Source organism: Amycolatopsis sp. NPDC059021, assembly GCF_042739895.1.
In the GTDB taxonomy this organism is placed as follows: domain Bacteria; phylum Actinomycetota; class Actinomycetes; order Mycobacteriales; family Pseudonocardiaceae; genus Amycolatopsis.
The window spans coordinates 47,869-97,323 of the sequence record NZ_JBHYIQ010000017.1 but is presented as its reverse complement, the minus strand read 5'-3'; the positions used below and the strand labels follow the sequence as shown (position 1 = coordinate 97,323).

Below are 49,455 nucleotides of genomic sequence, written 5' to 3'. Positions count from 1 at the left end.
TAATTATGGGTTCTCAACCGGAACGGGGGGGGGTACGGGGGGGATAGTTAAATTCGCCCCCCGCCAGGGGCTGGGCGGGGGCCGCCGCCCCCCCCCCCGGCCCTCTTCGAGCTGTTCATCGCCAATGTCGTCGACTACGCGATCTTCACCATCGACCTGCGTGGCTTCGTCGTCACCTGGAACGCCGGTGCCGAACGGATCAAGGGATACCCCGCGGACGAGATCATCGGCCAGCATTTCTCCGTGTTCTACCCGCCGGAGGAGGCCGCCGACGGAAAACCCGAGGCGGAACTCGCGGCGGCGGCCGACCAGGGCCGGTTCGAGGAGGAGGGCTGGCGGCTCCGCAAGGACGGGACGCGGTTCTGGGCCAACTCCGTGCTTACCGCCGTCCGCGACGAACAGGGCGCCATCGTCGGGTTCGGCAAGGTGGTCCGCGATCTGACCCCGTCGCTGGACCGGGTGGGCAGGCAGCAGGTGTTCACCCATCTGGTGCGGGCACAGGAAACCGAACGGCGGCGGATCGCGTGGGACGTCCACGACGACTCGATCCAGTCGATGATCGCGGTGAGCATGCGGCTGCAGATGCTGGCCGCGCGGCAGCCCGAAGAGGTGCGCGCGGCGCTGGCCGGGCTGGACGAGTCCATCCAGGAGACCATCGGCAGGCTGCGCGCGCTGGTCGCCCATCTGCGGCCGCCGGTCCACGACAGCGACGACCTGGTGTCCGCGCTGCGTGCCTACCTCGACGACGTCGTCGCGGGCTGGGGGCTCGAATGCACGCTGCGGCAGGACATCGACGCCTCCCCGCTCACCCCGGAGGCCGTCGTGAACGTGTTCCGGATCGTCCAGGAGGCGATGGTGAACGTGCGCAAGCACGCGTCGGCGAGCAGGGTCGACGTCGTGCTCGCCGAACGGGACGGCGGGCTGCTGGTCCGGGTGTCCGACGACGGGATCGGCATGGACGTTGCGGCGGTCGGCGCCGGGCGCTGGGAACACGTCGGCCTTTCGGCGATGCGGGAGCGGGCCGAGGCGGCGCAGGGCTGGCTGACGGTGGACAGTGTGCCCGGCGCGGGCGTGACGATCGAATTCTGGATGCCCGAATACCGGACCGGCAGCGGTGAGAAGGGCTGATCGATGCGGAAACGCAATCGGGAACGGCAATGCGTCAGGCCGCCTGGCGTGAAAAAATATCGGGGAGCGCGGTTGCCGTCCGGCCAGTCCCGGCATTCCCGCGCTCCGCTTGGAATGGAACCGTTCGTCACTCCGGCCCCCGGTGGCCCACCCCTCGGTGGTACCCGATCACGGAGGCCCGAAATGACCACAGAGCAAGCATTTTCCTGCTGCACCGACTCCCATTGGCCCGTGGTGGGCCGCGGCCGGATCGGCTGCGCCGAAGTCAGGAAGGTGGAGGCCGAGACGAGAACGTTCCGCGCACTGGACTACCGCTACGGCGGCGGCTGGTGCCGGGACGCGGTGGCCGCGCAACTGAACTGGGCACTCCGGTTGCTCGACGCCGACTGCTCCTCGGCGGTCCGCGCCGCGCTGTGCTCGGCGCTCGCGGATCTGGCCGGGCTGGCGGGCTGGACCGCGTTCGACTCCGGACGGCACGTCGTCGCGCACGCCTGGCTCGACCACGCGGCCGGACTCGCCGGCGAGTCCGGCGACGACGCGCTGCTGTCCAACATCCGCTACCGGCAGGGCCGGGTGTTCCTGCATCACGACGCCCCGCGCGAGGCGCTGGGCGCGTTCGGCCGCGGCGTGGTCGCGGCCGAGTCCGGCGGATGCACGCTCATGCTGAGTGTGCTGTACGCGAACCAGGCCTGGGCCTACGCCAAACTCGCCGATCCCCGGCCGGCGCTCGCCGCGCTCGGCCGCGCGGTCGACGCCTTCGAACGCGCGGACGCGTCGGACGCCCCGGCTTCGGCCCAGTTCTTCGGGGAGACCGACCTGGCCGCGATGGCGGGCACGGTCTACGTCGAACTCGCCGAGGCCGTCGACACCGTGTACGCCGCAATGGCGGTCAACGAACTGACCCGGGTGGTCGCGCGGTACGGGGACGGGATGGCCCGCAGCAGGTCGCTGTGCCTGACGATGCTGGCGACGAGTCATCTGCTCTCCGAAGACGTCGACGAAGCCGTCGCGATCGCCGACCGTGCGCTGACCGAGGCCATGGCGCTGAACTCGCGACGGTTCCGTGACCGGCTGGTCCCGCTCGAACGACAGGCCCGGCTGCGCCAGGCGAATCCGGCCGCCCAGGAGCTGGCCGACCACGTCGCGGAGTTCCGGACCGCGGCCTGAGCCGCACCGCGCGGCCACGGCGGCGCGACCCCCTTGCGACCACCCCTCGACCCCGGGAGCGCGCCATGGCCGAAGCACGACCTGTCAAACGAAGCGGGACCGCCTTGGACGACCAAGGCCTGCAGCGACTGCTCGACGGCCTGAAAGCGGTGCGGGACGGGGATTTCGGCACCCGGCTGCCCCGCGCCGAGGACGGCCTCGTCGACGAGATGGCCGCCGTGTTCAACGGGATGGTGGACCAGCTCGCGCTGTTCACCTCGGAGGTCACCCGGGTCGCGCGGGAGGTCGGGACCGAGGGCAAGCTCGGCGGGCAGGCCTCGGTGCCGGAGGTCTCGGGGACCTGGAAGGACCTCACCGACTCGGTCAACGCCATGGCGGGCAACCTCACCGGCCAGGTCCGCGACATCGCCGAGGTCGCGACCGCGGTGGCGAAAGGCGACCTGTCGCAGAAGATCACCGTCGACGTCAAAGGCGAGATGCTCGAGCTGAAGAACACCATCAACACGATGGTGGATCAGTTGTCGGCGTTCGCGGACGAGGTCACCCGGGTGGCGCGCGAGGTCGGCAGCGAGGGACGTCTCGGCGGGCAGGCCGAGGTCCCCGGCGTGGCGGGGACGTGGCGTGACCTGACGACGTCGGTGAACTTCATGGCGGGCAACCTCACCAACCAGGTGCGCTCGATCGCCGAGGTCACCACCGCGGTGGCGAAAGGCGACCTCTCGCAGAAGATCACCGTCGACGCGCGGGGCGAGATCCTGGAACTCAAGAACACGATCAACACGATGGTCGACCAGCTGTCCGCGTTCGCGGACGAGGTCACCCGCGTGGCGCGCGAGGTCGGCACCGAAGGGATCCTCGGCGGTCAGGCGCAGGTGCCCGGGGTGGCCGGGACGTGGCGGGATCTGACGACGTCGGTGAACTTCATGGCGGGCAACCTCACCGCGCAGGTCCGCTCGATCGCGCAGGTCGCGACCGCGGTGGCGAAGGGCGATCTGACGCAGAAGATCCGGGTCGACGCGCGGGGCGAGATCCTCGAACTGAAGAACACGATCAACATCATGGTCGACCAGCTCTCGTCCTTTGCCGACGAGGTCACTCGCGTGGCGCGCGAAGTGGGTACGGAAGGACGTCTCGGCGGTCAGGCGGATGTGAAGGGCGTTTCGGGGACGTGGAAGGGTTTGACGGAGTCGGTGAACGTCATGGCCGACAATCTCACCGATCAGGTCCGCTCCATCGCGCAGGTGGCCACGGCCGTGGCGCGCGGAGACCTGTCCCAGAAGATCACCGTCGAGGCCAAGGGTGAGGTGGCCGCGCTCGCGCAGACGATCAACACCATGGTCGACACGCTCTCGGCGTTCGCGGACGAGGTCACCCGGGTCGCGCGCGAGGTGGGCACCGAGGGGATTCTCGGCGGCCAGGCCCGCGTGCCCAACGTCGCCGGGACGTGGAAGGACCTCACCGACAACGTCAACTCGATGGCGAACAACCTCACCAGCCAGGTCCGCAACATCGCGCAGGTGACCACCGCGGTGGCGCGCGGCGATCTGACCAAGAAGATCGACGTCGACGTCCGCGGCGAGATCCTGGAGCTCAAGACCACCATCAACACGATGGTCGACCAGCTCTCCGCGTTCGCCGCCGAGGTCACCCGGGTCGCGCGCGAAGTGGGCAGTGAAGGCAGGCTCGGCGGGCAGGCCGAGGTCGAGGGCGTGTCCGGCACGTGGAAACGGCTCACCGAGAACGTGAACGAGCTCGCGGGCAACCTCACCCGCCAGGTACGCGCCATCGCCGAGGTCACCGGCGCGGTCGCGACCGGCGACCTCACCCGGTCGATTTCCGTCGAGGCACAGGGAGAAGTGGCCGAACTCAAGGACAACATCAACGCGATGGTGCAGTCGCTGCGCGAGACCACCCGCGCCAACGAGGAACAGGATTGGCTCAACACCAACCTCGCGCGCATCTCCGGGCTGATCCAGGGACATCGCGATCTGCGGATCGTGGCCGCGCTCATCATGAACGAACTCGCCCCGCTCGTCGGCGCGCAGCACAGCACGTTCTTCCTCACCGAATCCGCCGAGGACCGGGCGCGGCTGCGGCTGATCGCCAGCTACGGGCACAGCGAAGGCGCCGACGTCGTCACGTGGTTCGACCTCGGGCAGTCGCTCATCGGGCAGGCGGCGCAGGCGAAGAAACCGATAGTGGTCGACCAGACCCCGCCCGAGTACGTCAAGATCTCCTCCGGCCTGGGCTCCGCCGCGCCGGTGAACCTGATCGTGCTGCCGATCGTGTTCGAGGACCAGGCACTGGGTGTCATCGAACTGGCCTCGTTCACCCGGTTCACCGCGGTGCAACGGGACTTCCTCGAACAGCTGATGGAGACCATCGGCGTCAACGTCAACACCATCATCGCCAACGCGCGCACCGACTCGCTGCTGGAGGAGTCGCAGCGGCTCGCCGCCGAACTGCAGGCGCGGTCGGAGGAACTCCAGGCACAGCAGGCGAAACTGCAGCGGTCCAACGCCGAACTGGAGGAGAAGGCGGAACTGCTGGCGACGCAGAACCGCGACATCGAGGTGAAGAACTTCGAGATCGAGCAGGCACGGCAGGAGATCGAGGAACGGGCGCAGCAGCTGGCGCTCGCGTCGAAGTACAAGTCGGAGTTCCTCGCCAACATGTCGCACGAGCTGCGGACGCCGCTGACCAGCCTGCTGATCCTGGCCGGGGTGCTCGCGCAGAACTCGACCCAGAACCTGACCCCGAAACAGGTCGAGTTCGCCAAGGTGATCCAGTCCGCGGGCACCGACCTGCTGCAGCTGATCAACGACATCCTCGACCTGTCGAAGGTCGAGGCCGGCAAGATGGACATCCACCACGAGCCGTTCCCGCTGCGCCAGCTGGTCGACTACGTGCGGACCACGTTCCAGCCGCTGACCGCGGAGAAGGGCCTCGACTTCCAGGTCACCGTGGGCCGGGACGTGCCGGGACTGCTGTTCACCGACGAGCAGCGGCTGCGCCAGGTACTGCGCAACCTGTTGTCCAACGCGGTGAAGTTCACCGAAGAGGGCAGCGTGGAACTGCGCGTGGAGCTCGTGGATCAGGAAGTCCCTGCCTCGCCCGCGGGGCACGAACTGGTCGCCTTCGTCGTCGCGGACACCGGGATCGGGATCGCGGAGGAGAACCTGGACTCCATCTTCGGCGCGTTCCAGCAGGCCGACGGGACCACGAGCCGGAAGTACGGCGGGACCGGGCTCGGCCTGTCGATCAGCCGCGAGGTCGCGTTCCTGCTCGGCGGGGAGATCCGCGCGGAGAGCAGGCTCGGCGAGGGCAGCACGTTCACCCTGCTCCTGCCGGTCGCGCAGTACACCGCCGAAACCATCGGCCCCGGCCGTCCCGACACCGCGGAGCAGAACGGCCGTCGCCGGGTGCTCGTGATGGAAAGCCAGGAGAACAACCTCCTGACGTTGCTGGCCAGGGGAGTCGTGGCGGATCTGGCCTACACCCACGGTGCGGTGCCGGTCGCGGTGGAGGCCGTGTCGAACCCCGCCGAGGCGATCGACGCGCTGACCGCGCGGACGTTCCGCTGCATCGTGCTCGACACCAGCATGCCGGGGACGACCGCGCTGACCTTCCTCAAGCGGCTGACCGAGGGCCCGGACCCGATCGAGGTCCCGGTGCTCGCCCACGCGAGCCGGAAGCTGTCCGCCGCGCAGGAACGGCTGCTGCAGGCGCATGTCCGGGTGCATCCCGTCGAGCTGCTGTCCTCTTTGGACGCTCTGCGCGAGCGGATCATGCTGCACCTGTCCGCCAGCGAGCTGGACGGGATCCTGCCGCTGATGCGCAAGCCGGAGACCGCGCCCGCCCCGTCGGCGGAGGACGAGAGCGACGGCGAGCCGCCGACGTCCTACCGGCTGCGTGGCCGGAAGGTCCTGCTCATCGACGACGACACCCGGAACGTGTTCGCGATCTCGGGGATGCTGGAGCTGCACGGGCTGCGGGTGGTGCACGCCCCGAACGGCCGCAGGGGCATCGAGATGCTGCTCGCCGACGAAGGGATCGACCTGATCCTGATGGACGTGATGATGCCGGAGATGGACGGCTACGCCACCACGGCGGCGATCCGCGAGATGCCGCGCTTCGCCGGGCTGCCGATCATCACGGTCACCGCCAAGGCGATGGAGGGCGATCGGGAGAAGAGTCTCGCCGCGGGCGCGAGCGACTACGTGACGAAACCGGTGGACACCGCCGAACTGCTCGCCTGCATGGAACGCTGGCTCAGTCGCTGACCCGCTCGCCGAGCCGCCGGATCGCCGCGATGATCTCGGTGTTCGGGCTGCCCTTGACGAGGTACTCGGTGACCCCGGCCGCGGCCATCTGCGCGATCGAGCCGCTGTCGCTGTGCGCGGAGAAGGCCATCAGACCCAGCCCGGGGACCCGGCGGCGGAGTTCCCGCGCCATCCACGCCCCGCCGCCGGGGATGCGCACATCCAGCACGGCGACCTCGGGTGCGCACCGCTCGGCCAGATCCACCGCCTCGGCCGCGTCACCGGCGACCCCGACGACGTCGAGGTCCGGTTCGGTTTCCAGGAGTGCCTGCAGCGCGTCGCGGACGATCGGGTTGTCGTCCGCGATCATCACCCGCAGCCGGGAGTGGTTTCGCCTCGGACCCATCAGAGCCCCCGGACCTCCCTCGCCGGCATGATCGGCCGCCCACAGGCTGGACACGGTACTGCTCAGCACGCGACGCGCCGGGCTTCACCCGTCTGGCCGATCAACGCCCGGGCGGCGTCGTGGATCTTGAGGTTGTGGTCGCGGCAGAAGGACCGCAACATGGTGAACGCCTCGTCCACGTCGATCCCGTAGCGTTCGGCGAGGATGCCCTTCGCCTGCTCGATCGGCAGCCGGTGATCCAGCGCGTACTGGAGCTGATCCGCCCGCGTACGGTAGTAACGGAGGCGGTTCCGCAGTGCTTCGACCTCGCTGCTCTGGGCGCCGAGGTTCGGGGGCCGGGACTTCGTGGTGTCCATGCACGAAGGATCACACAGCGCGCGGTGACCGGTGAAGACACGAAGGTCCCGGGCCGGTTAGGTGCAAATGACCCTGGCCGGGTATCAAACCGATACCCGTGTCGATCAAATGGGGAATGGACCCCATTCGTACGATCGGAGCATGAAGCCGACCACCGATTCGCCCTGCGCGCGGGCGCTCGCGGCGTCGCTGCGCGGAATACGCGGGGAGAGCGGGCTCTCGCTGAGTCACGTGGCACGCATGCTGGACATGGAAAAGGGGATGCTGTCCTTCTGGGAACGGTGCCTCCGGCTGCCGAGACCGGACCAGGTCGCCCGCCTGCTCGGCTGCCTCAGGGTGAGCGAAGACCGCTACGAGCGCCTGATGAATATGGCGTATCACGCCCGAGACACCAACTGGCTGCCACCGGGGGTGGCCGAGGACTCGACAGAACTTTCGCCTGGTCTCATAGGGGTGATGGAGTGCGAGCGAGTCGCCAAGCAGATCACCACCTGGCAGCCGGTGGTCGTCCCCGGGCTGCTGCAGACCGCTGACTACGCCAGGGCGATCATCAGCGAAGGCGACATCAGCCTGGAGCAGGCCGACTTGCTTCTGATCACTCGGCTCTCTCGACAGAACATCCTTACTCGGCAGAATCCGGTACAGCTACTCGCCATCATTGCGGAATCCGTACTTCTGAACGAGGTGGGTAACGAAGACATCATGTCTGATCAGATCGACCACCTGCTCAGGATGATCGACCTGCCGCATGTCTCGGTGCGCATCGTTCCCGATGAACGGAAGTACCATCGCGGGAAGAACGACTCCTTCGTCCTTTACGAGTTCGACGACCAGGTGCCCGTGCTGTACGCGGAACACACAACCGGTGGATCATTCCGCACGGAGGAGCAGAAAATCGCCTCCCATCGCGGACTGGCTACGGTACTGCTGGACAAGGCGATGACCGAGGAGGCTTCCCGGATGCGGCTCAAGGAGGCTGTCCGATAGGGCGGAGGTATGTCTGGCGTGAGTCGAGCTACGGCCTCGACAAAAGTGACTGCGTCGAGGTGGCGATCGCCGAGTCCGTCGGTGTCCGTGACACCAAGGACCGTTCCTCAGGTCAGCTCACCGTCTCGCGTGAAGCCTGGCTCGTCACCCTCACTCGCCTCCGCGCTGCACGCTGACAGAAGTTTGCCGCTCATCGCGGTCTCGTTAGGATGCTGTTGGGCAAGGCGTTGACCGAGGAGGCTGTCCGACAGAGCGGAGGCCAAGTATGTCGGGCGTGGTCTGGTGTAAGTCGAGCTACAGCCTCGACAAAAGTGACTGCGTCGAGGTGGCCTTCGCCGAGGCGGTGGGTATCCGCGACACCAAGGACCGCTCCTCAGGTCAGCTCACGGTCTCTCGTGAAGCCTGGCTCGCCACCCTCACCCGCCTCCGCGCCACATACTGACACCGCTTCCGGGGTGCCGATTTCGAGCGAGCGCTGTCGACGAGGTACTCAAGGTGAGGCGAGCCGAGGGAGGCCCTTGTCATCTCGGCCCGCCGGGGACCTGCACCATGGTCTTGGCTCTCTTGCCTCGATAACCACAACAGGCCGCCCTCGTCTCACAAGTCACGCCCGACGAGGCGTACCCAGTGCTGTGAAGGGGTCCTTCACAGCACTGAGCGCACTGAAAGCTCCCTTCGTCACACCAAAGTCCACAAAGGACCCAGGTGGAACGGGTTCGTGATCGGCACGACTCAGGTTCTGAGGTGGATGGTGTTGCGTCGGGGTGTGCGGGTGGCGTCCAGCCAGGCAGGCGGGATGAATTCGGGTAGTCCGTCGGTGGTGATGCGGACTTCCCATTCGGAGTGGTGGATGAGCTTGTGGTGGACGGAACATAAGAGCACGAGATTGTCCACTTTGGTCTCACCATGGTGTGCCCAATACACCACATGATGCGCCGTACAACGATAAGCGGGCGCATCGCACCCCGGGAACGCGCAGCCTCCGTCGCGGCGGATCAAGGCCCGGCGGATGGCCGGGGTGGCGAGGCGTTGGGCCCGGCCGACGTCGAGGGGTTCGCTGTGCGAGCCCAGCACCATCGGGATGATCTTCGCGTCACAGGCCAGCCGCCGCGCCTCGGCAGCGGTGATCTCCCCGAGCAGATCGAGAGTGGCCTGACCGATCCCGGACCGCAGCTCTTCCAAGCTGACTGTCACGACAATATGCGTGGCTTCCCCGGCCTGCGTCGGCAAGTCGGGATGTTCGGCCCACATCCGCACCAGTTCCGAGAACGCGCACCCGCGTCGCTCCCATTGGGTGCGGGTGTCGCGGCCCTCTTCCTCGGTGGCCGGGCGTGGCTTGGCGAGTGGATCCAGCATCGCTTGCAGGCGTGCGGAGGTCTCATCATCGACGCGAGCTTTGATCTGATGCCCGCCATCGCGATGCGGAGCGATCGAGAACTCCGGCTGGAACGGCTTCGGGTCCCGGGTTTTCGGCTCTTTCCCATCCGGATCAAGCTGACTCAACAGGCGTCGTCCGGCAGCGCGGATCTCCCGGGGTCCGGCGGCGCGGGCGAGTTCGGCGAGGATCTTCTCCGCCTGCTCCCGATCCTGCACCGACACGGTCTTGGGGAGCTTGTCCAGCACCCGCAGGATTTCGTCGATCTGCGCGGCGCCGACCGCGCCCTCGGCAGCGGCCTGTGCGGTGGCGGGCGCAGTAGGCGGCTGCTCGCCGGAAGTCAGGTCGCGGGTGCCGTTCAACGCCAGTGCCCGCGCCGCGCGAGCTTTCGCCTCGGCGTACGGGATGTTCAACGTCTCCTGCAGCAGCCGCACGAGACTGCCGTAGCCGGTGGTATCGCGTATCCCGCGCCGTTCCAGCTCGGCCATGACCTCGCCCTGCACTGCGGCCTCACGCCGCTGCGCACACTCGGACTCCAGGAGCCTGTCCAGCAGGCAGCCGACATCCTCGCGCCACCACTCGGTGCGCGATGCCTGGGTGCTGCTCTCGACGGCCACAACACCACTCTACTCCGCCCGATCGAACATGTGTGCTATCGATCGGGTGAACTTGCAGAACGCACTTTTCCTTGCTGTGTAAGGGTTTTGCGATGTCGAAGTGGTGGTGTGTGGACAGGCGGAGGTTGCGTTGCGCGGCTGCGTGGCGGTCTCCGGTTTTGGCGTCGGCGTTCGTAGCGACGGCGTGCTCCTGGTGGTGCGGCGAGGGCGGAGAAGGCCCTGAGATGGCCGACGGTGGCCAGGCGCTGGTTCTTGATCCGGCGGGTGAGGACTGTGTAGCTTTTGCCGCTGGCTCGGGTGATGGGGGCGCTGTCGGCGTAGGTCTTGAGGGCGCGTACGTCGGCGAAGCGGGTGCGGTCGTCGCCGATCTCGCCGAGGAGGCGGGCGCCGGCAGGTGCGCCGAGGCCGGGGAAACTCCTGAGGATGTCCGCGTCGGGATGCTGGGCGAATGCCTCGGTGGTGGCGGCGAGCTCGTCGGCGTTGCCGCGGGCGCCGCGCCGAGGACGGCACGGGCGTCCGGACATGATTCCGTCGCGTTTGGACACGAAGGCCTTGAGGAAGGCAGGGAAGAACTCCCGCAGTCCGGTCAGCCTCCGCCGAAGCCGTTACGGCGCAGGGAAATTTCGACCGGAAGAGCAGAGTGAGCGCCGAAGATCACGCCCATCGGACCAGGTGCGCACGCGAAGAAGGGACTTCCGCCGCGGGCGGCGCGGCGGAAGTCCCCTTCGGGGCTCGCCTGGCGAGGGGGGTCAGCTCGCCTCCAGCGGCCCACCGGTGTCGTGTACGTGCACGGGGACACCGAAAAGCCGGGAGGGCAGCCGGTCGGCGGGCACCGAGCCGGGGTTCACCCAGACGTCGATCGTGGGGGAGCCACCGGCGTCGCCTTGGCCGACCCCGACGACGCCGGGCACCTCGTCCAGCCAGCGCGCGGCGGCTTCGAGGGCGGCGGCGAGGTCGGGGCGGCCTTTCGCGGGCATGTTACGGGTACACCCGGATGCCGAGCAGCGCCTGTACGAGGGCGATGCGGTTGAGCACGGTCACCACCGGCGACCCGGCGAACAGCAGGCCGACGGCGTTGGCGCCGAGGTCGGCGACCAGGCTGCCGGAGTCCCCGCCCGCGGAGATGTCGGTCGTCAGCAACTGCTGGGCGAAACGGGCCACCTGCCCGTTGCCGTAGTTGACGTCCACGGTCGCGTTGATGTTCCGGATCTGCCCGGTGGTCCAGTTCGTGGTCCGGCCGGTCTTCTGCACGGTCATGCCGATCGTGGGACTGGAGTTGACGCCCCGCAGGTAGCCGATCCAGAAGATCTGCCGGTCGAGGTCGTTGAACTGGCCCTGCGCGATCGCGGCGTCGACGAAGTTCAGCGGCACCGGCTGGCCGGGCTGGCGGAACTTGATCGGCACGAAGCGGCTCAGCCGCGCGATGACGTCGGCGGTCAGCGCGCCGCCGTCGAACGGGCCGGGCTGCAGGATCGGGTCGCCGATCGCGGCGTTGTTCGAGTTCGCGAGTACGTGGTTGTTGCTCAGGATGTAGTAGGCCTGCGGTTTGCCGGGGAACGCCGACGCGTCGTACACGGCTGTGGCGATCGTTCCCGCGGTGATCTTGAAGTGCCCGACGCTCAGTCCGCCGTACGCCGGCCGGAAACGCTTGGCCAGCGCGAACGGGCCGGCCTGCTCACGGGCGAGGTCGCCGGGGCGGAGCAGGGGGGCTTGGAGTTGCGGCTCGTCCAGCACTGCATGGGCGGCGCCGTTCTCGACCGGCGCTGTCAGTGCGCGTCCGGCCTGCAGCACGCCGACTTCCTGGACGTCCGTAGGGGTGTCGCCGAACGAGGCGGGTACGCGGTCCTCCTCGTGGAGCATGTCCAGCGGCATCTTCGTGTCGACGAGTACCGTGATCGCCTTGTCCCCGGTGTCCACCCCGTTCGACCACTTCGTGCCCAGCGCGACGCCCACCACGTTCTGCTTGGTGAGCAGCTCACCCTCCTCGGTGGACTGCACCTGGGCGAGTGGCAGGTACTCCTCCGGAACCATGGTGTATTCGATCATTTCTGGGACACTTCCCTCGAACGGTGATCGGGAAACGGGGACGGGTCGGGCGGTCGTCCGGAAAAAACGGCTCCGCGGGCCCGGTAACGCAGTATTCCCCGTCCTTCCCCGTCGCACCATAGGGCAATCGGGTGCGCTGTCGCGCGGCTGTTTCCCTTGCGGTACAAGGAAGTATGTGTGCGTGCCGAGACGGTTCCTGATGCGTGCGCATCGGGGGAGCAGGGACTTTCGGCACTATTGTTTCACCGTTTCGTGAGAAGGTATCGGTATTGTTTCGCCGGGAGTCGATGATCGGCGACAATGCGGGAGACCGGAATCGAGCCGGTCGGGCCGGGTCGGCGCGGGGCGCCGGACGAGGGAGAGCGCGCGCCCGTGCACGGTCACCCGGCCGGGGTGTTGCGCCGGGCGATGTGTCCGGCGATAGGTAGGATCGGCAAGGGTTTTCCTGTTCGGAAAGCCGCCGGCGCTCGGAAAGCCTGGAACAACGTGGTCACGGTTCACGACGGAAGCAGAGACGACTCGCGGCTGGCGAAGCTCTGGACTTCGCTGTGCGATCTCGCGCGGGCGCGGCGCAGGCGCGTCACCGTGGAGTTCGTCTGCGAGGCCGTGGTGGATCGCTTCGGTGTGAAGGGCGCGTACCTGGTGGTCGGCACCGGCTCCGGCGCCGCCGAGCTGCGGTACGCCACCGGCGAACTGGGCACCCGGCTCGCCGAGATCGAAACGACCGTCGGCGAGGGGCCGGGGAGCATGGCGCTGCGTACCGGCCTTCCCCTTCTCGTCGCCGACCTCGAGGCCCCGGCGATCGGCCGCCGCTGGCCGCTGTTCGTGCCGCTGGCTGTCGAAGCGGGGGCCCGCGCGTGTCACGTGCTGCCGCTGTCGACCGGGGCCAGCCGGGCCGGCGCGCTGACGCTCTACCGTGCCGAACCCGGGTCGCTGCCCAGAGCGGCGGTGGGTGAGGCGCTCTCCTTCGCCGAACTGGTCTGGGTCCTGCTTCTCAATGAGCAGACCCACGCGGCCGGTGGCATGCTGGTCGGGTCGGGCAACGGCTTCCCCTTGCTGAGCCCACAGGTGCACCAGGCGGCCGGAATGGTCGCCGCACAGCTGGACGTGAGCCTGGAGGACGCCTACGCCCGGCTGCGGGCACGTGCCTTCGCCGAACACCGCGGGCTGACGGAGCTGGCGGCGGATGTGGTCGCGCGGCGGCTGAGATTCGCACCCGAACGGGATCCCGGCTGAGACGCAGCGGATGACCGTGATCGTTGTAGGGTGTTCCGGGTGCGGAGGTGCGAGGGTCGATGCGTGACGACAGTCTGACCGAGGTACTCGTCGAACTGGCGGACACTCTGGTCGACGACTTCGACGTGCTGGATTTCCTCCACCTTCTTTCCCAGCGTTGTGTCGAACTGCTCGAGATCGACGCGGCGGGCGTGCTGCTGGCCGATCCCCGCGGCGGGCTGCAGGTGGTGGCCAGCGCGGACGAGGAGTCCCGGATCCTCGAGCTGTTCCAGCTGCAGACCGACGAAGGCCCGTGCGCCGACGCGTATCGTCTCGGTGCGGTCGTCGGCCACACCGACCTGCCCGAGGCGGAGGCCAGGTGGCCCTCGTTCGCGCTCAAGGCGTCCGCGGCGGGATTCCAGGCCGCCTACGCACTGCCGATGCGGCTGCGGTCCGACATCGTCGGCGTGCTGAACCTGCTGATCGGCGTGCCGGGGGCGCTCGACGGGCCGTCGATGCGGACCGCACAGGCCATGGTCGACGTGGCCACGATCGGTCTCCTGCAGGCGCGGTCGGCCCGGCACTACGACGTTCTCATCGAACAGCTGCAGACGGCGCTGTCCAGCAGGGTGGTCATCGAGCAGGCGAAAGGCTTCATCGCCGAACGTCTCGGCCTCGACATGGCGGGCGCGTTCACGGTGCTGCGCGGATATTCCCGGCGCAACAACCGGAAACTGACCGAGGTCGCCACGGCGGTCGTCTCGCGTTCCGAAGACGTCCAGGATCTCTTCTCCGCCTGATATTCCCGTGCGCGGCAGGCGTGCATTGTGCCGGTCACGGATTCCCGTGCATCGGAAAGTGCGGATGAAAATGCGTCGATAACTGCGTGCAGTAACAGTGCGCCCGATCGGCGGATGGTACCGGCACCCGGCCTTACTAACATCGGTGACGCTGTGGACGCCCGGGGTACGCAGATGTGCCGCGCCGGTGTAATCCCGTCCTGGACCCAGACGGCTGACTATTCGTCCGGTTGAAATAGCAGGAGCGTGGGAATTCCATGGATATCCGTCAGCGACCCGTGGTGCGTTCGGAGGTGGGGGGCGATGACCGCGCTCACTGATGAGGAACGGCTTCCGGTGCGGGTCGACACCGCCGACATCGACGACCTGGAGGCGGCCGTCGGGACATTCCGGGCACTCGATTACCGTCTCGGCGGCGGCTACTGCCGGGACGCGCTGCGGGTGCTGAAGACCAGCGGCCGCCTGCTGCGGCGGGGCCTGGTGCCCGAGCACCTCCGGGCGCGGCTGTGCACCGCGCTCGCCGACACGCACAACCTGCTGGGCTGGACCGAGTTCGACGCCGGGAACGCCAGGGTGGCCCAGCGTAGATTCGAGCGTGCGCTCGAACTGGCCACCGAGGCGGACAACGATGATCTGGTAGCGAACGTTTGCTACCGGCTCGGCAGGTTGCACCTGCACTACCACGCCGTCGGGGCGGCGATGGCGGACTTCGCCCGTGGCCAGGAAGCCGCGCGGCGCGCCGGATCGGCGCTCGCCAAGGCGATTCTTTCGGCCAACGAGGCGTGGGCATTCGCGTTGTGCGGCAACGCCGACGAAGCACTGGCGAATCTGAGCCGGGCGGCCGACGAGTTCGCGGACTCCCGGGACATGACGCCCGCGCCGTGGGCGGCTTTTTTCGGCGCGAACGACCTCGCGGCAATGGCCGGGACGGTGCTGACCGAGCTCGCCAGGACGGTCGACACCCAGCACGGTGCACGGGCGATTCCCGAGCTGACGAAGGCGATCGAGGGCTATGGCCCGGAGATGGCCCGCAGCCGCTCGTTGACGCTCATCTGGCTGGCGGTGTGCCACGCGCTGGCCGGCGATCTCGACGCGGCCACCGGCGCGGGCGCGGAGGCGATCGAGCTGGCGCGCGGGCTGCGCTCGGCGCGGACGCGGGATCGCCTGTGGCCGTTGGACGAGGCCGTCCGGCGGCACGGCCCGAGCCCGCGCGGTGGTGAGCTGCTTGAGCTGATCGGGCGATTCCGGATGCAACCGGCCTGGTGACTACGATGCGCCGAGCAGCGCGCTCTCCCGTGGCGGGGCGGCAGGGGCGGACCGGCGCAGCTTGGTCAACGCGCGGAACTGGGTGACGCGGACCGCGGCGGCGCTGGGCATGTTGAGTTTGGAGGCGGTTTCCTCGGCGGTGAACCCGAACAGCACGCGCATGCCGAGCACCTCCCGGTAGTTGTCGGGGAGCCGCTGGAGCATCCGCCTGAGCTGGCGTTGCTGGTCGAGGCGCTCGACCGCGTCCTCCGGCGGGACCGGTTCGGGGGCGGCCACGGCGTCGGGATCGGGCAGCGGCTCACACCGTTCCCGGCCGCGCCGCCGGAGCAGATCACTGATCTTGTGTGCCGCGACACCGAAGACGAATGACAGGAAGCGGTCGGTGCGATAGCGATAGCGTGGCAGTGCGACCAGCACCGCGACCAGTACCTCCTGGGTGCAGTCCTCGGCGCCGGCGCAGCCCGTCTCCTGGACGCCGAGCCTGCTCACGCAGTAGCGCAGCACCATCGGCCGCAGGACCTCCGCGAGGGTGTTCGTCGCCTCCCGCTCGCCGGTCACCGCGGCCCTGATGAGCCGCGCGTCCGGTCTGGTGAAAGTGCTCGCGGTAGGCAGGACGTGGGAAAGTTCCTGGGCATTCCCGCGCATTTCGGCTGCTCCCGGGTCGATCGCGTCGGTCGGAATTCCATTCGGAGTTCACGCTCGACCATCGGGGTCTGGGACAGCACGGGCGTACGGGAGCCAACCCTGCCGCATTGGCGGGGAGTTGTCCACCGTCGTGGGATCCGGTACCCGTTTGCGCGGGAAAGCCGATCGCGGACACGCTCGGCAACCGTTGCCCCGCGGTACCTGCTCTCGGGTGTGGTGGGCGGCCGGGGTTCGTGTTTCATTGTCCTGGCAAGGAAAGCCGGAAACGGTGCCGGGCGGAGGGAGCCGCGATGTGCGGCGAGCAGGTGATCGAGTCGATGATCCTATTGTCCGACACGTCGGCGCCGGATTTCGACGAGTCGAGGTTCGGCCGTTTCCTCGTCGAGCGGGCGCGGGAGCTGGCCGGGGCCGACGGCGCGGTGCTGCTGTTCGCCGGGGACGGCGGGCGGTTGCGGATGGTGGCCGACGCCGGAGTGGATCTCACGCGGGCCCGGCTGTGGCTTTCGGACTCCACTGTGGTGCCGTTGCGCAGGAGGACGGAGACGGTCGGGCTGCTGTGCCTCGTTCGTACGGATGGGCAGGGCGAAGACGCCCACGCACTGCGGGCGGCCTCCGCGCTTGCGGACGCCGCGGCGATCGGTCTCCTGCATCGGCAGCGGATTCGCGAGAAGGCGTCGCGGAGCGCGTCGTTGCAGGCGGAACTGGACCGTACGGTGGTGATCGCGCAGGCGACCGGCGTCCTGGCCCAGCGCTACAAGACCGATCCGGCGACCGGTCGCGACTCGTTGCTGGCGCTCGCGCGCTCCTGGCGTCAGCCGGTGGAGATCGCGGCGGCCGAAGTGGTCGCGTCCGCGTTCCGGCCACGTCCGGAAGGACCGGAGTGACCGCTTCGGCCGGGTGGCGGAGAATCTGCTCGGCTGAACGGCGGCAATTCGTGGTCACGAGCCGGACGGCATGCGGTAAGGGGATGAACACGGACGGTTTGCAGATTGCCGGTTTCGTCAGGGGCACGCTAATTTTTGGTCCCGGTGCGGGGATGTCGTGGCCGCGCGGGCGGCCGCAGTCGGAGGTGGAATGCTTGACCGGGGACACTGTTTCGCGCAGCGCGTACCGCATGCCGGGAATCCGGGAAGGAGCCGGAACCGGTAGGCGCCGATCGTGATGCGAATATTGCTGGTCCTGGGCTCGTCCATCAGCTCGAACGGAATCAGGAGAATTCTCGCGAAAGAGCCGGAAACAGAAGTCGTCGAGGATGTCACGCAAACGGGGAGCGACGTCTTCGCCGCGCTGGCCGCCGTGGAGCCGGACGTGGTTCTCGTCGACCGGGACCTGCCCGGCGGCGACGGGATCGCCGTCGTGGCCGATGTGGTCCGGTCCACCGGGAGGCGCGCGCCATGGGCGCTGCTTCTCGCCGACGCGTACCGCCGGGGTGACGCCGCGCGCGCCGCGAGGGCGGGGGCGCGCGGCTATCTGATCAAGAACCAGGAGGCGTGGACGCTCGGCGCCGCGCTGAAAGCCGTCGCGGGCGGGGAGGCGTGGCTTTCCCCGCAGGCGGCGGGGGAACTGCTGGAAGAATTCCGCGGTGGCCGCCCCGGCAGGCGGGAGCAGCGCGGGGCCACGCCCCTGACCGAACGCGAACGTGGCGTCATCCGCTTGATCGCGTACGGCTGTTCGAACCTCGAAGTGGCACGGGAACTCGGAGTGAGCGAGTCGACGGTCAAGACGCATGTGTCACGCATACTGGCCAAACTGGATCTGCGCAGCCGCACCCAGCTCGCCGCGTTCGCGCGTGACCTCGGCATAGCCTGACTCACTCCTCGCGAGAGGACCGGGAGTACGGGGCCCGCGAATTCGTTCTTTCGACCGATGCGAGTGCGTTGTCGCTGTCCCTACAATCGGCTGTGCTGCCGGCGTCGGCCTTCGTTTCGGGCGAGCCGGCGGTTTCGTGTGTAAGAAAAGCAGAGAATTCAGGGCGCTGGATTTCACCCCGACGGTGGATTCCGGCGCCTGGTCGCGGGTGAAGGATGATCACGAGGGCGCGACGACGCGACTTCCCTGGGGGGTTCACCGAACGATTCGAAGGTCGGAGGTCATTGTGGTCAGGGTCGAGGTCCCTGAGGCGTCGTTGCCCCTCGCGCGCCACGAGTTGTTCCACTGCGGCGATCCGGAGTACGTGAGGGAGGTGTGCGGCCGGGTCCTGTGTCCGCACACGCTCGAGGTCCTCGGGCAGGCCGGGCGGCTGGACGCTCGTATGCATTCGGTGCGGCTGCGGGACATGTCGGTGAACTACGTCGGCTACGGGTGCGACGTGCGCATCCGCTACGCGCCGCAGGACACCTTCTTCGCGGTGCTCATCCCGTTGACCGGGCGGGCCGAGATCCGCTGTGGTCCAGACCGGGTGCTCGTGGGGGCCGGGCAGGCGTCGGTGCTCTCGCCGACCGATCCGGTGACCATGCGCTGGACCGCCGACTGCACGCAACTGGTGCTGCGCATGGAACGCGCGTCGCTGGAGGCGCGGTTGAGCGACCTGCTCGGTGTCCCGCTGCGAAGACCCTTGCGTTTCGCGCCGTCGATGGACATCGGCTCCGGCTACGGCCGGAGCTGGCGCCGCGCGGTGGATCTGCTGGTCACCGAGCTGGACCGGCCGGGGACGCTGATCGAACAGCCGGTGGTCGCGGACCGTTTCGAGTGGACACTCATGAGCGCGTTGCTGGTGGCGCACGCGAACAACTATTCGAGCATGCTCACCGGTGACGTGGCCGTGGCGCCCTCGCGCGCGGTCAGCATCGCGCTGGAATGGATGGAAAGCCATCCGCAGTGGCGGCACACGACGGCGAGCCTCGCCCGCGAGGCCGATGTCACCGAACGCTCGCTGCAGCTGGGTTTTCGCAAGCATCTGAACATGCGGCCGATGGAGTATCTGCGCGAGATCCGGCTCCGCCGGGTGCACGACCAGTTGCGCGCCGCCCAGTCCGACGCGGTGACGGTGACCGCGGTGGCGGCCGAATGGGGCTTCCTGCACACCGGCCGGTTCGCCGCCACCTATCAGCGCCGGTTCGGCGAAAAGCCGTCGGAAACGTTGCGCCGTAGTTGATTTCGCGGCGGGCGGTACCGGGAGAACCTCGCCCGGCCGGCGCAAGGGGCCAATCAAAAACCCTCGTACGGCATTCGCCGGACGGGGGTTTCGGCTATCGGTGTCCGGTGGACATTCTCCAGGGATCGAACGCTTCGCTTCACGGATTGCCGCCCTCGCCCCGGCCCGAAGAGAATCGACGTATCGGCCGCGGTGAACGCGAGTGTCGCTGGAGGACTGTATGGCACGGGGTATTCGGGTGGAAGGTCTGGTCAAGCGGTTCGGGCCGACCGTGGCACTGGACGGGATCGACCTCGCCGCCGCGGCGGGCACCGTGCTCGGGGTGCTGGGCCCCAACGGTGCCGGGAAGACGACGGCGGTGCGGATACTGGCGACGCTGCTGCGGCCGGACGCCGGGGTGGCCATTGTGGACGGACACGACGTCGTTCGCGATCCGGTCGCGGTCCGCGAGGTGATCGGTCTCACCGGACAGTACGCGTCGGTGGACGGTGATCTCACCGGCACCGAAAACCTCGTCCTCATGGGACGGTTGCTCGGCATGTCCGCGCGGGCGGCGCGGGCACGGGCGGTCGAGCTGATCGAACGGTTCCGGCTGGGCGAGGTGACCGGCCGGGCGGCGAAGACCTATTCGGGCGGGACCCGCAGGAGGCTCGACTTGGCCGCGAGCCTGCTCGGGCGGCCGCGCGTGCTCTTCCTGGACGAACCGACCACCGGTCTCGACGCCCATGTGCGCCGGGAACTGTGGGACGTCGTCCGGCGCCTCGTGGCCGACGGCGTCACGGTGCTGCTCACCACGCAGTATCTCGAGGAGGCGGACCGGCTCGCCGACCGGATCGCGGTGTTCGACCACGGCAGGGTCGTCGCCGAGGGCACCCCCGGCGAGCTCAAGCGGCGGATCGGCGGGCACACGCTGCAGGTCCGGCCCGCGATTCCCGGCGACGTCGCCGTGGTCGCCGGGATCGTCGGGAAGCTGGCAGGCGCCGCGCCTGCCTACGACACCACCAGCGGATTGCTGACCGTGCCGGCCCGCGATCCGCTGGTGGTGTCCACTGTGGCCAGGAAGCTGGATCAGGCGGGGATCGCCGCGGATGAACTCGCCTTGCGGCTGCCCAGTCTCGACGAGGTGTTCCTTTCGCTCACCGGTACGCCCGGCGAGCGGCCGGTGCCGGAGGGAAGTGCGGTATGAGCGAGACGGAGGCGAGGCGGCACGTCGGGCCCGGCGACGCCGTGCGGCACTGCGCTGTCCTTTGTGGACGTGGACTGCGGAAGATCCGGCGCAACCCGGAGCATCTGGTGGATGTGACCGTGCAGCCGGTGCTCTTCCTGGTGATGTTCGGTTTCCTGTTCGGCGGCGCGATAGCCGGGGACACCACGTCGTACCTGCGTGCTCTGGTGCCCGCCCTGCTGGTGCCGACCGTGCTGCTGGCGAGCATGTCGGCCGGGGTGGGCCTCAACATCGACGTCGACCAGGGCGTGTTCGATCGCTTCCGCAGCATGCCGATCGCCCGCGCCGCACCGCTGGTCGGCGGGGTGCTCGCCGACGTGGTCCGCTACCTGCTCGCGTTCGGCACGGTACTCGCCGTCGGCACGGCGATGGGATTCCGGATCCACACCGGACTGTTCGCGACGCTGGCGGCGGCCGGGCTGCTGGTGGCAGCCGGGCTGTGCTTCTGCTGGGTGACCGTCTACATCGGAATGGTCGTCCGCCGCCCCGATTCGGTGCAGGGTGTCACGATCGCGCTGTTCATGCCCTTCGTGTTCGCGAGCAATGTGTTCGTCCCGAGCGCCAGTATGCCGGGCTGGCTACGGGCCTGGTCCGGGGTCAACCCGGTCAGCCTGCTCGCGGACGTCATGCGGGGGCTGCTCGCCGGAGGCCCCGTCGCCGGCCCGCTCGCCGGGAGTCTGCTGTGGATGGTCGTGATTGTGCTGCTGTTCTTCCCGCTCGCCATGCGGGCCTACCGGAGACGAGCCGGCTGAAACGAAGAGGAGGTGAACGAGCCATGGGCGCGGCTGAACCGAGTGTCGACGTGTGCCTGAAAGGCGGTCCGGACGGGGTCCCCGACCGGATGAGCGTCCGTTTTTCGGAATTCTCCGCGAGGTACCTGAAGATTCCGTTCCGGGCAGGGTACGAACATTTCGTGCTGGATCGCGAATCGCCAGGGGGATGCGACGAAGCTCCCGTTTTCGTCTGGTGCGACCGGACGAAGGTCGCCGAATAACAAGCTCCAGGAATTCCTTTCCCAGGTGAATTGTGTCCCCAGAAAGGTCACCCATGTCATGAACACCGCGATTCTCGGAACCGGCTCCTACCTGCCGGAAACGGTCCTCACCAGCGAGACGCTCGGTAAGCGCCTCGGGGTGGGGGAGCAGTGGATCTTCGACAAGACGCTCATCGCGGAGCGCCGCGTCGCCGCCCCCGACGAAGCGACGTCCGACCTGGCCTCGGCGGCCGCCCACCGGGCGCTGCACGCCGCGGGCATCGCCGCCACCGACCTCGACCTGATCATCGTCGCGACCTCGACCCCGGACCAGCCGATGCCCGCGACAGCGTGTGCCGTCCAGGCCCAGCTCGGCGCCGTCCGCGCGGCGGCGTTCGACGTCGATTCGGTGTGCTCCGGGTTCGTCTACGCGCTGGTGACCGCGCACGCGATGCTCACCGCGGATCCCGGCCCGCGCACCGCGCTCGTGATCGGCGCCGACATCTACTCGCGCATCCTGGACTACTCCGACCGGCGTACCTGCGTCCTGTTCGGTGACGGCGCGGGCGCGGTGGTGCTCGGCAAGAGCGGCACCGGGCGCGGGCTGCTGGCCAGCACCCTCGGCTCCGACGGCACGCTCGTGGACATGGTCGGCATTCCCGCCGGCGGCAGCCGCCGTCCGGCCAGCGCGGAAACCCTCGCCACCGGTCAGCACCATTTCGCCATGAACGGCAGGGGAGTCCGCGACTTCGCCGCGCGGGTCGTGCCCGAACTCGTCGCCGACGTGGTGAAGGCGGCCGAACTCGACATCGCCGACGTCGACCTGCTCGTGCCCCATCAGGCGAACGGGACGATCCTGCACGAACTGGCCGACACCATCGGCCTGCGGCCGGAGCAGATGCACCTGACGATCGAGCGCTACGGCAACACCGGCGCGGCGTCGGTCCCGATCACCCTGGACGACGCGGTGCGGACCGGGAAGGTCTTCGCGGGCGACGTCGTCTTGCTGATCGCCTTCGGCGGCGGGATGAGCTGGGGCGGCGCGGCCCTGCGCTGGGCGGGGCCGAGGACGCGGGAGGACCTGTGGTGACGCGTCCCCCGATCCGGTTCCCCCGGTCGCGCCCGCCGCGGTACGAGGTCGAGTTCACCGGTGACGTCCGCATCCCCTCCAGCGTGCCGGGGCTGACCCTCGGCGGGGACCTGTACCTGCCGAAGGGCGCGGGCCGGGTGCCCGCGCTGGTGACCGTCCACACCGGACGGAAGGACGGGCTCGGCGGGATCGCGGCCCGGAAATACCTGCGCTACTTCGCCGAGCGAGGCTACGCGGTGCTCTATGTGGACAGTTTCGGCATCGGGACCTCCGAGGGCGTGCCCCGGCCGATCCTGAGCCCGGAGGAGGTCGACGACGGCGTGTCGGTCGTCGAATGGGCGGCGGCGCAGCCGTGGTGCACCGGCCGGGTCGGCATGTGGGGCCTTTCGCACGGCGGCATGACGACGCTGGCCGTGGCGAGCAGGCAGCCACCGCACCTGCGGGCGATCTTCCCGGTGATGGGCTGGACCGACGCCGAGCGCGACCTCGTACACCCGGCGGGCCTGCGCGGCGGAATCGGGATGTTCGGGCATCTCAGTCTGTACAACATCTTCTGCGCGCTTCTGCCTCCACTGCGGGAGCACGACAAGGCCGAATACGAGACGTTGTGGAAGGAGCGGCTCGAGAAGTTCGAACCGTGGTTCACCGATTCGTGGCTGCACCCGCCGGGGCATCCGGTGTGGGAGCAGCGCCGCGTCGACGCCGGCAGGATCACCGTGCCGTCGCTGTGCGTCGCGGGCTGGCGTGACCTGTTCTGCGCGTCGATGATCACCGCGTACCAGCAGATCCGCGGCCCGAAACGGCTGCTGGTGGGGCCGTGGCTGCACACCTTCCCGGACGTCGCGGGCGTCGAACCGGTGCCTTCGGCCGCGCTGGCCTGCGCCTGGTGGGACCGGTGGCTGCACGGCGAAGTGCCGCGCACGCGGGAAAAGTCGGCGACCTTCTTCGTCCAGGGCGGTGCGGGCCGCTGGGTGCAGGCACCGCGCTGGCCACCGGAGAAGACCGGGGACCACGTTTTCGTCGCCGCGCGCTCGGGGCATCTCTACCGGTCGAGCCGCACCGGGCGGTCGTCCGCGGTCGTGACCACCGGCTGCCGGAGTGACGACACCGTCGGCGCGCTGAGCGGGCTCACGAATCACCCGATCGACAAGTTCGGGTATCCGCTCGACCAGCACGAGGACGACACCCGGTCGCTCGCGTTCACCAGCGCGCCGTTCCCCGAGCCGGTGCTGGTGGCGGGCAGCCCGGTGGCGCGGGTCATCATCACCCCGGCCACCAGCGCGTCCCGCTGCGTGGTCAAGGTGACCGATGTGGACGAACAGGACCGGTCGGTGCTCGTCTCGATGGGCGTGGTCGACCTGGATTCCTTGCGGCCCCGGCGAAACGGGTCGCCCTACATCGTGCAGGTGCGGCTCGACCCGACGTGTTACCGGGTGGCGGCGGGGCACCGGCTCCGGCTGGTGCTCGCGGTGGCCGACGTCCCGAGGCTGTGGCCTGCCGGGAAGCCCGCGACGCTCGGCGTGCGTGTCATCCAGGCGTCCGGGGACTACGTCGGCCTGGCCGCGGAGGGCTACGGCGCGAACACCGCGACGACGCTCAGGCTGCCGGTGTGCGATCCGGATTCGCTCACCGACGTCCTCGTGGATCCGCCGGAACGACGGACGTCCGGCGCCAGGGACGTCCCGAAGGACCGTTGGGAGGTCACGCGCGATCACCTCGGCGACGCGGTGCGGCTCACCGTGGCGAAGGAGGACCGGGTCCGCTACGCGGAGGGATCGCTCGCCATGAAGACACTGCTCGGTTTCGAGGTGGCCAACGGCGACGCGGCGGGCGCGCGGATGCGGGCGTCGGGGGAGAAGACCGCGGCGACCTCCGACGGCGGCCGGGCGACTGTCCGCGCCGAGATCGACATGCGGGCCGCCGCCGCGACCGTGACCGCGGAAGTCCTGATCAACGGAACCCCTTTCTGCACCAGAGAATGGACCCTGTCATGACCATGGTGGAACGTCCGCTGAACTACCTGGAGCTGGCGCATTTCAACCGGGTCGTCATCATGGCCGCCGAGTACGAGGGCGACCTGGACCCCGAGGCACTCGACCGCGCGTTCCGGGCGTTGTGCGCCGCGCATCCCGTGCTGCGCGCGAGGATCCGCGGGGCGGGGCGCGACGCCGTGATGCGCGTCGAGGACGGCCACGTCCCCGAGTTGCTGATCCTCGACGAGGCTCCCGATGTCCTGACGAAGATCGTCGAACTGCCGTGGGACGCTTCGCAGGCTGTCGCGGACCTCGTGCTCGTGCGGGGCGAGCGCCACGGATATCTCGCCCTGCGCGCGGACCACTCGATCGTCGACGCCAACGGCTGGCTCGGCTATCTGCGCGAGTTGCTCCGGTTGTTCGCCGCCGGGGACGCGGGGTCCGCCGAGCCGGTGGGCACGCTGCCTGCCCCGCCCGCGGAGCTGTTCCACGAGCGGCTCGGTCTCATACCGTACGACCGGCGGCTGTTCCACACTGCGGGCCCGTCGATCCTCGACGGCGAGGGCGGGCTGCTCAGCGGGTACCTCCGGCTCGACGAGGAGGAGACGAGCTGGATCCGGCGGACCGCGCGGCGGTACGGCACGACCGTGCACGGGCTGGTCAGCGGGGCGATTCTGCTCACCCAGCGGGCGTTCGCGGGTGGCCGCGACCCGGTCCCGATGTTCTCGGTGTCCCCTGTGGACTTTCGCGGGCGGGTCGAACCGCCGGTGGGGGAGCTGGAGACGACCAACTTCATGCTCTCCTACGTCGCCGAGGTCGACGTCTCGACGCGGATGAGCCCGGTACTGGTCGGGCAGTCGGTGAAGGCGCAGATGGACGCGGCGCTGGAGAGCGGCGAAGGGGTGCGCGCGGGCGCGCCGCTCAAGAGCGCGCTCGACCGCAACCTGTCGTTCGCGCTGGTCAGCAATCTCGGTGTGGTGCCGGAGTTCCCGATGCCCGACGGTGTCGAGGTCGTCGAGACGCACATTCTCAACACCGTCGACGACACGCTGTTCCCCGGTTATTACGTGTCGACCTACCGTGGCAGGCTGACCGTCCTTTATGTACTGACGAAGCGGTTCTTCACCGAGGAGGACGCGGAGGCCATCGCGCGGGAACTGCGGGAGCAACTGCTCATCATCGGGGCGTCGTCGTGAAGGTCCTGCTGATCACCCACGGCAGCAGGGGCGACGTCCAGCCGTTCACCGCGCTCGCGATGGCGCTGACCAGAGCCGGGCACGAGCCGGTGCTGGCGGGCCCGGCGTCGGCGGTCGCGATCGCCGAGCCGCATTGCGCCAGGATCGTGCCGCTGGATGACGGGACCAACAAGCTGGTCGGCGACCGCAGGGCGTGGGAGGCGGTGGAGAACAATTTCCGTGGCCTGCGCGGAAAACTCCTCGGCCTCGAGTTCCTGCGGCACAATCGCGCGGCGATGAGCCGGGTGTTCGACGACCTCGCCGCGCTGGCCTTCGCGGTGGCCGATTCCGGGGACGTCGATCTGGTCGTGCACCAGGTCAACGTGCCGGGGGACGCGATCGCGGAACTCCTCGGCGTGCCGGCGGTCTCGGTGTGTCTCCAGCCGTTCTGGGTGCCGACGCGGTCGTTCCCCGATCCGCTGTTCCCGTTCCCGCTGCCCGCCGCGCTCAATCGCGCCTCGTACCTGTCGACACGCCTGTTCGTCCGCGCCTTCACCGGTGGGACCGGTCGCTGGCGCACGGAAACACTGGGCCTGCCGCGTCGCCGGTCCGGTGTGTTCCGCCGCCCGGACGGCGGGCCCGCGACGGTGCTGCAGGGCTTCAGCAGGCACGTCCTGCCCGCGGGGTCGCGGTATCCGGATTCGGTGCACACGCCGGGGTTCTTCTTCCTTCCCGGCCCGGCGGGCTGGACTCCGCCTGCCGAGCTGATGGCGTTTCTCTCCGCCGGGAAACCGCCGGTCTACCTGGGTTTCGGCAGTATGGTCGGCAGCGATCCGGTCCGGACCGGCCGGATCGTCCTCGACGCGATCCGCGGGGCCGGGGTGCGGGCGGTGCTGGCGGTCGGCCGGGGCGGGATCGACCCCGGGGAACTGGGCGACGACGTCTTCTGCCTCACCGACGTCCCGCACGACTGGCTCTTCCCCCGGATGGCCGCGGTGGTGCACCACGGCGGAGCGGGCACGACGGCCGCCGCACTCGCCGCCGGGCGCCCCCAGGTGGTCTGCCCGTTCATGTTCGACCAGCCGTTCTTCGCGCGGCAGATGCAGCTGAGCGGCGTCGCACCCGCACCGCAGCCGCTGCGCACGCTGACGTCCGACGACCTGGCCGCCGCGATCCGCCGGGCCGCCGGTGATCCGGGCCTCGCCGCGCGGGCGGAGCAGCTCGGCCATTTGATCCGCGCGGAGGACGGCGTCGGCACGGCGGTCAAGATCCTGGAAACGGTCACGGGCTGACGCCCGCACGAGAGACTCGGACTTACTGGCCCCTCGCACCACGTCATGGCCAGGTAGTGTCGACAACTATGTCGACGCGCTGGTCTGGCTCGTGGGCGAGTTGCTGACCGACCCGAAACACTTCTTCCGCTCTTTCACCGTCAAGGAACTTGGCCGCCTCATGACCGAACGCCCCACCGAGCCCGTTGTCCGAGCGCACGAAATGGGCATCTACAAACGCTACTTCGACCTGATCGCGACTGGCCGCAAGACGACGGAGATCAGGGTCAATGACTCCAGCCGCAAGAAAATCAAGGAAGGCTCCTTGATCCGATTCCGCTGTCAGGGCGACCAGGTACTGACGCGCGTCACGCGGGTAGCGAGGTACGACAACTTCGACGAGATGTTCGACCACGAAGCAGCCGTGTCGGTCAACCCGCTCGCGACCCGCGAAGAACAGCTTGCCAATATCCGCCAGATCTACCCGCCGGAACGCGAAGCCCTGGGTGTTGTGGCAATCGGTATCGAACTGGTCGATCCGCCGCGGGCCCCTTCGTCGGCGGCAAGCCCCCGGTAGGGCGTTGTACCGAGGGACGCCCTTGGTGCGTTCAGGGTGACAAGGGCGTCCCTCGGAACGCCCGACGCACCGAAGGCGTCCCTCGGTGCGACTGTCAGGTACCCGCGCCGCCGGAGACCGAGGGGACCGCCGCCAGCAATGCGCGGGTGTAGGGATGGCCGGGGTGCCCGGTGACCCGTTCGATCGGTCCCTGTTCGACGATCCGGCCCCGGAACAGGACCGCCGCCCGGTGCGCCATATGCCGCACGACGTCGATGTCGTGCGAGATGAACAGGTAGCTCAGCCCGAGCCGCCGCTGCAGGTCCAGCAGCAGGTTCAGGATCTGGGCCTGTACCGAGAGGTCGAGCGCGCTGGTCGGCTCGTCGCAGACGATCAGCTCCGGTTCGCCGACGAGCGCGCGGGCGATCGCGACGCGCTGGCGCTGGCCACCGGACAGAGCGGCCGGATAACGCGAAGCGGTCTCCGGCGGCATGCCCACCTGGGTGAGGATGTCCGCGACCCGGGCGTCGGCGGCGCGGCGGCTCATACCGCGGACGACGCGCAGCGGCTCGGCCAGTGTCCGGCCGACGGTCCGGGACGGGTTGAGCGAGCCGTGCGGGTCCTGGAACACGATCTGCACGTGCTGCCCGAGTTCGCGGCGCCGCCGTGCCGACACGTGGGTGATGTCCTTGCCGTGGAACAGGATCCGGCCCGCGGCGGGCCGGGCCAGCCCGACGAGCGCGTGCCCGGTGCTCGACTTGCCCGAGCCCGATTCACCGACCAGGCCGAGGGTTTCCCCGCGCTCGAGATGCAGGTTCACCCCGTCGACCGCGACGACGTCGTGGCCGTGCCCGCCCGGTCTGCGGGGATAGGCGACCCGCAGGCCGAGTACCTCAAGCAGGCTCACAGCTTTCCCTTTCCCAGCACAGCTTTTCGTGGTGGAGGCAGCGGGTGGTATGCCCCGGCCGCGGCTGGAAGACCGGAATCGGGGCGTCCGAACACTCGGGTGTGGACAGCTCACAGCGCGGGGCGAAGGGACAGCCCGGCGGCCGGGCCGAGGGCACGCTCCCGGGAATGGTCGCGAGCCTGCCCCGGGGCACCGCGCGGCTCGGCATCGCGCCGAGCAGGCCCTCGGTGTAGGGATGCCGCGGCCGGTCGAGCAACTCCGCGACGTCGCACGATTCGACGATGTCGCCCGCATACATCACAAAGGCGCGGCGGCACAGCGCCGAGACGACGCCCCAGTCGTGCGTGACGAGCAGGATCGCCATGCCTCGTTCTTTCTGCAGCCCGCGCAACAGATCGAGAACCTCGGCCTGCACGGTGACGTCCAGCGCGGTCGTCGGCTCGTCGGCGATGAGCAGCTTCGGCTGCCCGGACAACGCCATCGCGATCGCGACGCGCTGGGCCATCCCCCCGGAGAGTTCGTGCGGGTAACGCCGTGCCACCTGCTCGGGTTCGGGAAGATTGACGTCGCGCAGCAGGGCGATTGTCCGGGCGCGGACGGCCTGCCGGGTCCCGCCGTGATGCCGCCGCACCAGCTCGCCCAGCTGCTGGCCCACGGTGAACACCGGATCGAGCGCGGCGATCGGGTCCTGCGAGATCATCGCGATCCCGGAGCCCCGCAGCCGCCGCATCGCGCGCGGCCCCGCGGTGGCGAGGTCGGTGCCGTCGAACAGGATGCTGCCCCCGGTGACCGCCCCGTCGGCCGGGAGCAGGTCGAGCACCGCCCGGCAGGTCAGCGTTTTGCCGCAACCCGACTCGCCGATCAGCCCGACGGTCTCGCCCGCGTGGACGTCCAGATCGACGCCGGCGACGACGGTCCGCGCACCGTCGGTGCCCGGCAGCGCGATCGACACCCCGCGCAGGGACAGCAACGCCGAGGAGCCGCCGGTGTGCGGGGCGAGGGTCGGGGTCGGCGCGCGGTGGGCGCGGTGCAGGCGCTCGCCGGGGTGTTCGGAACGGTCCGCCGTCGCGTCGCGGACGGCGTCCCCGAGCAGGCCGAACGCCAGGATCGCCAGCCCGAGCACGACACCGGGCGGCAGCAGCAGCCACGGCTGACGGTCGATCACGGCCGAGGCGTCCGCGATCATGTTGCCCCAGGTCGGATCCGGCGGCTGCGCGCCGAATCCGAGGTAGCTCAGCCCGGCGTCGATGAGCAGCGCGCCGCCTGCCAGCATCGAGATCTGCACGATGATCGGCCCGGCCACCCGCGGCAGGACGTGGTGCGCGACGATATGCCGGTTCGGCAGCCCGTACACGCGGGCCGCGGCGATGTACAGCTCCTGCCGCACGGCGAACGTCGAACCGCGGACCACCCGCGCGAGCCCCGGCGAGAGCAGGATGCCCAGGGTGATCATGGCGACGTCCCGCTGCCCGCCGACCATGGCGAGCACCACGAGGAGCGTGACCAGCACGGGGATCGCGAGCAGCACGTCCACGACCCAGGTGAAGACGCGGTCGAGCCAGCCGTCGAGGAATCCCGCGGCGATCCCGCTGCCGACGCCGGCGACCAGCACGGTGAGCACCACGACGGCCGCGTCGACCAGGCTGATCCGGCCGCCGAACATGATCCGCGTGAGCACGTCACGCCCGAGGCCGTCGGTGCCGAACGGATGCGCCGCGGTCGGCCCGGACAGCACGTGGTCCAGATCCGCGGCGGCCGGATCGTAGGGGGCCAGCAGCGGGGCGAACACCGCGGCGAGCAGCAGGATGGCGAGGTAGGCCAGCGGGACCGCGGCGATCGGGCGGCGCAGCACGGCCCGCCACCGGTGGCCGGGCGCGCTCACCGGGCACGCACCTTGGGGTTGAGCCAGCCGTAGGCGAGGTCCACCACGAGGTTGACCGTCACCACGACCAGGGTGAACACGACGACCACCCCCTGCAGCATGCGGACGTCGTGCTGGGTGGTGGCCTGCACGGCGAGCCCGCCCAGCCCTGGCATCGCGAACACGGCCTCGACGAACACCGTGCCGCTCAGCAGGCTGATGAAGGTGAGCCCGACGAGCGTCACGACCGGGATCGCGGCGTTGCGCAGCGCGTGCCGCACCACGATCGAAAACTCCGGGATCCCGTTGGCGCGCAAGGCGTTCACGAAGTCCCGCGAGAGCGCTTCCAGCATGGCGTCGCGGGTCTGCTTGGCGAACACCGCGATCCCGGGCAGCGCGAGCGTCGCGACCGGCAGGATCAGGCTGCGCGCCCAGCCCGCCGGTGACGAGGCGAGCGAGACGTAGCCGGTGGCGGGCAGGAGCCGGATGGTGACCGCGAACAGCGTGACCATGGTCAGCGCGAACCAGAAGCTCGGAAGCGCGTAGCCGACAAGGGAAAGTACGTCGATCACGCGCCCGATCCGGCCGCCGTGCACCGCGCTGAGCACGCCGAGCGCGACGCCGACGAGTGCGGTCACCAGCGTGGCGCCCACCATGAGCGAGATCGTGACCGGAGCCCGGTGGGCGATCTCGGAGGAGACGTCGAGCCCGGACAGCGGTGACGAACCGAGATCGCCGCGCACCGCGTGGGTCAGCCACTGCCAGTACTGCGTCAGCAGCGGCCGGTCGATCCCGAGCTCGTGCCGCAGCCGTTCGTAGGCCTCCGCGCTGTAATGGTCGCCGAGGAGCGTGCGCGCGACGTCCCCCGGCGCCGCGGCCTGCAACAGGAAGGTGACCAGCGAGACGATGAACACGAGCGCGGCCGAGACGGCGATCCGCCGCGCGATCAGCCGTGACATGGCGGGCCCTCCCCGGTGGACTGCGCCGCGATGAGCCGCCGGTACCACTCGAAGGACGCCTTGGGCGTGCGCTCCAGCGTGGTGAAGTCGACGTGCACGAGGCCGAAGCGGGGACGATAGCCGTGTTCCCATTCCAGATTGTCCAATAAGGACCAGACGTGGTAGCCGCGGACGTCGAGGCCCGCGTCGATCGCGGCCCGCAGCTGGACGAGACAGCCGCGGAGGTACCCGATGCGTTCCTCGTCCCGCACCGCGCCGCCCGCGTCCACCTCGTCGGGCAGCGGCATGCCGTTTTCGGTGATGTGCACCGGTGGCAGATCCGGGTACTGCGCCCGCAGCCAGCGCAGCAGCCCGCCGAAGGCCGCGGGCACGATCGGCCAGCCGAGCATGTTGGCCGCGGTGTCCGGCAACGGCGTCCTGGTGTAGCCGAACGGCTCCGAGGGTGCGGCGGCGACGCGCGCCGGGGCGTACCAGTTGACGCCGAGGAAGTCGAGCGGGGCCGCGATGACGGTGTTGTCGGCCGGATCGCAGCGCACCACGGGGATACCCTCGACGCGGGGATAACGCCCGTGCAGCAACGGATCGAGGAACAACCGGTCCTCATAGGCCTCGGCCCGGCCGGCGGCTTCGACGTCGGCGTAGCGGCCGCTGGCCGGTGTCATCCCGGACAGGTTGAGCGCGATCCCGACCTCCATCCGCCGTCCGCGCCCGGTCAGGCCGCGCAGCCGCTGCGCCGCGAGCCCGTGAGCCAGCAGCAGGTGGTGCGCCATCGCCAGTGCGTGCTGCCGCAGCGGCCCGTCGAGGCGCGACGAGCCGTTCATCGCGGCGTGCACGACCGACAGCGGTTCGTTGATCGTGATCCACCGGTGCACCCGGTCACCGAGCCTGGCCGCGATTCCCTCCGCGTACTCGGCGAAACGTTCGGCGGTGTCCCGGTTCAGCCAGCCGCCGTCGTCCTCCAGCGCCTGGGGATGGTCCCAGTGGTAAAGCGTCAGCATGGGGTCGATGTGCCGCGCCAGCAGGCCGTCGACGAGCCGGTCGTAGAACGCCAGCCCGTGCGGGTTCCACGGGCCCCTGCCGGTGGGCCGCACCCGCGGCCACGACACCGAAAAGCGGTAGCTGGTCACCCCGAGCCGGGCCATGAGCTCGAGGTCCTCGTCGAGCCGGTGATAGTGATCGCACGCGACGTCGCCGGTCGCGCCGTCCGCCAGCCCGCCGGGCCGGTGGCTCAGTACGTCCCATGTGGACGGTCCCTTGCCGTCGGCGTCCCACGCTCCCTCGATCTGGTAGGCCGAGGTCGCCACGCCCCAGCAGAACCCGGGCGGGAACGTGGGCGCGTCCGTCGTTTCCGGTTCGGTGTCCGTTCCGGTGTCCATTTCAGTCCCCTCAGGTCGCGGGATGCCAGGCGGTCACGCTCGGGAACAGCTTCCCCCGCACCGCGTCGATCCCGACCGAATTCCGGTAGTACAGGAACAGCGGGCTCAGGCACACCGGAAGGAACCAGCCCAGTTCCACGACCCGCCGGACGATCCGCCGGTCGAGTTCGGCCCGTACCTCGCCGTCGGCGGCGGCCGCCTGCCGGTCCAGGTCCTCGAGCATCGGATCGCTGCTGTGGAAGGGATTCATCCCGATCGCGTCCTTGAGCCACAGGCCACGCCCCATGAAATACACCGGCAGCGCACCCCAGCCCATGTGCGACGCCGGATACTTGGTGATCTCGGCGTTCGCCGCGGCGGGCTCCTTCGAGGTGATCTGGAGGTTCACCCCGACCTGGTGCAGATTGGCCGCGATGGCCTGCACGATGTCGCCGAAGAAGGCCGGGGTCGATCCGACGATCACCGGCAGGGAGAAACCGTTGGGCAGGCCCGCTTCGGCCAGGAGCTGACGTGCGCGCGCCGGGTCGTAGGTGTAGAAGTTCTTGTCGTTGAAGCCGTCTTCGCCGGGCGCGGCGGGTTGTTCGGTCGGAATGCCGTACTCACCGAGCAGCGCCTTGGTGATCTTCTCGCGATCCACGGCGAAGTTCAGCGCCTGGCGTACCCGGACGTCGGCGAGTGGCGGGCTGAGTGTGCCTGCCCGGTCGTTGAGCTGAAGGCCCATGACGATGTTCGGGCTGGTCACGATCTTCATCCCGGCCGCCTTCGCGCCGTCGGCGATGGCGTAGCTGCCGCCGATGACGTCGACCTGCCCGGTCTTGAGCGCCGCGAGCCCGGTGTTCTCGTTGGGCAGCACCTTGATGGTGATCCGGTCGTAGTTGCGCTCCCGCGCGTTCCAGTAGCGGGGATTCGGCGCGTAGGTGTAGTGGTCGTTCGCGACGGTTTCCCCCGGTACCAGCACGTACGGCCCGGCGCCGAACGTCTGGGTGGCCAGCTCGTCGGGCTTGGCGACCGCGGCGGGGCTGAGCACGTTGCCCACGAAGAAGTCCTGAGTGAACAAGGCGGGCAACTGGGGATGCGGCTGGGAAAGCCCGAGCCGCACGGTGAGCGGCCCGGTGGCCTCCACCTTGTCGACCGCGGCCAGGAACGCCGCGGCCTGCCCGGCACCCTTGCGGAAGTGCCCGATGCTGCCCGCCACGGCCTCGGCGGTGACGGGCGCGCCGTCGCTGAAGGTCACGCCTTCCCGCAGCGTCAACTCGAAACTCTGGTTACCGCTGCCGAGATAGCGCCACGCCGTCGCCAGCCGCGGCTGGTACGAACCGTCCGGCGCCCGGTAGATGAGCGGTTCGTAGGCGGGGTTGAAGTACAAAGTGGACTCGCCACCCGCCTTGGCGGGGTCGAGGCTGGTCGGCGGCCAGTACTGCCCGATCCGCAGGACCCGGGAGGCACCCTGCGGATCGGGGCCGCCACCGCAGGCCGCGCTCGCCGCGAGCGCCAACCCGCCGAGAGCGAGGCCGGTGAACCGGCGGCGGCTGATCATGGGGGAGGGAAAGGCTTCCGGCGCTGTGCGCATGTCGGTGCCCTTTCGTTCGGGGCGGGCTCAGCCGCGCCAGTGCCGGTCGAGGAGGGTTTCCCCGTCGAGGGTGACGCGGCCGGTGGCGTCGACCGAGGAGGACGTCGCGGTCACTCCCACGTCGACGGTGAGATGCGCGCCGGTTTCGGTGTCGATGGTCGCGGTGATGCTGCCGGTGACGGCCGACGCCGCCGGATCGGCGCGGTCGGCGGTGGCCACCAGGGTCTGGGCGATGGCCAGCGCGTGGTCGCGATCGGCGACGTCCTCCGGCCGGACGGCGTTGGAACTGGCCAGCCGCAGGGAAACCCGGTCGTTGAGCAGATCGGTGGTGATCTCCCACGCCGCCTGCTCCGACGGCTCCTGTTCGGACATCGGCGCCGCCGCGGCGGCACCGGCGTCCGGCAGCGGGTAGTCGATCGTCGAGCCGCTGCCGGAGGGGACCACCGGGAGCGAAAGCGTGCGCACCGAAGGGAAGCCGGTGCCGGGCGGGGTTTCCGGCCAGACACGGGGGAAGTCGCCGGGGGCGACGGCCACCCGGAGCCGGTGTCCTGCCGGGATCTCGTAGGTGGTCGGGGTCAGCTCGACCTCGATCCGGTCCGCACCGTCCTTTCCGGACTCCAGGCCCGCGCAGATGAGAGTGGAGCGGCCGGCCGGGTCGACGTCGGTCAGCTTCACCGACACCCGCGGCCACCCGGCCGACACCACGACCCGCGGTTTTCCGCTGACGAGCAACGCTTCGGCCAGCGGTGCCGAGGTGTGGCACAGGCTGCGCGCGTCGTCGTCGTGCTGATCCAGCGGCAGGCCGAACATCCCGGCCGGCGTCGACCACAGGCCGGAAAGGAGGCCGACCGCGGCGTCGGTGTCCGCGGGCTCACTCCGTTGCCAGGTCGCGAGGTCCTCGACGCGGGTGGTGCCGGGTGGCGGCCAGCTGGGAAAACCGAGCCAGCGTGGCCGCGCGCCCTGGACGTAGACGCTGACCGGCGGCGCTTCCGGCCCGGTGTCCTCGCCGAGCAGCCAGCGGTCCCACCAGGACTGGGCGAGGGCGAGGAAGTCGATCGGGGTGAACGGGCACTCCTGCGGCATCACGTGCATCCACGGTCCGGCGACGAGCCGCTTCGGGCCGCTCATCCGCTCGAACGCGCGGATGGTGCCGTCCACGAACAGATCGCGCCACCCGGCGACACACAGCGCGGGGACCTCGATCGCGGCGAGGTCCACTTCGCGCTCGGGCCAGCTGGGCGAACCCGGTCCGTTGCGCCAGAGGTCGAGCAGGTACGGCGGCGCGGTGAACCGGCGGCGCCACCGCGTCTGCTCGGCCGGATCGGCGTAGTCGTCGAGCGGGGGCAGCAGCTGGTTGAACAATGTGCCCAGCGCCCAGGTTCCCAAGGGGGAGAAGGCACCGCGCGAGCCTCCCGGATGGACGAAGTCGCGGCCGGGGTCGGTCGGGCCCTCGACCGCGATGATCGCGCGGAGGCCGGGCGGCCGGTGGCTGGCGGCCCGCATCGCCGTCAGTGCGCCGTAGGAACCGCCCCACATCCCGACGTTTCCGTCGCACCACGGCTGCTGTGCCGCCCATTCGATGGCGGCGAGGGCGTCTTCGGCTTCGCCGGGGTCGAACGGGGGCCGCTGGGTGCCGTCCGAGGAACCGGTACCGCGCAGGTCGAGCAGCAGCGAGGCGTAGCCGCGCGAGGCGAACCACCGCTCGGCGGGGGAGCCGTTCAGCGCGGTGATGTCCCGGCGGTACGGCAGAACCGTGAGCAGCAGGGGCACCGGGCTTTTCCCTTCGGGAAGGAAAAGATCGCCCGAAAGCGTCACGCCGCGCACGCCGGTCGGAATCCGGACGTCGCGCCGCACCGTGACGTCGTACCCCTGGGCAGGTCTGCTCTCCGTGCGCACCGGCATCGTCGCCTCCGCCCTTCGTCCCGCGGGCCTGCTGCCCGGCGGGTACTGGCGCGGGTACTAAATCGAATACTTGAGTACCCACTGGAGTACGTTAAACACACATGCGCGGACGCCGCAAGCCTCGTGTCCGACTTGTGTGGTGCCGGTGATTGATTGCCCGGTTACGGGGCGCCGGTGTGGTTGGTGAGCGCGGCCAGTACGAGATTGCCCAGTTCCGTGTAGGCGTCGCCCATCGCGAGCCCGGTGCGGTCGAGCAGTTCGCCGTGCTGGATGCTGTCGATGAGCAGGCTCACCGCCGCGCCGACGAAATCCGCGTTGACCGCGCGGAACTCCCCGGAGGCGACACCGTCCTGAATGGACTCGCGGACGTGCTGCGCGGCGGCGAGGGAGTTGCGCGCGTAGATCTCCGCGGTCGCCTGGGTGGTCACCATGTCCGCGTAGCATTCGGGCGACATGCGCCGCATTTCCGCGCCGAGCCCGGCCAGATAGGCCGCGATCCGCTGGGACGGATCGGTGATCGGGGCGACTTTTTCGCTCACGCGCGCGGCCGATTCGGTGAAGAAATGACGGACCGCGAGCACGACGAGCTGTTCCTTGCTGGCCGCGACGGCGTAGAGCGTCGACTTGGAACACTGCAGCCTGCTGGCCAGATCGTCCACGGTCAGCCGGGCGAAACCCTCGGCGAGCACGAGGCCTGCCAGCTGCCGGAGCAGTTCCTCACGCCGCGCCGCGGACATGCGACGGGTCCTGGCGGTGTGCACGCCGGGTGGCGTCATCCACGGTGGCTTCACGGTCATGGTTTCGTAGCCTCGCACACTGTCCGCCGAGCCGGTGGACCGAGATCGGAGGCTCGGCCCGGATGGCGCCGTCCAGAATCAGCATGGTACTACTGTACCGCGTTCGGTACCCTCACGGGAGAAGACCAAGGCGCCGTGCGGTGACCACGGCCTCCATCCGGGAATGGGCGAGCAGTTTGCGCATCGCGCTGCGCAGATAGCTTTTCACCGTCTCGACGGTGATCCCGAGATCGGCCGCGGCCTGGGCGTTCGTCCAGCCCAGCGAGACGCAGGCGAGCACGTCCAGCTCGCGTGCCGACAGCCGCGGCCCGCTCGGCCGCGTGGCGGCCGGACCGCCCATTGTGGACAGTTTCGCGCAGATGGCCGCGACCCGGCGGCGCAGCGCGGCGTCCCCGACGTCCTGGGCGAGGATCCGCAGCTCGGCGTAGGCCTGCCGGACGAGCTCCCAGCGCGGGTTCGCCTGCCCCGCGGAGCCGCACCGGTCGAGCCAGGCCAGCCGGTGGACGACCTCGTCCTGGACGGCCAGCCGCTGCTCCAGCTCCCGCGCCGCTTCGAGGACGGACTGGACGACCCGGTCGCCGAGCGCCTCGTCGCTGCGGAGCGCGCCGTAGAGGACCGCGCGGACCTCGCGGGAGACCACCACGGGCGCGGCGATCATGGCACGCAGTCCCTCCGCGGTGATGACGTGGTCGTAGTGGTGGCTGATCCCGTTCGCCCGCACGTAGTCGTTGACCACCACCGGGCGGCGCAGGACGAGGACCTTGCCGCCGAGCCCGCGCCCGCGGTCGAGCGTGACGCCCTTGAGCGCGCCGGTGGTGATCCCCGCGAACTGCGTGAGCCGTACCTGGCCGGCGCCGATCTCACCGCCGAACGCCAGCGGGAGGCCGGTCGCCTCCCGCAGTCCGGCCAGTGTGCGCTGGATCTGCGGCCGGTCGTCGGGCTGTCCGTGCGTTCTCACGCCTGCTCCTCGACTCGTTACGGCATCCCCTCGGCCGGGGGTGGTTCGGTACTCCGCGGCGATGGGACATTCCTAACGATACGCCGATCCACCGACATCGTTCGCGTATCCCGCACACCCGGGAGCCTCAATGACGAGCTCACTGCATCAGCGCCACGACGTCCCTGACCGCGACGACGCGCGAGTGCGTTCCCGAGCTGTCCGAAGTGGACAGTAGGTCCCGGCTCCTGGAAAGCGTTCTCTTCCGCGCCCATCCGTGATGGGCGAATGATCCCCAGTCCCCTTCGCCCGCGTGGCGGCCGCGACGGCGCGGCGCTGTTCGCGCACTCGGGTGAAGGCCGGTTTCCCTTGCGTGGAAACGGTTCGTGTCGATCACCGCGCGCCAAGGAGGCAACGATGCCCAGGCCCTTCGCACCCCGGAAATCCGCTCCCGACCGCAGCGGGGGTGGTCCGTCGGCGATCTCCCGGCGCGGCTTCGTCCTCGGTGCCGCCGCGGGCATGACGGCCCTGGGCCTCGGCGCCGCGGTTGCCCGCGCCGACACCGGTGCGCGCGTCGTGTCCGAGCGCTACGTCGGCGAGCGGCTTCTCGACCTGACCATCTCCTCGCCCGCGCTGGCCGCGACGGTACCGGTCCGCCTCCTGCTGCCCGCGAGCTGGACCCCCGCGCCGAAGAAGACCTGGCCCGTGCTGTACCTCCTGCACGGCTCCGGTGACGACTACACGTCGTGGACGCGCTCGACCGACGTGGAGGAGCTGACCGGGCACAGCGAGATGCTGGTGGTGATGCCGAGCGCTGGACGCGATGGTTTCTACAGCGACTGGCTGAACCACGGCGCGGGCGGCCCGCCCCGCTGGGAGACCTTCCACCTGACCGAACTCCGGGAAATCCTCGAACGCTCCTACGGCGCGGGCACCGTGCGCGCCATCGCGGGCCTGTCGATGGGCGGCTTCGGCGCGATGTCGTACGCGGGCCGTCACCCCGGCATGTTCCGCGCCGCCGCGGCGTACAGCGGGCTGCTGCACACCACCTACCAGAACGCCCGCGGTTCGAGCCTGATCCAGGGTGTGCTGGTGAAGGACGGCTACGACCCCTTCGCGCTGTGGGGCGACCCGATCCTGAACGCCGACGTCTGGGCCGCGCACAACCCGTACATGCTGGCGGACAGGCTCGTCGGCATCCCGCTCTACGTCGCCTGCGGGAACGGCCAGCCGGGCGCACTCGACCCGCCGGGAGCGCCGCCGGACGCGCTCATCGAACCGTTGTGCTGTGAGGAAAGCGCCGCCTTCGCCGACCGCGTCCGCGCGCTGGGCGGCTCGATCACCACCGAACTGTACGGACCGGGCACCCACAACTGGCCGTGGTGGCAGCGCGACCTGCACCACTCCTTCCCGTTGCTGGCCGCCGCCATCGGCGCCGCCGACGGCTGAGCGGCGAGCACGGTCCGTGAAGGCCTCCCGCACCGCGGTCAGGGGACGGGAAGGAGGCCTTCACGGACCTCATGCGGCCCGGGTCAGTCTCCCGGGCGGCAGTGCTCGATCGCGCCGGCCAGGATGAGGCTGGCGCGATCGATGTCTTCGGCGGTCACGGTGAGCGGCGGCATGAGCCGGACGACACCGTCGTCACGGCCGCCGAGCTCGATGATCAGCCCGTTCCGCAGCGCGTGCGCCTGGACGGCACGGGCGTACGTGCTCGCGGGCGTGCCGTCGCCCGGATCCGCCAGCTCGATGCCCCACATCAGCCCGAGCCCGCGTATTTCGCGGACCCACGGGTTGTTGCGCAGCATCGTGAGCCGGTCGGACAGCTGCGCGCCCCGCCGCCGGACGTTGCCGAGGACGTCGTCGCGCCGCACGATGCGGACGGCGGCGGCGCCCGCGGCGAACGCGGCCTGGTTGCCGCGGAAGGTGCCGGAGTGCGCGCCGGGTGCCCAGGTGTCGAGCCGCTCGTCGTAGAAGATCACCGCCACCGGCAGGCCCATGCCGCTCAACGCCTTCGAGGCCACGATGACGTCCGGTTCGATGTCGAAGTGCTCGAACGCGAACCACCGCCCCGTCCGGCCGCAGCCGGTCTGCACCTCGTCGACCACGAGCGGGATGTCCAGTTTCCTGGTCAGTGCGCGGACCCGGCGGACGAACTCGCGGCGGGCCGGGACGATCCCGCCTTCGCCCTGCACCATCTCCAGCACCACCGCGGCGGGCAGCGGCAGCCCGCCGTTGACGTCCTGCAGCGCGCGTTCGAGGTAGGCGACGCAGTTGGTCTCGCAGGTGTTGGGCGAGAGTCCCAGCGGGCACCGGGCGCAGTAGGAGTACGGGAAGAAGTGCACCCCCGGCATCCCGTTCGCGATCGGCCGCTTCTGCGAGACCAGTCCGGTCAGTGCCATCGCGGCATGGCTCGAACCGTGGAACCCGCCCTGGAACGAAACGATGTCACCCCGTCCGGTCGCGGTCTTGCACAGCTTGAGCGCGGCGTCCACCGCGTTCGCCCCGGTCGGCCCGCAGAAGTGCAGCTTCATCCGCTCGCGCATCCCGGCGGGCAGCATGGACAGCTGGGCGTCGATGAACTCGCGCTTGGCCGGGGTCGGGAAGTCCAGGCCGTGCGTGAGCACGCCCAGCTGCGCGGTGGCCGCGCGGACGAGTTCCGGATGGTTGTGGCCGAGCGAAAGCACCCCGGCGCCGGACAGGAAGTCGAGGAACACGTTCCCGTCCATGTCGCGCACGTGGCTCCCGACGGCCTCCGCGATCGCGATGGGCAGGTTCCTCGGATACGCCCTGGCGTTGGACTCCCAGCGCCGCTGGTGCTCGAGGTACTCCGCGGACCGCGGGCCGGGCAGGTCACCCGCGACGTGCGGGACGAGTTCGGGGGGCCGGGTGTGGACCTGGGTCATCGCGGACTCCTCACGAGTGCGGCGGTCTCGGTTTCGGTGGCCAGTTCGGTGGCCGGGTTGCCTCGCCAGCGGGATCCGGGCGGCGGTTCGGCGCCCTTCATCAGGAAGGCGTCGGCGTCGATCACCGTGCCGTCCCCCATGGACACTCCATAGTGGACGAACGCGCCGGTGCCGACGGTGCAGCCGGCGCCGAGCACGATGTGATCGGACTTGAACGTGCCGTCCTCCAGGGAGTGGCACTGGATGACGCTGCCCGCGTTGAGCGAGCAGTCGTCGCCGATGGTGAGCAGGGACTTCTCCGGGATGGCGCAGCCGTCGTCGAAGACCCGGCGGCCGATCCGGACGCCGAGCAGGCGCCAGAGCGGGTTCTTGAACGGTGTGCCGTTGAACAGTGCGAGATAGCGGCCCGCGCTGAGCTTCCAGAACCGCTCGTGCCGCCAGAACCGCCGGTCGTAGATCGAGCAGAACCGGGGCCGCAGCGCCCGGAAGCCGTTCGACGCTCGCTCGGCCAGCACCAGGAAGGACACCGAGAAGAAGAGCGTCAGCACGATCTCCGCGCCGGTGGCGAGCGCGCCGATCCTGCCGTGGAGGCTCCCGGTCCCCACGCCGATCAGGACGACACCGAGGAAGTGCAGCCACTGGACCAGCAGGTAGCACAGCAGCGTGACGGTGTTGTGCCGGAGTTTCGCCGCCAGACCGCGGCGCAGCGCGTCCCCGGTCTTGAGGTGGTCGAAGTCGCTGTCCCGGCTGACCGACCGCGGGATCTCGAAGGCGGGGGAGCCGAGCAGGCCGACGTTCTTCCGCACCGGCCCGTCCAGCGGCACCAGTACCTTGGTCGCCAGCAGGCAGTTCTCGCCGACCCGCGAGTCCGGCGGGTAGACGATGTTGTTGCCGAGGAAGGCGTTCGGTGCCACGGCGGTCCGGCGCAGGCGGAACGACGAACCGGAGAAGTCCGCGTTCATCAGGGAAAGCCCGTCCGAGACCATCGTCCCGGTGCCCACCGTGGACAGGAACGGCGTCTCGTGCTTGACCTCGACGCCGAAGTTCGACCCTGTCTGTTCCACTTCGGACAGGTCGTAGCCCAGCGCGCGCAGGTAGTGCACGATGTAGCTGCTGTCCCCGAACAGGTAGGTGAGCGTGCGCACGTTGGTCAGCCGGGCGATCGTCCGCTGGAACGAGTAGCGCAGCCCGTAGAGCGGATAGACCCGGTCCGGTTTCAGGAACAGGGTGAGCAGCCGGGGCACGGTCAGCACCAGTACGAGGCTGGCGAGCAGCCCGCCGAAGTACAGCACCGCGGAACCGGCGAGCTGCCTGCTCCAGAACGCCCAGCTGCCGAAGTCCGGCCTGCCTGCGGGATAGACGACCTTGACCACCAGGTCGGTACCGGCCAGCAGCAGCGGGATCGTGAACAGCAGCACCGTCAGCAGCTGGCCGGTGCAGAACAGGAAGCGCCGGAACGCGCCGGTCCGCCCGGTGGCCAGTGCCCGGTAGTCCACTGTGGAGGGCTGGGCCGGGGAACCGTGCCACGACTCGCCGTCGGGGACGGCGCGGCCGGAGTGCAGCGAGGACGCGTGACCCAGCTGGGCGTTGTCGCCGATCACGGTGTCGATGTCGAGGACAGAGTGCTCCCCGACGAACGCGTCGTCGCCGATGCTCACCCGGCCCGTCCTGATCCGGCCGCCCTCGACGCGGTAGCCGGTGAAGAAGGTGTCCTTCCGGATCACCGCCCCCGCGCCGACCGTCAGCAGATCGGTGCACACCGGCGGATTGTGCGAAAGGATCACCGCGCCCTTGCCGATCTTCGCGCCGAGCGCCCGCAGGTAGAACGAGTACAGCGGCGATCCGGCGAACATCACGAGCGGGTTGAACCGGGTCAGCGTCTTCACCGTCCAGAAGCGCAGGTACCCCGGACCCCATACGGTGATCTCACCGGGTTTCCAGCGGCCGACGAGCAGCCATTTCGCCAGGATCGGCACCGTGACCATGAACGCGAACCCGGCCAGCCCGAACCCGACGATGCGCAGGTAGATCGCCACCGGCCCCGGCGCGTCGGTGACCCAGTCGAACCCCCGTTCCAGGACGACCCCGGCCGCCGCGGCGTACGCGAGGAACACCAGGAACTGGAAGAGTCCACAGAGGACGTAGCGGACGGTGCCTGCCCGGTACGGCTCGGCGGTGGCCGTCGCCTGGACGGCCGGGGTGACCGGCGGGGCCGCGGGCAGGGCCTCGGCGAGCTCCCGGACCGTGGGATGCAGGTAGACGTCCTTCATCGACGGCGGCGCGAGGCCGTCGATGTCCCGCACCCGGGTGCAGAACTTCGCCAGCAGCAGTGAGTTCGCGCTGTAGTCGTCGAAGAAGTGACCGGTGACCGAAACCTCGTCCAGCCGCAGTACCTCCGCGAGTGCCTGTGCCAGCTGCCGTTCGGTCTCCGTGGCGGGTGCCACGTGGTCGTCCGGCGCCGCGACGGTCCGCCTCCCGGTGGGGGCGGGGAGGTTCTTGCGGTCGGCCTTGTCGCTCGGCGTCATCGGGATGAGGTCGAGCTGTTCGAAGTACGCGGGCACCATGTAGGCGGGCAGCCGCTCCCGCAGCAGCCGCCGGATCTCCTCGGTGTCCACAGTGGACGTGTCGCGGCGGAGGCTGTAGTACGCGACCAGCTCCATCGTGCCCGGTTCCGGCTCGTAGGTGTCCACCACCGCCTGCGCGATGCCGGGCACCCGCAGGAGCACCGACTCGATCTCGGTGAGTTCGATGCGGTAGCCCCGGATCTTCACCTGGGTGTCGGTCCGGCCGTGGTACTCGATCTCGCCGTCGGCGGTGATCCGGCCCAGATCGCCGGTGCGGTAGATCCGGCCCGACGGGTTCCGTTCGATCCCGAGGAAGTCCGGGACGAACGCCCGCTCGGTCAGATCGGGCCGGTTGAGATAGCCGGTGGCCAGCCCGATCCCCGCGATCCCGATCTCGCCCAGCTCACCGGCGGCCAGCGCGCGCGGCTCGTCGGGGTCGAGGATGACCACGGAATAGGTGGGCAGCGGCACGCCGATCGTCACCGGCTGATCGGGCCGGACCACCGCCCAGGTCGCGGTGACGGTCGCCTCGGTCGGGCCGTACACGTTGAGGAAGCGGCGGCCGGGCCGGTGCCAGCGGGCGATGAGATCCTCCGGGCACGCTTCCCCGGAGACCAGCAGGAAACGCAGTCCCGGCAGATCCTCGTCGAGCGTGGCCAGCAGCGTCGGCACACAGCACATCGCGGTGATCTCGTTGTCCCGCAGGAACTCGTGCAGGTCGTAGCCGATGAGCCCGGCGCCGCCGGGTTTCGGCACCAGTGTCGCGCCGGACAGCAGGGGCACCCAGATCTCCTCGACCGAGAAGTCGAAGGCGATCGTCATGCCCTGGTACATCCGGTCCCCGGACTCGATGCCGTAGACCTCCGACGCCACGCGCACGAAGTTGCAGATGCTGCCGTGGTCGATCGGCACGCCCTTGGGTCGTCCGGTCGACCCCGAGGTGTAGATGATGTAACAGAGTTCGTCCGCGGGCTCGCCCTTTTCCGCCCTGCTCAGGCGTCCGCCCGGCCTGACGGCGAGTTGCGGCTCGTCCTCGTCGACGCAGACCAGGTCGACGCTCCCGCGTTCGAACCGGTCCCGCAGCGCCGACAGCGTCAGCACCATCCGCACGCCGGCGTCCCGCGCGATGTAGGCCAGGCGGTCGTCCGGGAAGGCCGTGTCGAGCGGGACGTAGGCGGCGTTGATCTTGAGCACCGCCAGCATCGCTATATAGGTCTGCACCGGCTGGTCGAACAGCAGCCCGATCCGGTCGCCGGCCAGTACCCCTTGGGCGAGCAGGTGACGGCCGAGCCGGTTGGCCCGCTCGTCGAGTTCGGCGAAGGTGAGCCGGACGTCGCCCGCGTCCACCGCCATCGCGGTGGGCAGCCGATCGCACCGTTGCTCGAACAACTGCTCCAGGCGTTCTCCGCTGTGCCAGCGGATTTCCTGGTCGAAACCGCCGCAGGTCAGCACCCGGCCCTCGTCGGCGAGCAGGCCGACGGGTGCTTCGCGCGGGCTCACCGACGGGCCTCTGCGGGCAGGTTCAGGCCGAATGCCTCGTGCAGGGCCCGGACGGCGGTGTCGAGCCGGTCGGCGGGCAGGACCGCGGTGAGCCGGGACGGCGAGGTGGCCAGGGTCGGCACGGTGACGCCGAGTTCCCCCACGACGCGCAGCAGCGCGGAAAGATGGCCGGGGTCGTCGAGAAGACCGGTGCCCACCACGGACACCGCGCCCAGGTCTTCGTCGATTTCCCAGAGTGCCCCCAGTTCTTCGGCGAGTTCGCGGACGGGCCCGGCCAGCGGCGCGGAACCGCGCACGGTGAACCAGAGAACGTCCGGATCGGGCCAGGTGAGTGTGTCCGGTCTCAATCCGCTGGCGGCCAGTCTGGCCAGCACGCGGGCGGTCCCGCCCGCCAGCAGCCCCGGGCCCATGAGCCGCACCTGCCGGACGTCGCGCTCGTGCGCGACGCCGATCACCTCGGGACCGCCTTCGAGCGGTTCCGCCGCTTCGACCGTGGTACCGGGCCCCGGGCGCGAGGAATGCAGTACCCGCACCGAAACCCCGTGCCGCTCCGCCAGTTCCACCGACCGCGGATGCAGGACGCGGGCGCCGTGGTGGGCCAGTTCGGTCATGACGTCGTAGGCGATCGTCGGCACCGGCTGGGTTTCCGGCACGATCCGCGGGTCGGCGGTCCGCACGCCCTGCACGTCGGTGCAGATGTCGCAGGCGGGGCTGCCCAGCGCGGCCGCCAGCGCGACGGCGGTGGTGTCCGAGCCGCCCCGGCCCAGCGTGAGCAGCTCGCCGGTGACGTCACGGCCCTGGAACCCGGCGACCACGACGACCTGCTCGTCCCGCATGCGCTCGACGATCCTGGTCGGATCGATCCGCACGATCGTGCCCGACCCCGGTTCGCCGCCGACGACGATCCCGGCCTGATCCCCGGACAGGGAAACGGCTTTCACCCCGCGTCGGGTGAGCGCCAGCGCCAGCGCCGCGGCCGAAAGCTGTTCCCCGGTCGCCATCATCTGGTCGAGTTCACGGGGATCGGGCTGGTCGGCGAACTGCCCGGCGAGCGCCACCAGTTCGTCGGTGGTGTTCCCCATCGCGGAGACGACCACCACGACGTGCTTGCCGGTCCGGACCAGTTCGGCCACTTCCTGCGCGACCCCGTGCACGAGCTCGGGCGTCGCCAGCGACGAGCCGCCGTACTTGCGCACGACGATCCCCTCGGCAGGCCCGTCCAGCCCGCTCGGCGGCGTGCCTTCCCACGGCCGGCGTTCCGGTACGTCAAAGTAATTCCTCATCCCTCGCACCTTTTTCGTGTAATGAGCGAAACAACTTCCGCCCGAAAGGGCAGGCGGCAGTGAAATAGGCAGGTGTTACTGCAGGCCGCGCGCGCGGGTGCCGGGCTGACGCGCGGTGTGAAAGGACCCGCCGACCGGACCAGGTCAGCAGGTGGTACGGCGACGTGTGCTATTGCCCCATGGCCGTACTCGGCGGCGTTTCAGAGCCGGTGTGGATTTTCCCCCTGATGCCAGGCTATCTGGATACCCCGTGTACAGATGCGCGGCATGCGACCGAGGTCGCAGCGATTGAGCACGGTTTTCAACTCCTCGAAGCGGCGGCGCGGAGTCTTACCGAACGAGTGTCGAAGTTAGTGCATGGATCTTCCGGGAGGTACCCCCGTCCGTGTTGTGAGAATTACAGCCGTCGTTAGGTCGGGAGCGGTAACCAGCCCGTGCAATTACCGCAGTCATGTGCAGTAGGAGTTCTTCGGCGATTCGCCGCGTTAATTCTGCTCTTTCCGCCGGGAAGTGGAGATGAATGGGGCGAGCGGGCGAACGTCCACTGGTGCGCACGACGGAACATCCCCGCGTTCCCGGTAAGTCCACAGTGGACTTTCCGGGTTGTCGGTGAGGTGGTTTAGTCCTGTGGCGCACCTGCGGCGATGTCCGGCCGTCCCGCCCGCCGGGCGCGTGCGGGCATGCGGTAGATGTGGGTGATGGAAATCTGGATCAACCCCGCGTGCTCCAAATGCGCGTCGGCGCTGTCGCTGCTCGACGAAGCGGGCGCGACCTACACCGTGCGCCGTTATCTGGAGGAGCCGCCCACCTCGGCGGAACTCGGTGCGGTGCTCGAGCGTCTCGGCCTCGAACCGTGGGACGTGGCGCGGCTGGGCGAAGAAGTGGCCGGCGAACTGGGCCTGGCCTCGTGGGAGCGCACGGCGGGCACCCGCGGCCGCTGGATCGACGCGCTGGTGGCGCATCCGATCCTGATCCAGCGGCCGATCATCACGGCCGACGACGGGACGGCCGTCGTCGGCCGGTCGGCGGAGGCTGTCCGGTCGGTGCTGCCCTAGCGGTCGTCGCCCACCGGGCGGCGCCTCAGCGTTTGAAGCTGAGCGCGCAGAGGCCGCAGGACTCGGCGGGGTTGCTGGTCAACGCCTCGCTCGCGGCGGACGGCAGCTCGTCGAGATGCCATTCCGGCAGCCATACGACGCCGGGCTCGACCAGGTCGAATCCGTCGAAGAAGCGGCTGAACTCGGCGCGGGTGCGCGAGTGCACGGCGTTGCCCGACCGGTTGTACTGCTCACGCAGCTCGGCCCGCTTGGCGGCGTCGGCCTGCGGCGTGCCGTCCTCGGTGCCGTGTGACGAGAGCAGGTAGGAGCCGGGCGGGAGCGCGTCGCGATACCGGGCGACGAGGTCGTGCGGGCGGTCCTCGGGGCCGATGAAGTGCAGTACGGCGACGAGGATGAGCCCGATCGGCTTGGCCGGGTCGAGCACGCCGGTGTCCAGCGCGCGTTCCCAGACCTCCTCGACTTCACGCAGGTCGCCCTGGACGACGGCGTGTCTTTCCGGGTCGCCGTGCCGCTCCAGCAGCACCCTCGCGTGCGCCACGGCGACCGGCTCGATGTCGACGTACACGCAGCGGCTGCGCGGGTTCACCCGGTCCGCGATCTCGTGCACGTTGCCCACCGTCGGGACCCCGGAGCCCAGGTCGAGGAACTGGTCGACGCCGTTGCGTGCCAGGTAGTGCACGCCCCGGCCGAGGAACTCGCGGTTCGTCCTGGCGAGGATGGGGGCGAGCGGGAAGGTCTCCACCGCCTTGGCCCCGAACTCGCGGTCGATGGCCCAGTTCGCGGTGCCGCCGAGGAGCCAGTCGTAGATGCGGGCGGCGTTCGGCTTGTCGAGGTCGACCCCGTCCGGTATGGGCTGTGTGTCACGCATGGCGGTCATCCTTCCGCTACGGGCCGTCGCGGGGAAGCACTCCCGGTGTGTTTCGCCCGGAAGGTTCCCTCGCGCCGGGCCGGGCGCGTGCCCCGGGTATTCCCGTCCGGCGCCCGGTTTCCGGCGGGGGATCCGGTAGCCGGTGATTTCCGCACCGTTTCCGTGGGCGGGACGGGTGCTTTCGCTGTTCGTATCCGGCCGGTAGCGCTGCGTGGAAACAAGAACCCTTCGCCGTAGGCGGTGCTATCGGGCCGGAAAGGTGGAGTTGTCCGGTTTGCGACATCACAATGTCGGGTGCCCGCCGTGCGGATGGCACTGTCCGGCGGTGTGTTCGGATCGGTGAATTGCCCGAATGTTCCCTTGGGTTTTTCGCGTTAGCCGGTCGTGCCCAGCGGAGCCGTGGGAAAATTACCGTCGCGAAATCGCGCGTATGTTCCCGGTTCGTCTTTTTATGGCCGTCCGTTCTGTTCGTGGGTGATCGGATCCCGATGTCCGAAGCCGGTGTGTGATGAACAATCCCCGGCACCCCGCCCCGGCGGGTGCCGGTATGCCGTCGGCTAGGGTCCCCGCGCATGTCCCCGAGTCCCCCTGCCCCGGTACTCGCGCGGCCGGAACCGCTCGTGCCGGCACCGCACCGCCGGTTCGGCCTGTTCGCCTCCGCCGCGCTGGGCGCGTTCGCGCTCGCCGCCCTGCTGCTCGTGGTCCTGCACGTGGACCGGTACTGGGGGCCGATCGACCCGGTGACCGCGATGTTGTCGGACTACGCGCTGTGCCCAGGGTGGTGGCTGTGGGACGGCTCGCTGATCCTGACCAGCGCGGGCTCGGCCGCGGCGCTGGTGGCGTTGTATCGCGGCCGGGTGCTGCGCGGCCCGTTCGCGGTGTCGGTGATGCTCGTGTGGTGCCTGAGCGTGCTGGTGGTGGCCGCGTTCAGCAAGGACCCGCAGGGCGGCGCGGTCACCCCGGCCGGGAAGGCCCATCTCTACGCCACCGCGGTGAGCTGCGTGAGCCTGCCCGTGGTCGGCTGGCTGCTCGGCAGGCGGCACCGGGCCTGGCTCCCGTGGAGCCGCTTCGCGAGGTGGTCCCGGTGGCTCTCGCTCGCGTCCCTCCCGTTCTATCTGCCCTTCATCGTCCCGTTCGCGGTGAACGTCGTGCTCGGCGGTCATCTCCCGACCGTCGCCACCGGGCTCGTCGAACGGCTGATGGCGGTGCTGGAGCTGGCCTTGCTGGTCGTCCTGGTCCGGTGGGGCCCGCCCCCCCGCCGCCGGGGAGGGCCCCCCGCTCGCCGCGGCCCCCGCGCTACCGCCCCCCCCCACCGCGGGAGTACGCTTGTGGTAGAACGCACAGA

General features: G+C 69.6%; 41 protein-coding genes and 1 pseudogene. 23 read left to right on the top strand and 19 right to left on the bottom strand.

Annotated elements, in window-relative coordinates; translation table 11 throughout:
* The first annotated feature begins 51 nt into the window (after positions 1-51).
* The 3 genes from ACFWX1_RS13350 (at position 52) to ACFWX1_RS13340 (ending at position 6,578) form a co-directional block, all read left to right on the top strand.
* Positions 52-1,128, top strand: coding sequence for a PAS domain S-box protein (locus ACFWX1_RS13350; RefSeq protein ID WP_378386993.1), 1,077 nt, complete (start codon positions 52-54; stop codon positions 1,126-1,128).
* A 183-nt stretch (positions 1,129-1,311) separates the two neighbouring features.
* Positions 1,312-2,295, top strand: coding sequence for a transcriptional regulator (locus ACFWX1_RS13345; RefSeq protein WP_378386926.1), 984 nt, complete (start codon positions 1,312-1,314; stop codon positions 2,293-2,295).
* 65 nt (positions 2,296-2,360) lie between these two features.
* Positions 2,361-6,578, top strand: a complete 4,218-nt coding sequence (locus tag ACFWX1_RS13340; protein WP_378386924.1) for a HAMP domain-containing protein — start codon at positions 2,361-2,363, stop codon at positions 6,576-6,578.
* On the opposite strand, the gene ACFWX1_RS13335 is transcribed toward ACFWX1_RS13340, so the two are convergent.
* Together ACFWX1_RS13335 and ACFWX1_RS13330 are read right to left on the bottom strand one after the other, a co-directional pair.
* Positions 6,568-6,963, bottom strand: coding sequence for a response regulator transcription factor (locus ACFWX1_RS13335; protein WP_378386922.1), 396 nt, complete (start codon positions 6,961-6,963; stop codon positions 6,568-6,570). The genes ACFWX1_RS13340 and ACFWX1_RS13335 overlap by 11 nt on opposite strands.
* Positions 6,964-7,025: 62 nt before the next feature.
* On the bottom strand, positions 7,026-7,319 hold the full coding sequence (locus ACFWX1_RS13330; protein WP_378386920.1) for an ANTAR domain-containing protein: 294 nt from the start codon (positions 7,317-7,319) through the stop codon (positions 7,026-7,028).
* A 142-nt stretch (positions 7,320-7,461) separates the two neighbouring features.
* Between ACFWX1_RS13330 and ACFWX1_RS13325 the strand changes: the two genes are divergently transcribed.
* The 3 genes from ACFWX1_RS13325 (at position 7,462) to ACFWX1_RS13315 (ending at position 8,749) form a co-directional block, all read left to right on the top strand.
* On the top strand, positions 7,462-8,307 hold the full coding sequence (locus tag ACFWX1_RS13325; RefSeq protein WP_378386918.1) for a helix-turn-helix domain-containing protein: 846 nt from the start codon (positions 7,462-7,464) through the stop codon (positions 8,305-8,307).
* Entirely contained in the window at positions 8,190-8,483 is a 294-nt protein-coding gene (locus ACFWX1_RS13320; RefSeq protein ID WP_378386991.1) for a DUF397 domain-containing protein, read from the top strand. The genes ACFWX1_RS13325 and ACFWX1_RS13320 overlap by 118 nt, the downstream gene beginning before the upstream one ends.
* Before the next feature lie 89 nt (positions 8,484-8,572).
* Positions 8,573-8,749 (top strand): DUF397 domain-containing protein, encoded by a 177-nt coding sequence (locus ACFWX1_RS13315; RefSeq protein ID WP_378386916.1) that lies wholly within the window; start codon positions 8,573-8,575, stop codon positions 8,747-8,749.
* Between the two features lie 290 nt (positions 8,750-9,039).
* On the opposite strand, the gene ACFWX1_RS13310 is transcribed toward ACFWX1_RS13315, so the two are convergent.
* The 4 genes and pseudogenes from ACFWX1_RS13310 to ACFWX1_RS13295 all read right to left on the bottom strand — a co-directional run bounded on the left by ACFWX1_RS13310 (position 9,040) and on the right by ACFWX1_RS13295 (position 12,345).
* Positions 9,040-10,299 carry a DUF222 domain-containing protein gene (locus tag ACFWX1_RS13310; RefSeq protein WP_378386914.1) on the bottom strand — a complete coding sequence of 420 codons (1,260 nt, stop codon included), beginning with the start codon at positions 10,297-10,299 and terminating at the stop codon, positions 9,040-9,042.
* Positions 10,300-10,393: 94 nt separating this feature from the next.
* Positions 10,394-10,778 (bottom strand): annotated as a pseudogene (locus ACFWX1_RS13305) (transposase); the annotation flags it as partial.
* A 270-nt stretch (positions 10,779-11,048) separates the two neighbouring features.
* Positions 11,049-11,276 carry a hypothetical protein gene (locus ACFWX1_RS13300; protein WP_378386912.1) on the bottom strand — a complete coding sequence of 76 codons (228 nt, stop codon included), beginning with the start codon at positions 11,274-11,276 and terminating at the stop codon, positions 11,049-11,051.
* Between the two features lies 1 nt (position 11,277).
* Entirely contained in the window at positions 11,278-12,345 is a 1,068-nt protein-coding gene (locus tag ACFWX1_RS13295; RefSeq protein WP_378386910.1) for a serine protease, read from the bottom strand.
* Between the two features lie 486 nt (positions 12,346-12,831).
* On the opposite strand from ACFWX1_RS13295, the gene ACFWX1_RS13290 reads away from it, so the two are divergent.
* The 3 genes from ACFWX1_RS13290 (at position 12,832) to ACFWX1_RS13280 (ending at position 15,626) form a co-directional block, all read left to right on the top strand.
* The gene (locus ACFWX1_RS13290; RefSeq protein ID WP_378386908.1) at positions 12,832-13,581 is read left to right on the top strand and encodes a GAF and ANTAR domain-containing protein; all 750 of its coding nucleotides are present in this window, start codon (positions 12,832-12,834) and stop codon (positions 13,579-13,581) included.
* Between the two features lie 59 nt (positions 13,582-13,640).
* Positions 13,641-14,360, top strand: a complete 720-nt coding sequence (locus ACFWX1_RS13285; RefSeq protein ID WP_378386906.1) for a GAF and ANTAR domain-containing protein — start codon at positions 13,641-13,643, stop codon at positions 14,358-14,360.
* Between the two features lie 303 nt (positions 14,361-14,663).
* Positions 14,664-15,626 (top strand): hypothetical protein, encoded by a 963-nt coding sequence (locus ACFWX1_RS13280; RefSeq protein ID WP_378386904.1) that lies wholly within the window; start codon positions 14,664-14,666, stop codon positions 15,624-15,626.
* On the opposite strand, the gene ACFWX1_RS13275 is transcribed toward ACFWX1_RS13280, so the two are convergent.
* Entirely contained in the window at positions 15,627-16,271 is a 645-nt protein-coding gene (locus ACFWX1_RS13275) for a sigma-70 family RNA polymerase sigma factor (protein ID WP_378386902.1), read from the bottom strand. It abuts the gene before it with no gap.
* Positions 16,272-16,561: 290 nt separating this feature from the next.
* Between ACFWX1_RS13275 and ACFWX1_RS13270 the strand changes: the two genes are divergently transcribed.
* From ACFWX1_RS13270 to ACFWX1_RS13220, 11 genes are all read left to right on the top strand, one after another.
* Positions 16,562-17,155, top strand: coding sequence for an ANTAR domain-containing protein (locus tag ACFWX1_RS13270; RefSeq protein ID WP_378386900.1), 594 nt, complete (start codon positions 16,562-16,564; stop codon positions 17,153-17,155).
* A 277-nt stretch (positions 17,156-17,432) separates the two neighbouring features.
* Entirely contained in the window at positions 17,433-18,080 is a 648-nt protein-coding gene (locus tag ACFWX1_RS13265; protein WP_378386989.1) for a LuxR C-terminal-related transcriptional regulator, read from the top strand.
* A gap of 286 nt (positions 18,081-18,366) precedes the next feature.
* Complete coding sequence (locus ACFWX1_RS13260; RefSeq protein ID WP_378386898.1) at positions 18,367-19,365, top strand: AraC family transcriptional regulator; 999 nt, start codon at positions 18,367-18,369, stop codon at positions 19,363-19,365.
* A 220-nt stretch (positions 19,366-19,585) separates the two neighbouring features.
* On the top strand, positions 19,586-20,551 hold the full coding sequence (locus ACFWX1_RS13255) for an ATP-binding cassette domain-containing protein (protein ID WP_378386896.1): 966 nt from the start codon (positions 19,586-19,588) through the stop codon (positions 20,549-20,551).
* A complete protein-coding gene (locus ACFWX1_RS13250; protein ID WP_378386895.1) occupies positions 20,548-21,342 on the top strand; it encodes an ABC transporter permease in 795 nt (264 codons plus the stop codon). The genes ACFWX1_RS13255 and ACFWX1_RS13250 overlap by 4 nt, the downstream gene beginning before the upstream one ends.
* 23 nt (positions 21,343-21,365) lie before the next feature.
* Positions 21,366-21,584, top strand: a complete 219-nt coding sequence (locus tag ACFWX1_RS13245) for a DUF5988 family protein (RefSeq protein WP_378386893.1) — start codon at positions 21,366-21,368, stop codon at positions 21,582-21,584.
* 58 nt (positions 21,585-21,642) lie between these two features.
* On the top strand, positions 21,643-22,653 hold the full coding sequence (locus ACFWX1_RS13240) for a 3-oxoacyl-ACP synthase III family protein (RefSeq protein ID WP_378386891.1): 1,011 nt from the start codon (positions 21,643-21,645) through the stop codon (positions 22,651-22,653).
* Positions 22,650-24,647, top strand: a complete 1,998-nt coding sequence (locus ACFWX1_RS13235) for a CocE/NonD family hydrolase (protein WP_378386890.1) — start codon at positions 22,650-22,652, stop codon at positions 24,645-24,647. The genes ACFWX1_RS13240 and ACFWX1_RS13235 overlap by 4 nt, the downstream gene beginning before the upstream one ends.
* Positions 24,644-25,822: a hypothetical protein gene (locus ACFWX1_RS13230; RefSeq protein ID WP_378386888.1), complete on the top strand. Its 1,179-nt coding sequence runs from the start codon at positions 24,644-24,646 to the stop codon at positions 25,820-25,822. Before ACFWX1_RS13235 ends, ACFWX1_RS13230 begins: the two co-directional genes overlap by 4 nt.
* Positions 25,819-27,093: a glycosyltransferase gene (locus ACFWX1_RS13225; protein ID WP_378386886.1), complete on the top strand. Its 1,275-nt coding sequence runs from the start codon at positions 25,819-25,821 to the stop codon at positions 27,091-27,093. Before ACFWX1_RS13230 ends, ACFWX1_RS13225 begins: the two co-directional genes overlap by 4 nt.
* Positions 27,094-27,184: 91 nt before the next feature.
* Positions 27,185-27,649 (top strand): ASCH domain-containing protein, encoded by a 465-nt coding sequence (locus ACFWX1_RS13220; protein ID WP_378386885.1) that lies wholly within the window; start codon positions 27,185-27,187, stop codon positions 27,647-27,649.
* A 94-nt stretch (positions 27,650-27,743) separates the two neighbouring features.
* Here ACFWX1_RS13220 and ACFWX1_RS13215 read toward each other — a convergent pair whose 3' ends face one another.
* The 8 genes from ACFWX1_RS13215 to ACFWX1_RS13180 all read right to left on the bottom strand — a co-directional run bounded on the left by ACFWX1_RS13215 (position 27,744) and on the right by ACFWX1_RS13180 (position 37,958).
* Positions 27,744-28,535, bottom strand: a complete 792-nt coding sequence (locus ACFWX1_RS13215) for an ATP-binding cassette domain-containing protein (protein WP_378386883.1) — start codon at positions 28,533-28,535, stop codon at positions 27,744-27,746.
* Positions 28,522-30,417 (bottom strand): dipeptide/oligopeptide/nickel ABC transporter permease/ATP-binding protein, encoded by a 1,896-nt coding sequence (locus tag ACFWX1_RS13210; protein WP_378386881.1) that lies wholly within the window; start codon positions 30,415-30,417, stop codon positions 28,522-28,524. The genes ACFWX1_RS13215 and ACFWX1_RS13210 overlap by 14 nt, the downstream gene beginning before the upstream one ends.
* Entirely contained in the window at positions 30,414-31,355 is a 942-nt protein-coding gene (locus ACFWX1_RS13205) for an ABC transporter permease (protein ID WP_378386880.1), read from the bottom strand. The genes ACFWX1_RS13210 and ACFWX1_RS13205 overlap by 4 nt, the downstream gene beginning before the upstream one ends.
* Entirely contained in the window at positions 31,343-32,731 is a 1,389-nt protein-coding gene (locus ACFWX1_RS13200; protein WP_378386878.1) for a GH1 family beta-glucosidase, read from the bottom strand. Before ACFWX1_RS13200 ends, ACFWX1_RS13205 begins: the two co-directional genes overlap by 13 nt.
* A 10-nt stretch (positions 32,732-32,741) precedes the next feature.
* On the bottom strand, positions 32,742-34,301 hold the full coding sequence (locus ACFWX1_RS13195; RefSeq protein WP_378386876.1) for an ABC transporter substrate-binding protein: 1,560 nt from the start codon (positions 34,299-34,301) through the stop codon (positions 32,742-32,744).
* A 27-nt stretch (positions 34,302-34,328) separates the two neighbouring features.
* Entirely contained in the window at positions 34,329-36,203 is a 1,875-nt protein-coding gene (locus ACFWX1_RS13190; RefSeq protein WP_378386875.1) for a CocE/NonD family hydrolase, read from the bottom strand.
* Positions 36,204-36,364: 161 nt separating this feature from the next.
* Positions 36,365-37,000, bottom strand: coding sequence for a TetR/AcrR family transcriptional regulator (locus ACFWX1_RS13185; protein WP_378386873.1), 636 nt, complete (start codon positions 36,998-37,000; stop codon positions 36,365-36,367).
* Between the two features lie 112 nt (positions 37,001-37,112).
* Positions 37,113-37,958, bottom strand: coding sequence for a response regulator transcription factor (locus tag ACFWX1_RS13180; protein ID WP_378386871.1), 846 nt, complete (start codon positions 37,956-37,958; stop codon positions 37,113-37,115).
* Between the two features lie 396 nt (positions 37,959-38,354).
* Here ACFWX1_RS13180 and ACFWX1_RS13175 point away from each other — a divergent pair, with 396 nt between their 5' ends.
* Complete coding sequence (locus tag ACFWX1_RS13175; protein WP_378386870.1) at positions 38,355-39,386, top strand: alpha/beta hydrolase; 1,032 nt, start codon at positions 38,355-38,357, stop codon at positions 39,384-39,386.
* An 83-nt stretch (positions 39,387-39,469) separates the two neighbouring features.
* On the opposite strand, the gene ACFWX1_RS13170 is transcribed toward ACFWX1_RS13175, so the two are convergent.
* From ACFWX1_RS13170 to ACFWX1_RS13160, 3 genes are read right to left on the bottom strand one after another with little or no spacing between them, the layout of a single operon-like run.
* Positions 39,470-40,840 (bottom strand): diaminobutyrate--2-oxoglutarate transaminase family protein, encoded by a 1,371-nt coding sequence (locus ACFWX1_RS13170; RefSeq protein WP_378386868.1) that lies wholly within the window; start codon positions 40,838-40,840, stop codon positions 39,470-39,472.
* Positions 40,837-44,904, bottom strand: coding sequence for a Pls/PosA family non-ribosomal peptide synthetase (locus tag ACFWX1_RS13165; protein ID WP_378386866.1), 4,068 nt, complete (start codon positions 44,902-44,904; stop codon positions 40,837-40,839). The genes ACFWX1_RS13170 and ACFWX1_RS13165 overlap by 4 nt, the downstream gene beginning before the upstream one ends.
* Entirely contained in the window at positions 44,901-46,187 is a 1,287-nt protein-coding gene (locus ACFWX1_RS13160; RefSeq protein ID WP_378386864.1) for an aspartate kinase, read from the bottom strand. The genes ACFWX1_RS13165 and ACFWX1_RS13160 overlap by 4 nt, the downstream gene beginning before the upstream one ends.
* A 698-nt stretch (positions 46,188-46,885) precedes the next feature.
* On the opposite strand from ACFWX1_RS13160, the gene ACFWX1_RS13155 reads away from it, so the two are divergent.
* Positions 46,886-47,242, top strand: coding sequence for an ArsC/Spx/MgsR family protein (locus ACFWX1_RS13155; RefSeq protein ID WP_378386862.1), 357 nt, complete (start codon positions 46,886-46,888; stop codon positions 47,240-47,242).
* Between the two features lie 25 nt (positions 47,243-47,267).
* On the opposite strand, the gene ACFWX1_RS13150 is transcribed toward ACFWX1_RS13155, so the two are convergent.
* On the bottom strand, positions 47,268-48,119 hold the full coding sequence (locus tag ACFWX1_RS13150; protein ID WP_378386860.1) for an SAM-dependent methyltransferase: 852 nt from the start codon (positions 48,117-48,119) through the stop codon (positions 47,268-47,270).
* Between the two features lie 563 nt (positions 48,120-48,682).
* Here ACFWX1_RS13150 and ACFWX1_RS13145 point away from each other — a divergent pair.
* Positions 48,683-49,455 (top strand): DUF998 domain-containing protein (locus tag ACFWX1_RS13145; RefSeq protein WP_378386859.1); only part of this gene is annotated, 773 nt, incomplete at its 3' end.

Bases quoted from the DNA above. Each gene is read 5' to 3' on its own strand.
- ACFWX1_RS13345 (WP_378386926.1), top strand. From the start codon at position 1,312: ATGACCACAGAGCAAGCATTTTCCTGCTGCACCGACTCCCATTGGCCC.
- ACFWX1_RS13340 (WP_378386924.1), top strand. From the start codon at position 2,361: ATGGCCGAAGCACGACCTGTCAAACGAAGCGGGACCGCCTTGGACGAC.
- ACFWX1_RS13335 (WP_378386922.1), bottom strand. From the start codon at position 6,963: ATGGGTCCGAGGCGAAACCACTCCCGGCTGCGGGTGATGATCGCGGAC.
- ACFWX1_RS13330 (WP_378386920.1), bottom strand. From the start codon at position 7,319: ATGGACACCACGAAGTCCCGGCCCCCGAACCTCGGCGCCCAGAGCAGC.
- ACFWX1_RS13325 (WP_378386918.1), top strand. From the start codon at position 7,462: ATGAAGCCGACCACCGATTCGCCCTGCGCGCGGGCGCTCGCGGCGTCG.
- ACFWX1_RS13315 (WP_378386916.1), top strand. From the start codon at position 8,573: ATGTCGGGCGTGGTCTGGTGTAAGTCGAGCTACAGCCTCGACAAAAGT.
- ACFWX1_RS13300 (WP_378386912.1), bottom strand. From the start codon at position 11,276: ATGCCCGCGAAAGGCCGCCCCGACCTCGCCGCCGCCCTCGAAGCCGCC.
- ACFWX1_RS13295 (WP_378386910.1), bottom strand. From the start codon at position 12,345: ATGATCGAATACACCATGGTTCCGGAGGAGTACCTGCCACTCGCCCAG.
- ACFWX1_RS13285 (WP_378386906.1), top strand. From the start codon at position 13,641: ATGCGTGACGACAGTCTGACCGAGGTACTCGTCGAACTGGCGGACACT.
- ACFWX1_RS13280 (WP_378386904.1), top strand. From the start codon at position 14,664: ATGACCGCGCTCACTGATGAGGAACGGCTTCCGGTGCGGGTCGACACC.
- ACFWX1_RS13275 (WP_378386902.1), bottom strand. From the start codon at position 16,271: ATGCGCGGGAATGCCCAGGAACTTTCCCACGTCCTGCCTACCGCGAGC.
- ACFWX1_RS13270 (WP_378386900.1), top strand. From the start codon at position 16,562: ATGTGCGGCGAGCAGGTGATCGAGTCGATGATCCTATTGTCCGACACG.
- ACFWX1_RS13265 (WP_378386989.1), top strand. From the start codon at position 17,433: ATGCGAATATTGCTGGTCCTGGGCTCGTCCATCAGCTCGAACGGAATC.
- ACFWX1_RS13255 (WP_378386896.1), top strand. From the start codon at position 19,586: ATGGCACGGGGTATTCGGGTGGAAGGTCTGGTCAAGCGGTTCGGGCCG.
- ACFWX1_RS13250 (WP_378386895.1), top strand. From the start codon at position 20,548: ATGAGCGAGACGGAGGCGAGGCGGCACGTCGGGCCCGGCGACGCCGTG.
- ACFWX1_RS13245 (WP_378386893.1), top strand. From the start codon at position 21,366: ATGGGCGCGGCTGAACCGAGTGTCGACGTGTGCCTGAAAGGCGGTCCG.
- ACFWX1_RS13240 (WP_378386891.1), top strand. From the start codon at position 21,643: ATGAACACCGCGATTCTCGGAACCGGCTCCTACCTGCCGGAAACGGTC.
- ACFWX1_RS13230 (WP_378386888.1), top strand. From the start codon at position 24,644: ATGACCATGGTGGAACGTCCGCTGAACTACCTGGAGCTGGCGCATTTC.
- ACFWX1_RS13205 (WP_378386880.1), bottom strand. From the start codon at position 31,355: ATGTCACGGCTGATCGCGCGGCGGATCGCCGTCTCGGCCGCGCTCGTG.
- ACFWX1_RS13200 (WP_378386878.1), bottom strand. From the start codon at position 32,731: ATGGACACCGGAACGGACACCGAACCGGAAACGACGGACGCGCCCACG.
- ACFWX1_RS13195 (WP_378386876.1), bottom strand. From the start codon at position 34,301: ATGCGCACAGCGCCGGAAGCCTTTCCCTCCCCCATGATCAGCCGCCGC.
- ACFWX1_RS13190 (WP_378386875.1), bottom strand. From the start codon at position 36,203: ATGCCGGTGCGCACGGAGAGCAGACCTGCCCAGGGGTACGACGTCACG.
- ACFWX1_RS13185 (WP_378386873.1), bottom strand. From the start codon at position 37,000: ATGACCGTGAAGCCACCGTGGATGACGCCACCCGGCGTGCACACCGCC.
- ACFWX1_RS13175 (WP_378386870.1), top strand. From the start codon at position 38,355: ATGCCCAGGCCCTTCGCACCCCGGAAATCCGCTCCCGACCGCAGCGGG.
- ACFWX1_RS13170 (WP_378386868.1), bottom strand. From the start codon at position 40,840: ATGACCCAGGTCCACACCCGGCCCCCCGAACTCGTCCCGCACGTCGCG.
- ACFWX1_RS13160 (WP_378386864.1), bottom strand. From the start codon at position 46,187: ATGAGGAATTACTTTGACGTACCGGAACGCCGGCCGTGGGAAGGCACG.
- ACFWX1_RS13155 (WP_378386862.1), top strand. From the start codon at position 46,886: ATGGAAATCTGGATCAACCCCGCGTGCTCCAAATGCGCGTCGGCGCTG.
- ACFWX1_RS13150 (WP_378386860.1), bottom strand. From the start codon at position 48,119: ATGACCGCCATGCGTGACACACAGCCCATACCGGACGGGGTCGACCTC.